Genomic DNA, 57,671 nt, shown 5'->3' with positions numbered 1-57,671 from the left:
GGCATCGCTGTTCTCGACACCGTGAAGGCTTCCGGCGAGGTGCCCGAGAAAGACTTCGGCACCGTTGTCGGACGCGTCTCCTTCTTCGTGAATGCCGGCCTCAAGTTCATTACCGAAGTCTGCAAAATGCGGGCGTTTAACGAACTTTGGGATGAAATCACGCGAGACCGCTACGGCGTCACGGACCCCAAGAACCGCATGTTCCGTTATGGCGTGCAGGTGAACTCATTGGGCCTGACTGAGCCCCAAGCCGAAAACAACGTCTACCGCATTTTGATCGCTGCACTCGGCGTTACGCTCTCCAAGAACGCGCGCTGCCGCGCCCTTCAGCTTCCGGCATGGAACGAGGCGCTCGGCCTTCCGCGGCCATGGGATCAGCAGTGGTCACTGCGCATGCAGCAGGTCCTCGCCTACGAGACCGACCTGCTTGAATTCGGAGACATCTTCGATGGCTCGGCTGAGATCAAGCGCAAAGTCGACGCCTTAAAAGAAGAGGCGAAGAACGAACTCCAGACGATTGAACGCATGGGCGGCGCCATCGCCTCCATCGATTACATGAAGCGCAATCTCGTCGAGAGCAACACCGCTCGGCTGTCCGCCATCGAGTCAGGCGAACAGGTTTTGGTCGGCGTCAACAAGTGGACCGAGACAGAACCTTCTCCGCTTGGCGCAGGTGAGGGAGCGATCCTCGTCGTCGATCCAGCCGTCGAGATCGATCAGGTCGAACGCCTGAAGTCTTGGCGCGCGTCGCGCGACGACAAGGCCGTCGCCAAAGCACTCGCAGATCTCGAAGCCGCCGCGAAAGAGGGGCGCAACATCATGGAGCCCTCGATCGCTGCCGCCAAGGCCGGCGTGACGACGGGCGAATGGGGCGGCCTGTTGCGCAAAATATTTGGCGAGTACCGCGCTCCGACCGGCGTCTCGCAAGCTGCCGTCGCGCGCGATAGCGCCGCCTTGGAAGAGGTGCGAAAATCGGTCGATGCAGCCTCCGAGAAGCTGGGCCGCCGCCTGAAGTTCCTCGTCGGCAAGCCCGGCCTCGACGGCCACTCGAACGGCGCCGAGCAGATCGCCGTCCGCGCCCGCGACGTCGGTATGGAAGTCGTCTACGAGGGTATTCGCCTCACCCCAAGCCAGATTGTTCGCGCCGCAGTCGATGAGTCGGTTCACGTCGTCGGCCTGTCGATCCTCTCCGGCTCGCACGTCCCGCTCGTCAAAGACGTGATGGATCGCATGCGCAAGGAAGGCTTGGAAGACGTCCCGGTCGTTGTCGGCGGCATCATCCCGCCGGAAGACGAAAAGACGCTAAAGGCCTTTGGGGTCGCTGCCGTCTATACGCCCAAGGACTTCCAGCTGAACGACATCATGGCCGATATCGTGAAGCTCGTGGATCGCTACGCGAAGGCAGCCTGACGACGGAGGCTCATTGTCCTCTCCCGGATCCGGTCGCCCGCCGCGGCGACCGGCGCGGAACGCGTGTCGCCGCAGCCCCTGAAAAGAATCGATGAAGACCTGGGTCGTCCTCTTCCTGATCTTGCTTGCCGCAGGCATCGCCTGGGGCCTCGCCCGTGATCTGTTTTCGCGAGAGAAAGGGGCGCTCACCGGCACCGTCGTCGCCGTCGACCGAGGGAATCCGGTGCCGAAATGGTTCCCAGCCACCCCGCCGCGGTTCAAAGTGCGGCTGCCGGACGGCCGTATGATCGACGTGGCGACCAAAAATCCCCAAAGCTTTCCCGTCGGCGCGGACATATCCATCACGGAGTGGATGACACCCTGGGGCCAGGTCTGGTACACGCAGCGCGATTAAGGGAGGGGCCCTTGCGCGAAGAAACTAGAAAGCGTCTTGAACGAGCACTCTGGATTGACCGCGCCAAAATGGCCGCCATCGGCCTCGGCATCATCGCGGTGATCGGCTTGGCATTCAGCTACGAAGAGCTGGATCTCAAGGTCGACAACAAGGACATCGGTGGCACAGTCACGGACCTGGAGCCCCTGGTTTCCAAGCAGAATTCGGCTGACGGCGAAAATGTCATCGTCCGCCTGGACGACGGCCAGCTCGTCCGCGTGCTCGCCTATAAATCCCGTAACCTCAAGATCGGCGACAAAATCCAGGTCGTCGAGCACCACCACGCTACGGGCCGGGTGACGCATACCCTCAGATAACCGCTTGCCCTGCGTTGACGTGGCGACAACGGCCGTTATAAGTCGCCGCTTCGCCCCGTTTCCGGGGCGGCTTGCCTCAGTGGCGGAACGGTAGACGCGGCAGACTCAAAATCTGCTATCCGCAAGGGTGTGGGGGTTCGAGTCCCTCCTGGGGCACCATTTTTTGCTGGCACGCTGCCAGGCACCCCCTGCGCGCGAGACATTTCGCGGTGCTGAATTCCTTAAGCGATTGGACGCCCGCAGTCGGGCACCGCCGGCCTGGAAAAAGCCTACCCCTCACGCCGTAACAGCTGATCGACAATTGCTGTCGGAAAAGGTCGGGGTTGAAAACGCGCGGTAACGGCATCGCGATCGTAGCAGGTTGCGACCCACTGTCGAAAATCAAGCCCCCGCGCCTCGCCTTCGGCGCGATAGGCCTTGATGACCTCTCCGAGAATCCCGGCGCGCGAAGTGCGCAAATGGCCGAAGCGAAGCGACAGCTGACGCATCGCGTCATCGGCGCGGCGGCCCTCGCTCGCCATGAGATAAACGGCCGCGACGAAACCACTCCGATCCGCGCCCGATTTGCAGTGAACCAGCGCCGGATACTCGATTGATGAAAACAGATCTATCAGCGCGAGCAGATCGTTCCTGTAAGGCGCCTCTCGACCACGAATGCCGACCTTATAAAGTTCGAGACCGAACCGCTCACAGGCTTCTTGCTCAAGGGGCCAAGGCCGGAACGGGAACCCCCCGCGCACACACAGCACCGTGCGAATGCCGCGCCGTTTTTCCCGCCGTAAGTCACCGGGAGTCGGCTGTGCAGAGCGCCACAAGCGCTGATCGACCCGATGCCGGTTGCAATAGCAGAGCCGCAGCAGACCGTGATCGACAAAAACAAGATCGAACCAGGCACGCACCCGATCGGCAAGGGTCAACACCGGTCTGGGAGCAAAGCCCTTCGTTCCGACACCATTTGCTCTATCGACGACTTCGTCCATCAATCTCGCGCCGGGATTTCAGTCGGTTAGTACGTGTAAATCACAACAATGACGCGACGACGATGCCCCAAACTGCCCAAAGACAGGGCGCATCCGCCGGAGCCATGCATCTATGCCTTTAACCTGGACCAAAGGGCAATTGCAAATCTCCGACGCAGATGCGCGAAGATAAAAAGAGCATGCAATTTCAGCTACATAGATCCACGTCTCGAACGCGCTACTCTGCATCGAAATGCGCGTCGTCATACTCAGCTAGAACCCCTAGGCAAAAATGGCTATGTCGTCTGTTCACGCCGTAGCGTCACCGGCTCGTGGGCGCCGCTGACCCTCCCGAGACCCAAGAGGGCCAGGAACGTCAGTGTGGCGGCCGCGGTGAGATAAAGCCCGACGGCGTAAATCCCGTATTTCGTCGCCAGCGTCGTCGCGATATAGGGCGCCAGCGACGCACCGAAGATGCCCGCCAGATTGAAGGCCAAAGACGAGCCGGTATAGCGAACGCCCACTGGAAACGGCTCCGACAGCGCCGTCCCCAGCGGCCCATATGTGAATCCCATCAATGCCAAGCCGATGATCATGAACATGATCACGCTGAAGGTCTGCCCCGATCCGAACAGCGTCTCGAACGATAATCCGAAGACACCGATCAGCGCCGTTGTCCAAAGCAGCACGGTGCGGCGGCCAAAGCGATCTGCGAGCCATGCCGAAAGCGGAATGGTCACGGCAAAGAAAATCACACCGAGCATCTGAATGGGCATGAATTCGTCGCGTGTGAAGTGAAGCGCGCTGATGCCCCAGCTTAAAGCGAAGACGGTCATTAGATAGAACAGCACGAACGTCGCCAGCGCACCGAACGTCCCCATAATCAAAAGCCAGAAATGCTGTGTCAGCACCGTCGCCAGCGGCACGCGCACGCGCTCGTCTTTCTCGAGTGCGCGCTGGAAAGCCGGCGTCTCGGAAATGCGTAGCCGGACATACAGCCCGACAAAAACCAGCACGGCACTCGCGATAAAGGGGATGCGCCACCCGAACGCCTTGAACTGCTCGTCCGTCAGCGTTTCGGTGATCAGCAGAAAGATGCCAGTCGAGCAGAGAAAGCCGATCGGCGCGCCGAGCTGCGGAAACATGCCGAACCACGCCTTCTTCGAGTCCGGCGCATTCTCGGTGGCGAGCAGCACCGCACCGCCCCATTCACCGCCAAGCCCGAGCCCTTGAAAGAGGCGGCACGCAGCAAGCAGCAACGGTGCCCAGATACCAGCTTGTGCATAGGTCGGCAGCAAGCCCACCGCGACGGTCGAAAGACCCATGGTGAGAAGCGCCGCGACGAGCGTCGCCTTGCGTCCGATGCGATCGCCGAAATGCCCAAACAGCATGGCGCCGATCGGGCGCGCGAAGAACGCAATGGAAAACGTCGCGAACGATTGCAAGGTCGCGGTCGTCGGATCGGCGTTTGGAAAGAAGAGGTGCGGAAAAACCAGCACCGCCGCCGTGGCATAGATATAAAAGTCAAAAAACTCGATCGCCGTCCCGGCGAGACTGGCCATCAGCACGCGGCGCGTAGAAACCGGTTTCGATCCTGTCAAAGGGCTCACCTGGCGAAAAGCGATTCGGACTGACGGAATATTTCAGCCGACGCCGAGGTCCGCAAGCCGAAGACGCTTCATCTTGCAATAGATGAACGGCAAATTATGACAGCGCGTCCGCCGTGATAGGCTGCCGGTCACGGTCCTTCCGTAACTGGCATTCGAGCACGGCTTCCCGCTCAGCAAGGTGAAAATCTGTGTCCGCATTCGATATCGGCGCTATTATTCTCATCCTCGCCACCGTCGTCGGTATCATTAACGAGCGCTATTTCCGCATCCCGAGCGTGATCGCGCAATTGCTTGGCTCATTGCTGCTTTCGCTTCTCGTCCTGCTTGCCAGCCACACGATCGAAAATTTCCACATCGCCGCGCTGATCGAAGAACGCATCGGCGGCGCGCACCTGCCGCGCGTCTTGCTGGACGGTCTTCTCGCGTTGCTGCTTTTCGCGTCGAGCTTGCACGCGAACCTTCGCGATCTGCGCATTAACGCCGTTGCTGTATTCAGCCTCGCGACGTTGGGCGTGATGCTCTCGACGGCGATTTTCACATTCTCGTTCTGGGGCGTGTTGCATCTTTGGGGCATGGCAATTCCCCTTGCCTGGTGTTTCCTGCTCGGAGCGATCCTGGCTCCGACCGATGCCATCGCGGTCGAAGGCCTGCTCAAGTCTGCGCCGCTCCCGCCGTCTTTGAAATCGACCATCGTGGGCGAAAGCCTCTTCAATGACGGGACGGCGATCGTATTGTTTCTGTCGGCGCTGGCCGTAATCGCGGGCGACCGAAACGTCTTCGGTCACGGCCGGTTTCTGTCGGCGATGCTGGTCGAAGGAGGCGGCGGCATCTTGCTCGGTTTAGTGACTGGATTTCTCGTTTCGTGGCTGATGACCATCATCAAGGACGACGAGATCGCGATAATCGCCTCTCTCGCATTGGCACTTGGAACTTATCGGCTGGCAACGAGCATGGGATTATCCGGCCCGCTTGCCGTCGTCATTTGCGGCATCGTTCTCGCCAACCGGCCCATGTCGAAAATTGACGACGATGAAAGACAGCGGAAAATCCGCGTTTTCTGGTCACTGGTCGATAGCGTTCTCAACGTGCTCTTGTTTGTCCTGCTCGGCTTTGAGATTCTAGCGATGACCGTATCGCAATTCGCCATCGTCTCGGCGGCAACGGCGATCCCGCTTGCGTTTCTCTCTCGCTTCCTGAGCGTCGGACTTCCGCCGTGGCTCCTGCGACGGAATACGAAAGAGCCGCTGAAAACCCCATTCCTTTTGACCTGGATTGGACTGCGCGGCGCGATTTCAGTTGCGTTGGTTCAAATCGCGCCGCAAGGCCCCTACACCGATGACCTGATCGCTGCTTGCTACGCCGTCGTGATTTTCACCATCGTCGTGCAGGGACTTCTGGCGCCGCGCGTCATCGTAGCACTCTACGGAACTCCGTCCGACGGAAAAAGCGAAGCGGCAAAGACTTCGTGACTTGCGGCCTCAACGGATCATATAGACTTTGCGGACGGTCTCGTGGACGGTGCAGACGCCCTTCCAGTCCTGCGGAAAAAATGCAGCCGTTCCCGGCAAAATCTCGATCACTTCGCCATCGTCGCGAATGTACGTGCACCGGCCTGAGAGGAAATGGCAGAACTCATCGCGCGTCACATGGCATTCCCACTTTCCCGGCGTGCACACCCAGATTCCGCACTCCGACTCGCCATTCGCGTTCTTATGCAGCAGCTTGCCCGACGTCTGCGATTGCCCTTCGAGCATCGTCGGGATGACACCCCAATCCGCAAGATCGGTAACGTTTTCTGGGTTGCGTATAATCGGTGTGGTCACGGATTTGTCCTTGCTGGATGGATCGTTCAACCGTCGTAGCGGCCGCTTTGAAGCAATGCCTCGATGATCGCCGCGGCTTTCTCCGGGCCGTTTTGTGCGAGCATCTGAGCGCTTGTCTTGGCAAGCTTTGCCTGCATTGCCGGATCGTGCAGGCAGGCGTCAAGCTTGGTCGCCAGTTCTTCGTCGCTCCAATCGTAACGCGGCATCTTGAATCCGTGCCCCGTCTCCTCGACGCGCATGGCGTTATCGTGCCCGTCCCAAACATAGGGCATGATGATAGCGGGCTTCCCGAAATAGAGGCACTCTGTGAACGAGTTGTTGCCACCGTGATGAATGACGGCATCGACCTGCGGAATGACCGACGGCTGCGGAAACCACTTATCGATGACGACGTTCGGGGGTACGGACTCATATTGGTCCATGTAATCGCCGACGTTGACGAGCGCGCGGTATGGCAGCGTGCCCATCACCCCGATAATCCGCTTCAGGAGTTCGGTGTCGCCCGATCCGAGACTACCGAACGAAACATAAATGAGCGGCTTGTCGTTGTTCGCTGCAAACTCCGGAACCTCGTAGGGCTTCTCCTTACGTACACATCCTTCGAGATACTGAAACTGCGATGGCGTCAGAGGCTCGCTGCGGCTGAACTTTGCGGCTTCCGGATAAAGCAGCAGGTTCATGTAGGGCGAAGCCTCGAAGAACTGGCCAATCGGATACGGCGCTTCGTTGCAGTCCGCCAGAAATGCATTGAAATCGTCATGAATGGGTTTGATCACGTCGTTGAAGTGATCGCGATACCGCTGATGGCCTTCGGTATCGTTCTGCGCACATCCCGAAAGATGCGGAGGAATGGCCGGATCCTCGATCTCGTTTTCCGAGCACGAGATGATCCGCACCCACGGCTTGCCGAACTGCTTGATCGCGGGAAACAGGATCACGTTATCGACGGCGATGAGATCGGGGTTGAGCGTGCTCAAGACGCTGGGCAGATCCTTCTGCGCCCATTTCGCGCTATCGACGATCGCGGTCCAACAATCCTTCACATAGTTGTCGATCTGGTCGTACGGGGATTTGCGGAAATTCGGGATATGCCCGTTGATGAAATCGATCCAGAACTTGGCCATCTCTTCCGGCGGCATCGGCTCCGACAGATTGACAGGATGAGCTTCAAAACCATACGAGCGATAAACGTCGACGAAACCGGGATCCGACAGAAAAACCGCTTTATGTCCACGCGCCTCTATGGCCTGAGCAATACCCACCGAATTAAGCGCCGGCCCGTAGGCGGCCTCTGGAAAGAACGCCACCGTTTTCTGCTCGGCCATCCGCACCCCGCTCCCTACCAGCCCGATCACCGGTCGATATCATCAACCGGCGGACCAAGCTTCGGCAAGAGGGAACTGAGCGCTTACGCGCTCAACCGGTGATCGCAGGAATGCCGCGGGCAACGACGTAGACGCCGACCACGGCCACGATCGCGGCGAAACTTTGCGACAGCAGACGCTTCTCTTTCGCCAGCGCCGAGCTGGCTTGCCGTCCGATAAGACCACCAATGACACCGCCGGAAATGAAAAGTCCGACAAGCTGCCAATCGACAAATCCCGACAGCGCATAATTGCCGGCCGTCGTGAAACCGAAAGCTGCGACGCAGAACAGTGATGACCCGATGGCGAAAATCATCGGCATGTTCGTTGCAGCCATGAGCCCTGGAACGATAAGGAAGCCGCCGCCGATCCCAAAGAACCCCGAAACGGCGCCGACCAGGACGCCATAACCCAAAAGATAGGGCAACAGTTTCGGCGCGCTTTCAGCGGTCAATTCGACTGTTTCGTTGCCGCCGGAATGTTTCTTCATGAACATCATCCCGGCAATGACAAGCATGAGAATGCCGAAGAACAGCAGCAGCTTTTGGCCGTCGACCTGCTTTCCGAGTTCCGACCCAAGTGCGGCTCCGACGATACCGGCCGCGGCAAATACGATGGCGCACCGCCATTTGACATGATCGTGCCGCGCATGATCGACAAGGCTCGCGACGGCACTTAGGGCCACCGCAACGGCGCTGGTGCCGATCGCCACATGCGGGGACTGCACGCCGACAACGTAGACGAGCAAAGGAACGGCTAGAATCGATCCACCGCCACCGATCAATCCCAAAACGAATCCGACCAGCGAACCGGAGAAGACGGCTAGAAGATTGTGTTCCATGAATTCACGGCCTTCCCGTTAGGCCATGACTTTGGGCTTTGCCATCCACTCGCGGCCCTTCAGCATGGCCTGCCAGTAGATCGGCGGGAGAATGCGTTCCTTGAGAAGCCAAGCCGCTCGCGATGGTTTGCGACCATCAAGCAGCGCCGATGGGAATGACGGCGAAAGCTTGCCGCCATAAGTGAACTCGGCAAGCACGATCTTTCCGCGTTCTACCGTGAGCGGGCAAGAACCGTACCCATCATAGACGCACTGGCTTTGGCGATACCCCATGTCATGAAGAACGTTTTCGGCGACGACGGGCGCCTGTTTGCGCGCCGCGGCCGCAGTTTTCGCGTTCGGCGTATTGGTGGCGTCGCCGAGACCGAAGATGTTTTTGTACGTCTTATGTCTCAGTGTCGATGGATCGACATCCACCCATCCTGCAGCATCGGCCAGAACACTAGCACGAATGAAATCCGGCGCGATCTGCGGCGGACAGACGTGCATCATGTCGAATGACTTTTCGACTATCTCTTTCGTGCCATCCGGCAAAGCCTTCGCGAAACGCGCGCGCTTCGCCGGACCGTCGACCGAAACTAGATTGTGCCCGAAGTTGAGCTGCACATGGTAGCGCTCAATGTAGTTCATCAAGGCGGGTACATAGTCGGGCACGCCGAACAGCACCGCACCGGCGTTATCAAACTCGATGTTGATCTTGTTGAGGCATCCAGTCCGCAGCCAATGATCGGCCGACAGATACATCGCCTTCTGCGGCGCTCCTGCGCACTTGATCGGCATTGGCGGCTGGGTGAAGATCGCCCGCCCCGCCTTCAGCCCTTTGACCAGCTCCCATGTATAAGGAGCAAGGTCGTAGCGGTAGTTCGACGTTACGCCGTTCTTGCCGATCGTCTCCGTCAATCCTTCGATACCGCCCCAGTTGAGCTTCAACCCGGGACAAACGATGAGATGATCGTACCGGATTGCGCGGCAACCTTCGAGCACCACGCTATTGTTGTCCGGATCGAAACCGGCAACCGCGGCCTTGATCCACGTCGCCTTTCGCGGCAGCACGGAACCCATCTTCCGCACGGTTTGCTCAGGCGTAAATACGCCGCCACCAACGAGCGTCCAGCCCGGCTGATAATAGTGAACGTCGGCCGGATCGATGATCGCGATTTTCAGATTGCCCTTACGCGCGAACAAACTTCCCGCAACCGCAGCGCCTGCAGCGCCGCCGCCGACAATGACGATATCGTATTTTTCGACCGGGCCACTCGATGCGATCCGGCCGCCTGTAGCGATGCGACTGGCAACGCCGGACATGTCGTAACCTGCCGCACTCGCCTTCGACAGAATGTCGGCCATCGGCATGCGGCCGGCCTCGGCGAGCGCCCAAAGCGTGGTGCTGCGCGTGCCGGTCCGGCAGTAAGCAAGAATAGGTTTGGGCATATGCGCAAGGGCTGCGCCGAACTCCACGGCATCGGCATCGCTGACCTTGCCGCTTTCGACCGGCACATACCGTGCCGTCAGTCCACTCGCTTTCGCAGCCCGCTCGATTTCGGCAAATGAGGGCTGATCCGACCCTTCGCCATCAGGCCGATTATCAATGATCGACTTGAATCCCATGGCCGCCAGCTCGGCAACATCTCCGGGCAAAATCTGAGGCGAAACCGAGAGATCGTCGGTAAGCTTTTTAGGGGTCATCACGAGGTCCTATGGCGAAAATCGAAAAAGGCGGGGGATTAGAGTTCGTTGATCGGCACCTTGAGCTGTCGTTTGCCGTTGGCGTCGGCATCGGGAAGGTTGCCGCCGCGAATGTTGACCTGAATGGACGGAATGATCAGCTTGGGCAGCGCCAGAGTTTCATCGCGCGCCGTCCTCATCTGGACGAATTCGTCCTCGCTGACACCGTCGTGGACATGAATATTGTGCGCACGCTCTTCCGCGACCGTCGTTTCCCATTTGATGTCGCGGCCATTGGGGCCGTAGTCATGACACATAAACAGGCGCTCTTCCGGCGGCAGAGCCAGAACGCGTTTGATCGAGTGGTAAAGCACCCGTGCGTCACCACCCGGAAAATCAGCCCGCGCCGTGCCACCGTCTGGCATGAAAAGCGTGTCGCCAACGAACGCGGCGTCACCCACGACATGCGTCATGCATGCAGGCGTATGTCCCGGCGTCAGCATCGCGAACGCCACCATTCCGCCGATCGTATAGGTATCGCCGTCTTCGAAAAGGCGATCGAACTGGCTGCCATCACGCCGGAACTCGGTGCCGTCGTTGAAGATTTTACCAAATACTTCCTGCACGATCTTGATGTTCGCGCCGATCCCGAGCTTACCGCCAAGCTTGCCTTGAATGTACGGCGCCGCCGACAGGTGATCGGCATGTGCATGCGTCTCGATCAGCCATTCGACCTTCAGGTTATGATCCTGAACGAAGCGAATGATCTTATCGGCCGACTGATAGCTGATGCGGCCCGCCGCGTAGTCGATATCCATGACACTGTCGAAGATCGCGCAGGCGTCCGACTTCGGATCTTTGACGACATAGCTTACTGTGTTGGTCGCCTCGTCGAAAAAGGCGGTGACCTCCGGCTTGACTGAGAGATCGACGGGGTGGGGGATTTGATCCATCGCTGTGCTCCTCGAACGCCCCTCGCGGCGCTTTGTTATTTGTTCTTGCCGGCAGCCTTGGCGCAGCATCCGCAGGTGCTGACGCCGGCAAGCTGATAGGCCGGACAGAACCGTGCGAGACCGGTCAAAAACGGCACCAGCCCCACAAGGCCCCAAAGCGTTTTCGGTCCGACGAACACAAGGCTCAAAAGGATCAGACCGACGACAATCCTGAGCATCCGATCGAACATCCCGACATTTGGGCTCATAGTAGCCTCCGAAATGAAATTCCAGAGACTGGTCTAATGTTAAAAAAAAACTTCGTATGTGATCAAGTCACATAGCAAAATACTAATGCATAGTGGCGAGCTGACGCAGGCCCCCCGGATTGGTCAAGTCAATGCTACCTCTGGATGTGGTGACCCATCCGCGGCGCTGAAATTCGTTCAATTGCCGCCCGATCACCTCGCGCGCCGACCCAAGCTCGGCCGCGAGTTGCTGATGCGTGATTTCGATATGTCCAGCCGCGTCCGCAAGTTGCAGCAAGCGTTGCGCCAGCCGTTCGTCGATCCGTGAGAACGCCACCTCCTCGATGAGCTTGAAGAGCGTCGTGACGTTGACGCTGAAAGCCGTGAATACGAACTTCCGGAAAGCGGCAGAGCGCGCAATGGCTTCGTCAAACGTCGCTCTCGGAATGGCGACGGCCGTCACCGCTGTCTCAGCCACGCCTTCAGCCTGATAGTCCTCATATCCCATCAGGCAGGCCGTGGTCAGCGCACAGCTTTGCCCGGCGGCGACCCGATAGAGCACGATCTCGCGACCGTTCTCAGAGACTTGCTGCACGCGAACCGTCCCTTCGAGCAGCAGCAGATAATTTTCCGGCGATTGTCCCGGCCCGAAGATCCGCGTCCCGGCCGGCAAATCCACGACCATGCTGGTGCGAAGAAGTAAATTCGTGATCTCCGGTTCAAGGGACTTGAGACCCGGAAATTTTGATGTCCACTGATGATCTGCCATAACGAACTCTTCGCGCTGCGCAATAAACGCTGATCATCGGCATATGTCGCGATTGACCGGCGTTGAGCATGACGCACGATAACCAACAAAATTTCGAAAAAAGCCAGCAAGAATAACCGCCCGCTCACACCGAAACGTCTACAGGCGTAACAGTACTCAATTCCGCAGCGCAAACAGGAACCAGATAGGCCGCCCAGTCGTTCTTTCGACAGGTATTCGGAGGAAAAAACATGACATACGAAGATCCGCAATCCGGACGTGAACGCAATTTAGGTCAAGACGACGTTGGTAATTCGACGGGATCATTGATCGTCGGCATCGTCTTCCTTGCTGCGATCGTCTTTGGCGGTTGGTACTTCTATAACCAAAGCCAGAAAGTCGCCGATACGACCGCAACGCAGCCCGCTACCTCATCGACCGCAGAGAATTCCAACGCGACGATGTCGCCGCAAAGCTCAGGTCCGGGCGTTGAAGGCGCAGCCGGCAGCAAGAACGGCCCGGCAGCGCAGCCTGGAAACAGCAGCTCTTCGACGGGTGCCTCATCGGGTAACACAGGCGTCGGCGGCGACAACACCAACATCGACAAGTCGACCCTCCCTTCACAGGATGCAACCGGCGTAAAGGGTGACGAAGGTAGCAAGAACGGTCCGGCAGCGAATACGCCCGCTCCGTCAAACAACAGCAACAGCACGACAACTCCGCCAACCAATCCGTAACCGCGGATCAACATGCCGGCATGAGAAGCTCGCCCCGCCGGGGCGAGCTTTTTTCGTTCTAGAACTTCTGCGAAACGCCGACGAAATATCCGCGCCGCGGACCGTACTGCGGCGCGAACACGCCGATGCCTTCGCCATCGCGGATCGTGTAAACCTCATCGAACAAGTTGACGACATCGAAACGCACCGTCGTCGGGCGTCCGAACAAATTCGCAAACTCATGCGAGATCCCGAGGTTGACTTGCGTGTAGGCCGGAACGCTCGCACCGTTCGGAACGTCGTCAGTATCGGTACGCAGCCCACTGCCGTAAATCATGTCGATGCTGAGCCGCGTCCCATCCCACAGGTATGAAAACCCGGCCGACGCCGTAATCGTCTGCGAATGGTCGGTGAAGATGTAATGGTCGGCAATGAACGCCAGATCATCCGGATCGATCAGGAACTGGTTGGAGATGATATTCTTGCCCTTCTGCTGGCCGATTGCGACATTGCCATAAGCGCTGAAATTACCCCAATTGTATTTGGTCGTAATTTCGATGCCCTTATTGACGGCCTTTTCATAGTTGAAGGCATCGAGCACAAGAGCAGCGCCGAACTGCCCGTCATCGAGAAGATCATGCGCTAGCTTGTAGTAGGCATCGACGCCGACTTCGAGCCCGGGAAAAATCGTCTGCGTAATGCCGGCGTCGAAGTAGTGCGACCGCTCAGGCTGCACGAGCCCGCAGCCGCCTGCCGGACAACTGCTTGCCGCGACAGTCCCATCGAAGAGCGCAATGTTTGTCGGCCCGGACGCCACTTGCGGGGGCGGTGTGAAATACCGGGCATATCCCGCATGCAGTGTTGTTCCTTGGAACGGACGGTATTCCAAACTGACCCGCGGGCTCCACTGATTGGCATCCACGTATTCGTACATCTGGTCGAAACGCAGACCGGCATTGAGCGTCAACTTGTCGGTCAAACGAATTTCGTCTTGTGCATAGACGCCGATCAACCAGCCAAGTTTCGAAGTCTCGTCGAGCAGCCCATTCTCGACAGAGCCATCGTCGGTGATCACAGACGAATTGCTGATCGCTTTCGTCTGCTCGGCGCTGACGGTGAACCCGGCCCGCAATGTGTTGTACGCATTCAGCCGATACGAGCCGTCAGCTTGCACGCCATTGAGGAAACTGCGCCGCTGGACATCCGACGCGATGCCGTTGAAGAACAAGTCACCCGTATCGTCCGGCTTGAAATGCAGATCGCTGTAACGTGAGAAGTACGCGATTTGATAATCGCCGTTCTCGATCTTCTTCTGCAGCGCGATCACATCATAGTAGTTCTGCTCGAACTGGTTTTCGTTGAGCAGCGCCGAGTTGAAATAATTCGGAAGACCGCCATTACCTGCAAATGGCGTATCCGTCGGCAGCCCGGGCGTATTCGGAATCTGAAAATTTTGCACCGACACGCCGGATATCCAGCTCAACCGCGTCGAGTCATCGAGCACCGCGGAGACATAGCCGAACCCCTTCTCTTGATCGGTATGATCGTGAATGGCGTCCCGGCTCGACGTCGGGTTTTCAATCCCTTCATCGTTCATCAGATAGCGGCCGGTGAAAAAGTAATCGACCGCTCCGGTGCTGCCGCCATATTCGAGACTGGGCGTAAAGGTGCCGCGACTGCCGCCATAAAAGCCGATCGTGCCGCCCGGCTCCTGCGCGCCCGACCGCGTCGTGATGTCGACCAGCCCCGTGGTATGCAATCCGTACTGTGCCGGCAAAGCACCGGTCACCAGCGACAGATTGCTGATGAAGCTTGTTTCCAGCACATCGCTGAAGCCCGAAACGCCATCGGGAAGCAGAATGCCGTTGATCCGATATTGCACATTGGCGTGGTCGTTGCGCACATGGAGCTGCCCGCTCGCCGCCGAGTCCTGACTGACACCCGGCGCCTGCAGAAGCGCCTTGCTCACGGGCGTTTCCGTACCTTGCGGCAACGCGCGAAGCGCATCCTCACCGAACGAATACTGGTTCGTTCCGATCTGCGTGAAGATCTCGTTGCGCGCCGCGTTGAAGGCATTGTTCTGAAACACGAGCGGATTCTCGGCGCTTTGCGCTCCGCCAACGGACGGCTCTTGGCTCGGCGCCGATGGTCGCGCGTTTGCATGCGATGGCGGTGTTTTGGCGCGCCGAGCCGTTTTGACTTTTTTAGTCGCCGCCTTGGCGTTCGGCTCAGCCACGACGACGGCAGGAAGCTGCGCTTCCGTCGCATTGTCCGTCGTGCCCGGCGCAGGTGACGCCGTTCCCCCCGTCGTCTGCGCCGATGCGCTCGAAGCATGGATGACGCTCACACCCGAACACAGAGCGAGCATAAGCCCGCGCACTCTCGAAATAGCCATACCGGATCTTTCGTATTGTATGTTATAATATCCGATATAGAAAAGCGCGAGGCCAAACATGCAAGCGCGCGTGCCGTCGCGCCCTCCGAATCTGCGATTGCATGTTGTTGTGAAGCCACAAGCGGAGACGTGAGGCTTCAAGCAAAAAAATGCCGCCCGCTGAGACAGCAGGCGGCATAGAGACGATACAAAATCAGCGAGACGATAAGCGCGCGTGATTTACGGTTTCGCAGCGGGCGTTTCGACAGACGCTTGCGCCGGAGCAGCGGCGGGCACCTCGGATGCAAGGCCCAGCGCGTCGCGAACGCATTTCGTCGCTTCGGGCAACATGGTCCGGAACTGCGCATCGTCGGAAAACTCTTCTTCCGCCACGGCCATGCCGAGCAGCTTTCCAGCTTCGATGTCGCTGCGATAATGCACGCCCGCAATCATCCGGCTGTGACCGTAATCCGCAGCCCGCGCCAGAAAGACGGCACGCTTTTCCGGCACCATATATGCGAGGACTGCGCCGAGCGCCGTACCGGCCGTCGTGTGCCCCGACGGATAGGATGGGCTATACTTGTTGCTGGACTCCAACGGCTTCAGATCGTTGTTTGGAAGATTGAACGGCCGCGTCCGGCAGAATGAATTCTTGGCATGCTCAGCCGCGGATTTCGTCCGCTCCATCAGCCGATCAAAGATCGGATGGCAAGCCTCAAGTGCCGCACCATCGAACTTGATATCAGCGCCCTCGATAAAACGCGCGAGCGAAATTTTATAATCGGCGTGTGCATGGTCTGCCTGCGCCTCTGTTCGATTTTGCTGCAATGTCTGCAGTTCTTCGAGTTCCACTTTCGTCTGTGCGCAGCTATCACAGGGTGGCGGCGACAATAATTTGACGAGCGGATCTGTCGTCGGCTTGGGGCAGGATGCCTCCTCTGCCGAGAGCGCAATCGGCATCGAGATGCATGCGACAAGCACCGCGCAAAAAATCGTGGTTTTCCGAAACATCGTGCCGAGCCTCTTTAATTGTAAGCTACGCATGGTCGCGCATTGGAATACCCCCCAATGGGCCGCGAGCATTAAAGACCTATGACACCCATCCTTCACGAGTGCGAAGCGAGATAAAGTGTCCCAATCCCCGTTTCGCAATAGCCGTTGGATGACGGACGCCGATCCATCGCCCGCCCCGAGCAAGCCCGCGGCGTCCGATAGCAAGCCGAGCTCGGCCCCGCCTCCCTCGGTCGCACGCGCCCCGCGATTATCGTGAGCATCAATATCGCAGCGATCGTCGGTCTCTCGTTCCGGTATTTGGCTCAGCCGCAACCGGTCCTCGTGCAGGGCGAGGCTGCCGCTATTCTTCATGTCGGCGTCGCGTGGCCGCGCGAGGTGATCCCCGCGGCGCTCAAATCCTTCAGCTTCATCTTCCCGAGCACGTCGGCCATCGACGTCTAGTACGCGTCAACCAGATGGGTGCGACGCCGCATGAACTGTCCCATGACTGGCTACAGCTCTGGATTCTCGTCGCCGTTTACGCGGCACTGACGGCCCTGTCCGGTTGGCTTCCGGGCCGCCGCTCGGCTCGGCTTACGAACGGGCAACGATGATGAAAACCCGCATTCTCCTGCTCGGATTGGTCACGCTGTGCGCAGCGGGCGGCATCTATTATCTCCACCGCGAGCCACCGGCCGAGATCGCAATGCCCATCGGCATCGTGCGCGAAACCGAAATCAGGATCGCTCCCGAAGGCATTGCCCGGCTGGACTCGATCCTCGTGAAGCCCGGCCAGCAGATCCACAAGGGTGACGTGCTCGCGGAAGCTTCTACCTCTCGGTGAATTCGCCGTGTGGCGCGCGGCTCGGGCCGTCAACGATCACGACCCGAACAGCAACAGCTTCCTGGTACGGATCGACCCAATCAAACCAGCCGAAGGCATCGAGCCCGGCATGAGCGCCTGGATCGAGAGCGCTTCGCGCGCCGCGCAGCTAAATATCCGGCGCGCAAAATCCAAATGACCGCATGTGATGCAAATGAGCCGCGATTCCACCGAAATCGACCAACGTTCATTATTTGTCATGAACACCGTTTCTTGCGCTGTGGCACCCTCTCCGCTTGCTATTCACATTGAGGAGTGAAGCCGATGCGCAAGATCACTGTTTTGACATTTGCCGCTCTCGCCGCTGCGACGTTCTCCGCCGCTCCGGCCAGCGCTCATTCGCACTCATGCTTTAAAAAATATTCGATGGGCGAGGCGCTCACCGAAGACACAGCCAAGTTCCAGGCTGACGAAGCTCTTCTTCAAGCCACAGACTGGGGCGTTTGGGCAGTTTGGATGACGGGCGCGGGAACACCGGGTTACACGTTCAGCCCGCGCAAATACCATTGCTCGCAGGGCGGCTTTGGGTGGACCTGCCATGCACAGGCGACACTCTGCAAACTCTGAGATTTCGACGAAGCAAGGCGAAGGCGGCGGCAAGCGGGCGCCCCTTCGCGATCATTTCGATGCGTTAGTCCAAGTAGTGTCCACTTCGCCAATGGCGTTATTTGCGCTTCCGCCGCGCCGCATCCGTTTTGATGGGCTTATTGCGCAAAAATCCGGATAAACCCGAAGGGTCGTCAGAACTGGTTGAAACGGCGAAGATGATCGCGCCGACGACGACCAGTCCAAGCATTAGGGCGCCAAGGTCTACGAGCGAAAAAAAATCTGCCGTCATCACACGTCATCCGCAATCGCGATAAAGCGCGATGGTTCGCATGATGTCCCGCCCCCGGCTGTTCCTTGCGGAACAACCCGTCGGCATTGTCCGCCCAACGTCAGTGCGCCGAGATAAGCATTTGGCGATGCGCGCAATCTATGACAGTAAGGGAGATGGCCGACGGCCGACATTCTCAATAAGATCTTATTTGCACTCGACAATTCCGGAAGAACCGCATGTCATCCGCCCCCGTCGCATCGCCGCTGTCCAAACTCCGGGCCGCGGCCCTCGCCTGCCTCGTGCTGTCTGGAACCGCAGGACAGGCGCTCGCCCAGTGCGGCAACGGCCCCAGCGGTTTCAACGCGTGGCTACAAAAATTCCGCCAGCAAGCCGCCGCGCAAGGCATCAAATCCAGCACAGTGGTGTCGGCGTTATCGGGCGTGACGTACGATCCGACCGTAATCCACCTGGACCGCTCACAGCACTCATTCAAGCTGAGCTTCAAACAATTCTACGCCCGCCGCGTCAGCAACGCGATGATCCGGCACGGCCGCGCGCTGATGCAGCGCCATCGCGCCCTCTTCGATCGCATCGAAAAACGGTTCGGCGTGCCAGCGCCCGTTATCGTTGCGATCTGGGGACTGGAAACGAACTACGGCGCCAACCTTGGCGCCCGCTATTCGATCATCCGTTCGCTCGCAACGCTTGCCTATGATTGCCGCCGCACAGAATTCTTCACCGGCCAGTTGCTCGACGCCCTGCGGATCGTTGAAGAAGGCGACCTGACACCATCGCAATTGCGCGGCGGGTGGGCGGGCGAAATCGGCCAGACGCAATTCCTGCCGACGCCCTACATCCGCTACGCCGTCGATTTCGACGGCGACGGCCGCAAGGATCTGATCCACAGCGTACCGGACGTTCTGGCCTCGACCGCCAACTTCCTTGCCGGGCACGGCTGGCAGCGCGGCGCAGGCTGGCAGCCCGGATCGCCGAACTATGGCGTCATCGCCGAGTGGAACAAAGCCGACGTCTACGACCGCACGATCGCGGCCATGGCCGACCAGATCGCCGGCCGTTGAGACGCCGGATAACGTCACGTCGCCCAGCGGCGGAAGATCACCGAAGCGTTGACCCCGCCGAACCCGAAGCCGTTCGAGAGCACGTATTCAACGTCGCTCTTGCGCGCTTCCGGTCCAATCAGATCAAGGCCTTGCGCTTCCGGATCGGGATCGGTGAGGTTGAGCGTCGGCGGCAAGACGCCGTCACGTAGGGCCAGAACCGAGAAGACCGCTTCAAGTCCGCCCGCTGCCCCGAGTAAGTGCCCCGTCGCCGACTTCGTCGATGAAATCGCAGCGCCGGGACCATTTCCGAAAAGCGCACGCATAGCTGCGAGCTCCCCGCCGTCTCCCACCTGAGTCGACGTCGCATGCGCATTGAGATACCCGATGTCGCCTGGCGCGATACCCGCCATCGCCAGCGCCGCCCGCATGGCGCGCAGTGCGCCGTTTCCATCCGGCGGCCCGGACGTCAAATGGTAGGCATCGGCGCTTGTCCCATAACCCACCAGTTCGGCAAGCGGCTTGGCCCCGCGCGCCAGCGCATGCTCCTCTGTCTCGATCACGAGCATGCCTGCGCCTTCGCCCATGACGAAACCGTCGCGCGCCGCATCGAACGGCCGCGAGGCTTTCTCCGGCGTATCGTTGAAGCCGGTCGATAACGCCCGCGCCGCTGCAAACGCGCCCAGCGCCACACGATTGATGCATGCTTCCGCGCCACCGCACAGCGCGATATCGGCTTCGCCGCTGCGGATCATGCGCATGCCGTCGCCGATCGCCTGTACGCCCGCAGCGCATGCCGTGACAGGCGCACCGAGCGGCCCCTTCAAACCGAACATGATCGAAACGTTGCCAGCCGCGAGGTTGACGAGAAACGCCGGGACCGTGAACGGCGAGAGCTTTTTTGCGCCCCGTTGATCGACCGTATGAACCGCATCGGTGATGGTGAGAAACCCGCCGATGCCTGAGCCGATTACCGTCGCCGTCCGCTCGCGCGATGTTTCATTGTCCGGTGCCCACCCTGCCTGCGCCAACGCTTGGCGCGAGGCTTCAACGGCGAATTGAATGAAGCGATCCATCTTTCTCCGGTCTTTCACCGGCACGGCCTTCGCGACGTCGAAACCGTTGGGATCTTCGCTGATGTCAGGAACGACGCCCGCAACCTTGCAGTCGACATCGGGAACGATGGCATCGTCGAGCCGCCGGATTCCGGATTGGCCGGCGATGAGACGCTGCCACGTCGTCTCGACGGTCGCTCCAAGAGGCGAGACGACGCCCAAACCGGTCACGACGATCCGCGGACTTGTCTTCCGATCTGCCAAACTGCGTTCCCCTTCCGATCCAAATTTTGCTGGGCGGCCCTTCCGTGTTCGGGGCCGCCCGCGGCAACGCTCAGATACATGATATATGCAATTTAAAATGACAAGCGGACGATATGCATCGGCCACAGAAGAACGTCAAATTCGGACACGATTAGGCCCTCCAACTCCGCCCTGCCGTCAAGCCCCCTGTTGCAAGCTTGCAGCGCTATCCCAGTAGGCGTGCTGAACGCCAGCATTTTGCGCAACAAAGTGCGCTCCGGCACTATGCGGCCGCCGTCCCAAGCCCTAGAAAAAATCCAATCCGGTCACCGCAATTGCGCGCGTCCAGCTCGATTGCGGCTTTTACTATCTACCGCGCCCGCTGATGACCCTCATCGTCATAGTCGGGCCGGACACGTCGATATGTCAGCGTCTGTTTTGTAAGCAGAGTATCGTAAGAGTGGGTAGCGTTCGGACCATACTGGCCAGCCTGTTTACGGCTCTCGGCGGCTTTTTCCTCCTCGCCATGACGGTTGGGGTGGGCTTTGCCCTCTATCTCGCAACCGCGCCTGATAGCGTCTCGGCCCCGGCCGACGCTGATGCCGTCGCCGACCGCCCTCTCGTCCGCGCCCAGCTGTCACAATCGCCGAACCTTATCCGCGAAGCCGCGATGTCGGTGCCGCGCCCGGTCGGCCTTCCCGCCCCCGCGGTCGATCGCGCCGCCCTCATTCGCAAACTCCAGAAAGCCCTGGCCCGTGCCGAATGCTATGACGGCCCGATCAGTGGCGTCTGGAGCGATGCGTCGAAAGACGCTATGCGCGGCTTCCTCAAAACCGTGAACGCCGAACTGCCGGTCGGCGCACCGGACGCAGCGCTCGCCGCTTTGATCGACTCCAACGCGGCTGCGATCTGCCGTCCCGAACGCACAATCGAAACTGGTGCTCTGGGTTCGGCGTTGCAGGCATCTGCTGCTGAGGCCAACGCCGTGCTGCAAGGTTCAAAGATGCGTGCAGCTAATGGCGCCGCGGAAGATCGTCACACCACGCCCGCACCCTCTCTGCTCGGCCGCGCCTTGGCGCCGGCTGGAATGCTGACGCCAACGGCCATGGCTGCATCGGAAAATAAGCCAGCATCATCCAGCACGCCTCGCGCCTCCGCGCCGGAAGTGACCGCCAGCAACGATGTATCGCCGACCGATGATACGTCCGCTCCGGCTTCCACACTCCATTTCGAAGGCGACAGCCCGCTTCCGGCCGCGCAATCCGTCGATCCACAACCGTCCGAGATGACGCCGCAGCCCGAGCCTCGCAAGGCAACATCGGTAAAGACGAAAAAAACCAAGACAGCGCGGCGCCGTCCTGCCAAATATGAGGACGTCGAAACGACGATCAGCAAGGGCTTCAATTCCTTGCAGCAGTCGCTCTCGTCGATGTTCTAGCAATTCCCAACGGAGCAAAGAATGATGCCGAGACGCGCCATACTTCCGATGGTGACGGCGATAGCGCTTGCAAGTGCCTCAGGCGCGGCTTGGGCTGGTGATTACGCCCCTCTCAACTGTCACAAAGCCAGCTCCCCCGCAGAAAAAACGATCTGCAGCTCATATCCGCTCGGCCAAAGCGAAGCCCGCATGGCGACGCTGTTTTCGGTCGCGACATCGCTCGTCGCCATGGGCCAGCGTGGCGACATCCAGGATGCCCAGCGCAACTGGCTCGCGTCGCGAGACGCTTGCGGCAAAGACGTTGGTTGCCTCGACGCCGCCTACCAGCGGCGCATCGGCGCACTCAATAACGTAATTGCGAATATTGCTTCCCGCGGACCGTATTGAGCCTTCCCTAACGGCTCCCCATATGTTGGGCGGAACGTGACCGGCGGCCCAGCGTTCCGCCCTGGAAACCCGCTGCGTGCCCGCATGCACGTGCGCCGATTGGAGAAACTTCCATGTTGAAGTCCAATGCCGCACAGTTCGTCTTCCTCACAGGCTCATTCATGATCGCAGCCGCGACAAGCGCTAGCGCTATCGAATGTCGGGAAGACTATCAGATCGTGAACGGCCAACCGATCTCGACACCCTATTGCCGCGACGGCTACCTTGCTCAGGTGGCCCGCGAATACGGTTTCAAAGCCTCGGCCAGCGCCATTCGAAACAATCCATCGCGCAAGGAAGAAGTTTGCCGCTTCATCGGCAACGACATCCGCGTTCAGACCGCGTGCTCGGAGGTGCTGCCGACACCGAGGGACTCACGTTGAGGTAAACAAGCGCCGCGATCATTGGCTCGATAGAATTCGACCGGTTATCGCGACGCTTTGTTCATGCGTTGTGTCGAATGCCCTTGCCAACCAATTCTCATGCGCCCCGAAACAGGCGCAACCCTCCGACCTGAACCGCTCACTTAGAAACGAAAGGCAGGCAGCAATGTCATCGAGCACAATCGTCAAAAACCACTCCGGAGTCTTCAAGATCGGCGGCGACATGCCGGTCAATCGCCTAGGCTTCGGCGCAATGCGCATCACCGGCAACGGCATTTGGGGTGAACCCTCCGACAAGGACGAATGCCTGCGCACGCTTCGCAAGCTTCCTGAACTCGATATCGATTTCATCGACACCGCCGACAGCTACGGCCCCGAAGTCAGCGAGCGCCTGATCCGTGAAGCGCTCCATCCCTACAAGGGCATCAAGATCGCAACGAAGGCCGGCCTTGCCCGCACCGGTCCTAACATCTGGATCCCGCTAGGCCGCCCCGAATACCTTCGCCAACAGGTCGTTCTCAGCTTGCGCCGACTGGGAGTCGAACGCCTTGATCTCTGGCAGTTGCACCGTATCGACCCGAAGGTGCCGCAGAACGAACAGTTCGATGCGATCAAGGCCATGCAGGCTGAAGGTCTGATCTGGCATGTCGGCTTGAGTGAGGTCGGCGTGAAAGAGATCGAAGCGGCGCAGAAATTCTTCAAAGTTGCGACGGTGCAGAACCGCTATAACCTCGCCGACCGCGCCAGCGAAGACGTGCTGGACTTTTGCGAAAAGCATAGCATCGGCTTCATCCCGTGGTTTCCGCTTGCGGCCGGTGATCTCGCCAAGCCAGGCTCGCGCCTCGAAGCAATCGCGAAAAATCACGACGCCGGACCAAGCCAGATCGCACTCGCGTGGCTGCTGAAGCGCAGCCCTGTCATGCTTCCGATCCCCGGCACCTCGAAGGTCAAGCACCTTGAGGAAAACATGATAGGCGCCAACATCAAACTGAGTGACGCGGAATTCGCCGAACTCAGCGTGCTCTCTAAGCCGAAGTCATAACGCCCGGTTTCACTGGCGGAGAGCTGGCGAATGACGTTGCCAGCTCTTTCATCAAGGCGCGCACTTCCGGATGCTGATTGACGTCCCAATCCGCGAGCATCTTTTCTAGATTGTCCTGCCGCTGTCGCAGCAGCCGCGCGTAAAGTTGTTGCCCCGTCTCAGTTAACTCGACAAAGCCGCCCGGTGCCTCGCGGGCCATGCCGGCCTCTTCGAGACGGTGAAATACCCGCGGCTGCCGCGTTTCCTTAGGCCCCAGCCGCTGGCGAAGCTCGTCCTTGTCTGCCCGGCCGCCGATTTCGCCAAGCCGCGCCAAAAGCCAGAATTCATCCGGCTGCAGCGCGACATCGAACCGCTTCGCTGCCTGCTCATAGTAGCGCCAGCGGTTTTCCTTCGCCGTAATGCGTTCCACGATCCGTGCCAGTTCCTCAAGCGACGTCGCATCGCGCGGCATCTGCAGCGGATCGTTCTGCGGCTCGACTGCCAGCGTCGCCCTGAGCGGCACTTCCTTGATCAGAAACGACAGCAGAAACGCAACGAACGCCGTCGCGGCGGCCGTCCGGAAAACCGGATGCAGCGCTGCAACGAACAATTCGTTGTACGTCGCCTTCAATTCGGCGGAGAGCGCACCGATTGCAGTCGGGTCGCTCATCGTATCGGCAAGCTGCGGCGCCTGAGCTGCAATTTCCCTGTTCAACGCAAAACCGAAAATCGCACCAAAGAGCGCGGCTCCGACGGAGCCGCCAATCGATCGGAACAGCGTCGTCCCTGACGTCGCGACACCAAGCTGCTCGTAGGCGACAGCATTCTGCACCGCCATCACCAAGATCTGCATGACCATGCCGAGCCCTAGGCCGAGCAGCACCATATAGACCGACGCTGTCGACGCCGAGGTATCGACCGTAATGGACGATAGCAGCACCAGCGCCACCGTCATCACGCCCGTCCCCATGATCGGAAACATCTTGTAGCGGCCGATCCGGCTGATGATCTGCCCGCTCGTGATCGAACTGACGAATACGCCAAGCATCATCGGCGTCAGATGCAGGCCCGCGCTCGTCGGATCGAGCCCTTTGACGATCTGCAGGTAAAGCGGCAGCAGCGTGATCGAACCAAACAGCGCCAGTCCGACAATAAACCCGATCGCCGCGGCGACAACGAAAGCGCGATTGGCGAACAGGGTCAGCGGTAGCAATGGGTCCGCAACGCGCGTCTCAATGTAAATGAATGACGCCAGCGACACGAGACCGAGAAGCGAAAAGGCAACGAGACTGACCGGCGCTTCCGATGCCAGCGTCGCCCCGAGGCTCGTGACGATAACGATCGACGTCAACGTCAAGGCGAGCAGCATGGCGCCAGGATAATCGATCTGGATCTTCGACGGCTTCCGATGCGGCCGGAAAGTCCTATTGATCACGGCGAGTGCAAGGATGCCGAATGGCAAGTTGATCAGAAAGATCCAGCGCCACGACGCATTGCCGACGATGAACCCGCCAATCAGTGGACCGAGCACAGTCGACAACCCGAACACACCGCCGAAAAATCCTTGATAGCGCCCGCGCTCGCGCGGCGGCACGACGTCGCCGATGACCGCCATCGCCGTCACGATCAATCCGCCGCCGCCGAGGCCCTGCACAATGCGGAATGCGATCAGCTCGGGCAGGTTCTGCGCCACACCGCACGACGCCGAACCGACGAGGAAGATCAGGATCGCGACCTGCAGCACGATCCGCCGTCCGAACAGGTCGCCAAGCTTGCCATAGAGCGGCACGACGATCGTCGTCGCAAGCAGATAGGCCGTGACGATCCACGAAAGATGCGACAGCCCGCCGATCTCGCGCACGATCGTCGGCAGTGCCGTCGAAACGATGGTCTGATCGAGAGATGCGAGCAATAACACCAGCGCCAGAGCCGAAAAAATCGCGATCCGCTCGCGCGCGCCGGTGTCGGGCACAGACTGTTGTCCGGAATTGGAAATTGCCATGTGCCGAACATCACCCCCGCATTTTTCAGCGCATGCCATTGCGATGCACCGCGATCTCGCAGATTTAGCCCGACAAATTCAAAATGAGACCAAGCGTGTCATCACGCCTCACAGCCAACGAAAAAAGCCAGGGTATGTCCCACGAGGTGGGGAACGCGCCGATGCCGTGCTGGTATCCCACAAAAGGGCATATTAAACTTGGGGGCCGTGAATTGCTGAATCTCGATCACAGAGCAAGCTTTCCCTAAAGTAGCGCCGCATAAGCAACACAACTTGTCATAAGCTTCGCGCCGTCCGGGCCGTCGGTTGGCCCGTTCGTGCGAATATGTTAGCCCAGCCTAAGAAATATTGAGGACCGTATGCGCTCACTGACGACGGCCATCGTAGCAGCAGTGCTGATGTGGCTGGCGGCTTCACCCGCCGCAGCCGGCCCCGCTCTGCTGTTCGAGCCTTCGACGGGAAAGATTCTGTACGCCGAAGATATCGACGACATCTGGCATCCCGCGTCTCTCACAAAACTGATGACGGCCTACGTCGCGTTCGAAGCGGTCAAGAACGGCGAGATTCATCTCGACGACAAAATTCCCTGCTCATTGCCCGCAACGCTTCAACCACCGAGCAAAGTCGGCCTGCAAGTCGGCCAAACCTTAACCGTCAAGCAGGCATTGCAGGCGGTGATCATCAAGTCTGCCAATGACGTAACGGTGATGCTGGCGGAAGCAATCTCGGGCAGCGAAGCGAAATTCATCGACCGCATGAACGCGACGGCGAAACGCCTCGGCATGACGCACACGAGCTACGTCAACACCAATGGCTTGCCTGATCCCGGACAGCTAACCAGCGCCCGGGATATCGCCAAGATCGCGCGCGCCGTGACCAGCGAGTACCCTCAGTACGCCAGCTACTGGGCCATGCCTGCCATGCACATCGGCAAGCGCCGCCTCGGCAGCCATAACGCGTTGCTCAAAACATTCCCCGGCGCCGACGGGCTGAAAACCGGCTTCACCTGCGATTCCGGCTACAACGTCGTTGCCGCCGCGACCCGCGACGATCACCGGCTGATGGCCGTCCTTCTTGGCGAGTCCTCCGGCAACGAACGCGCCATCCGCGCCGCGGCCATGCTCGAATACGGTTTCCAGAACTACGACTGGAAGCAGCTCTTCAATACCTCGACCATCGACAACTACCCGATGGACCCGAACTATAAGACGGTGCAATCCGTCCGCGATTCGGTCGCGGCATGGGGCTGTCACCCCCAACGCAGCCATACCGCCGGACACAAGCACAAGTCGAAGCGCAAGCTTGCAGCCGCCAAGAAGAAAGCCACCGAAAAGGCCGCTGCCGCTGCGAATGCTGAACCTGCGGCGTTGAAGGGGCCGGTTGATCCAACGCCGGGCGCTCCCGCAGCGAGCGGCGATGCGCCGAGTGCTGCTGCGACGGCCGATTAACCGCAATAGCACTCGCGGAGTCTAGACCAGTAGCTCCAGCGGCCTGTCGTCAAAGGGGCATCCGGGAGGCTGAGCCGAATCCGGCGGCGATGCCTGATCGGAATTGTCGCCGTCGTCGCCATTCCCTCCATCGTCATCCGGCGACTGGGCGCTATCGTCTCCCGAAGAACCGTCGTCAGGCGAAGCTTGCGACGGTGGCTGCGCCGAATTGGCGTCCGGTGCGCCATCGTCTGGCGCAGCGTCTTGCGCGAGTTCCATTCCGGCACACCCGCGCAAAACAGGACACTCGCGGGCCATTACGGGCGAAGCGGTAACGAAAACAGCGATCGCAATTGCGACCAGCGCCGACGCCTCGGAAACGTTATTCATACGACTTTCGCCCTAGCTTTTCGGCCTACGCGCCCGAAATCAATCAAAAGCTGTTCAGTTTAACCTACCTTTAGGACGTACGGAAAGCATCCGCACGCAACATGGCTCCAAACTTGCTTTTCCCGAGTCGTCAGTTTTCCAACTACGACTTGAATAGGAATTTGCGATGACTTGGCCTGCCCGGGCGACCTTGAACAAAGAAATGGATTTCACGCCGCCGCCCCAGGACCTAGGCGCAATGGCCGAGGTCCTCGAAGGCAAACACGGATTGTATGCGGCGGGGATAGCCGAATTCTTCGCGCTGTATCACGGCCAGAAAGGCGATGTGGGACGCGCATGGGCCTGGACCGGCGTCGCCGAGCTTGTCCGCACGCGCGAACGCGAACGTCTCGACGAGATGTAACTCAATTTTCTGCGTCGGCGGCCGGCGCGCAGACGCGTATCGCCGACGCCAAAATAAAACTCCTACATCGGCGCGGCGATAACGAGGGTCCAGAACGACTTGAACTCGGTATGCGGATCCTGCACCAGCGCAATACCCATGCTGGTCGCATCCGGCGTCAGCAGGTTCTTGTTGTGGCCGGGGCTTTCTTCCCAACCCTTCATCACTTCGTTGAAGTTGATCTGGCCCGTGCCGACGTTCTCCGCCGTCAAGCGCGCTTTATAGCCCGTGCGCTTCACGCGGTCCCACGGATTGGAGCCGTCAGACCCGTAATGCGAAATGCGATCCCACTTCGCGAGATCGCGCGAATGCGCCTTCGCCGCCTCGGTGAGTTCCGCATTGAGTTTTAACGGCTTCAGCCCGTACTTCTTGCGATAGGCATTGATGACGTCGCGCGCCATCTCGGCGCTGAGCGCGGTGTGCGAATAGTCGCGATTGGAAAGAACGCCCGGCTCCGCCCGTTCGTAGGTTCCAGCCGGCGCCTTATCCAGCATCGCGACCTGCGTGCCGCGCGACGTCGAAGGCTCGCCGCCAAGTCCAACGCTCTTGGGCGCCGACAGATACGACGACGGCGACACCGAAGACGTCGTTTCGGGTTCCGTAAATCCTGACGAGATAGAAGACGAGCCGAGGCTACAACCGGCGAGTGCGGTTACAAGCCCGGCGGTGAGCGCAACGCGATACATTCTGGCAACTCCCGGCACGAAACGTGCGGCTGACGTCAGCATTGCCGGAAATCCGTTAACCGGGCGTTAACGCTAACGAAATGCGACTCGCAGCATTTGGCGCGCCGCCGCGACGCCTGAGAGCCAATCATGACACCGGAACCCTCAACGAAACTCTGTCCCGCCCCGCCTCAATGATCGCGCCAACAAGGTGTCGCGATTTTGACCGCCGCACGGCGAAAGGCTGGCGCAGCAAGCGCTTGTGAGTATTTGCGCCGACCTTCCCTCACTGTGGGTCTTTGTCGACCGGCTCTTGGAAGTGCTGGACCAATCATCAAAGTTGTCGCGACAGCGCATTTGATTCGCGCCAGGAGAGACCTTTCGATGACTGCAGCCATCGAACATTCCGAGCTGAAGACCGACGACGAGCCATCGCCGCTCCTCACGGTCCGAGATCTCTTGCTACTGCGCATCGCGGTCGGCAGTGCAACGCGCGCCGATCTGCAACGAGACGTTGCGCCATTGCTGGCATCGAAGATTTCCGGCCTGGAATTCCGCCGCTCCGCCGAACTGGCGCTCAGCACGCTCGCCGGCGCTCAGCTCGTCTCAGAGGCGAAGGGCGGCCGGCTGACCGCCACCGACAAGGGACGCCAGGTTGCAGAGGCGAGCTTCGCCGCATCCCGCATCTTCCCTGCGACCTGGAGCGACGCCAAGACGTCGCTCATCCTCGCTGCGCTCGCAGCCAGCGACACGCCATCGATCCGTAAGGGCTTGGCCCGGCCTGAGGGCCTCGCCGCGCTCATCGTGCAACGGCACTTCGGCAAGACGACAGCGCGCGTTCTCTCGCCCGCCGATCTCCGCTCCGAGCTGGCTATCATCGCGCTCGAACGCGCCTTCGGAAACAAGATCAAGACCGGCTTCGGCAAGAGCGCGGGCCTGCCCGCCAAAGCCGGACGCCTGCTCGCCGGTCAGCTTTTCCGCTCGCCACGCGAAATCTCGACCGACGGCAAGCTCGTCATCCAGCTTGCATGTGAAATTGTCAGCGCCCGCGAAGGCAGCCTTGCGGCGCTCGAACTTGCACTGCTTCGCACCCTTCTCGCGCCGAAGGAGGAAAATGCCCGCGCCGAGACGTCGCGTCCGCCGCAACAGCGTGCCGAACCGCCGAAACGTCCTCCCGTGCGCACGCCACCTCCGCTCCCCGCCAACGATCGTTTGCCGCTCGACGAAACCCGGCCGCCGCCTGCACCGCGAGTTGTCTCGCCACCCGACATGCAGGAATTTTGTCAGGCTGTTGTTGATGCGGCACGTCCTGTCGCGGAGGGCTGGCCAGGCAACCGGAAGGCGTTTATCTCTTTGGTATGGAAGGCGATTCGCAACGCACGACCCGACTGGGGTTTATCCGAGATTGCGTTCAAAGGAATGCTCGCGGAAGCCCATCGCTCTGGCCGGCTTGAACTAGCGACCGCTGATCTCAAAGACGGTCGCGATCTCAAATCGCTCGAGGATTCCAAGATCCTCTACAAGAACACCGTCTGGCACTTTGTGCGCGTTCAAGATTGAAGGCATTTCGATTAGATCAATGGGTGTTGAAGGCGCTTCCCTCAAACAGTCGACGTTCGCCCCCTCGCTCGCGCCTGACAAGCTGAGCGAGGCGTTCGAGCATTCGATCACCTGGGAAGACGATCTTTGGCGCGCTGACCCGGTCGACGTACCGGAAATTCACGCCAAGGCGCGCCAGAAATTCAACGATCTGCTGACGGCCGTCACCTCGGGCCGCGGCTATCACATGCAGGATCGCATCCTGTTGTTTCACGGCCAGTCGGGCGCCGGAAAAACCCATCTTCTGCGCGCACTCAGAACGGACTCGCATCGCACGGGCCAAAGCTATTTCGGCTACGCGCAGATGACGCCCGACGTGCAGAACTACGCCGATTTCTATCTGCGGCGCCTCGTGCACTCGCTGGAAAAACCCTACGATCCGGATCGCTTCGGCGAATCCGCCCTGTCGCGGCTGACGAACCGGATGGTGCTCGATTCCGAGGTGATCTCTTCCGAAGACCTCGACAAGCTCCGCGACGACACGCTCGACGACAAGCAACTCGCACAGCTCATTCTGCGTCTCGCCGACCAGATCGTCGCCTGCGAAAAGTTCCAAACCCAGGAACTCGACATCAACATCGTGCGCGCGCTTCTCTATCTGCAGCGCCGCGATCCGCGCATCGACCAGCGCGTGCGCCAATATCTCAACGGCCGTAATCTGACGGCGATTGCGCACGAAGCCGTCAGCGCGCTCGACCCGAACGACGGCGAAGATCGCGCTTTCGAGATCATCAAGGCGCTCGGCGCACTCGTCTGGACGGTCGATCGCGCCGCGCTCGTCTTCTGCATCGATCAGGTCGAAGACCTGCGCTTCTTCGATAACGCCGAAGATCGTTTTCAGCGCGCCGTGCGCGATCTCATCCAGATCGCCAATCGGCTGACGAACGCGATCATTATCATTTCGTGCCTTGAAGATTTCTACGGCCAGGTGCGCAGCCTGGTCGCGCAGTCCTACATCGACCGCATCGAGAAATCCGGTCCCATCCTGCTGCGCGAAAGCCGGACGCCGGAAGAAGCGCGCCTCATAATATCGAAGCGTCTTGCCTATCATTCCGAGGTCAACGGCGACGGCTTGAGCTTCCCGGATGCCTCGCAATTCTTCGGCCCGCAGTTCTTCGAAGAGTTCGGCGGCCTGTCGACGCGTCGCCTGTTGGAGCACGCCCAATCGCGCCTGCGCGAAGCGACCTCGACCGAAGGCGATGACCGCGAGCCGGAACCCGAGCGTCCGTCCTTCATCTCGACACTGGCGCAAGCGCTTGGCCAGGCAATCGGCTTCAACGACGAACCCGACCAGCCGGGCTCATTGTCGGCCGTCCAATTCCGCGAAATGTGGGAACGCTTCGCCAACGAGAGCGAAGCCGAAATGCCCGCCGATGAGGGTGAACTCGTCGATATATTGTCCGGCGCTCTGCAGCTCGCACGCGAAGAATGGAATAGGGCGATCGAGATCACGACTAAGAGACTGGAACTCGGCGACGAGCTGCCTGCGCTAGATCTCACCGTGCGTCACCGCACCGGATTTGCCAACGACGTGCGCATTTTCATCTGCAACGGGAAGACTCAGGGGGGCGCCTTGAAGCGCCAGCTCGACAAAGTGCTGACATCGATGCAGGGCAAGCCCTGCTTCATGCTCCGCGCGAGCGACTTCCCCCCGAACTCGAAAAACCAGACGGCCCAGGCGCTCCGGAAATTCCGCGAAAATGGCGGCCGTCAGCTTCTCGTGCCGATCCCCGAGTGGGAACGCATGATGACGGTACGAGAGTTCACCGCGCATCATCGCGGCGATGCGAGCATGACGCAATGGCTGGAAGGCGCAAAGCCATTGTCCAGCCTGATCTCGATCACGCACCTTTTGCGTCTCGATCTGCTCGGCCGCCCGGTGCCCCGCCTCGTCGCCAAAGAGATGGACGACCCGCAGTCGTCGCTCGACGGCTTCGACATGCTGTCCAACGAACAGGCGCGCGGCGCGAACCCGAACGGCAACGACTCTGGTCTTCCCGCCAACGATGACGACCTTCCGATGTCTGTCATCCTCGACGAAGACGGCAGCTACGGCGCGAGCATTCTCGCGGGCCGCGAAAACGGCATGCGCGGGCCGCGTCCCGTGACACTGAACAAGAGCGTTCTAAAGCGCCACGCGGCGTTCCTTGGTGGCTCCGGTTCCGGTAAGACGACCCTGGCGCTCTCAATCATCGAGCAGCTTTTGCTTCGCGGCATTCCCGCGGTCCTGATCGACCGCAAAGGCGACCTTGCGAGCTACGCCAACCCCGAAGTCTGGCGTTCGAGCGAAAACGAAACGCCGGACCGTCGCTCGGAGCGCGAGAAACTCGCCGACGCGATTGACGTCGCCGTTTACACTCCGGGTCGCGCATCCGGCCGGCCGATCTCGATTACATTGCTTCCGAACGGTATCAACGAGTTGCCCGATCACGAGCAGCAGTTGCTGGCAAACCTGTCGGCCGCCGCTCTCGGCGAAATGCTGCATCTGAAGAATTCCGCGACCCACCAGAAGCAGTCCGGCGTGCTCGCCGTGGCGCTGCGCATCTTAGGCTCGCTGTCGACCAACGAAGTGACGCTCGCCGACCTGATCCATCTGCTCGAAGACGAGCATCCGGAGTTAACCGACCAGACCCAGCGCATGGATCCGTCGGGCAAGCTGCGCCGCGATCTTGTCGCTCAGTTGGACTCGCTGCGCCTGCGCAACGCCGCGCTCTTCGAAGGCGGCGGCGAAAGCCTGCGCATGGAAAGCCTGCTTGGCCTCGGCCGTTATCAACGCCCGAACCGCACACGCCTGTCCGTCATTTACACGGGCTTCCTGGGCGACAACGAAAACATCCTGTTCTGGGTCTCGCAGTTCCTGTCGGAAGCGCTGCGCTTCTGTCAGCGCAACCCGAACGACGAACTGCAGGCCGTCGTCATGTTCGACGAAGCCGACCTTTACATTCCCGCCAACGCAAAGCCTGCGACCGCAGAGCCTCTGCAAAGCTTGCTGAAACGTGCCCGTTCCGCCGGTCTTGGTTTGATGCTCGCCACTCAGTCGCCGGGCGACCTCGATTATAAGAGCCGCGACCAGATCACGAGCTGGTTCATCGGCCGCGTTCGCGAAGACACCGCCCTTCGCAAGCTCAAGGCCGCCTTCCAGTCGGAATCGGGCCTCGACCCAGCCTTGGCGCTGCCGGGCCAAACCGTCGGTGAATTCCACCTTGTTCAGGAAGGTCTCGTCCGGCCGATCAAGGCCCAGCGTTCGCTGATCGGCGCCGAACAAGTGCCCTTCGACCGGATCGAGCAATTGGCCGCCGAAACCCGCGGCACGGACGAGCGGCAGCTACGCCTGTTCGACGTTAGATAAATTCAATTCGCGTTTCAAAACATGACACAGCGTGTGATGTTGCGCGGCCAGAGTTTGCCGCCGCGAGTGCGAACATGACCGCATGATGACCTGGCAAGACGCTGATATCTCAGCATAAAACAAAATTACCGCCGATTAGAAAACGATGCGCTGACCTATGGGTTAAGCATCAATCGCTATGTGATCTCTGATCTACTACGGCGACTGCAAAATCGAGGCAGGCCCTGTCAAGTTTTTTTGCAAGGCTGTATCCTGATAAAGCTGGGAAGAGGGGTTTATGCCCGGCAGCGCTGATCGGGGGCGGCTCCTTTCAGTGGAATGAGATGCGGCAACCGAGGGGGCAAACCGGTTGGATCATCGCTTAGGGCCGCGCGTAACAGTGGAGAGAACTTAAAAGTTCGAGTGCGGGGTAAAGAGTTATGGTGGCGAAACCATTCGTGATGATGGTCGTTGCGGCCCTCATCGGTCCGGCCGTTGGCGTCGGCCTTTTCATTCTTATGAACAACTTCTGATCCGGCGAGCCGTCAGGCTTGCCGATCAACAAGTCATATCACTCGCTTGCAGCTATCGGCTGCCAGCGCAGGCCACATATTTGCCGTCTCCGGGCACCGAAACCGCCCAGAGTCCGTTGAGTTGACGCCGCAAAGGTCAACTAACAATCCGTGCTGAGCCGCCGCCCGTCCCTGGCGACGGCATTAGCGCGGCTTTGCGACACCGATGTTACGTCTTCTGCGGCATCTGACCGCCCTCGCGGACTTCTGCCTCTGGGCACCGCGTTGGATTGCGCGTTGGCTGATGATGGCGGTGGCGTTCAACCCGAAGCTCGGGCCGCTCCGTCACGTCTTCACAGCCGCGATCGTCTACGTCTTCTTCGCGCTGATCCTAGTCTATATCGCAGCGCCCATCCGAGGCTACCTCGGAGATGTATCTATGCACGACAAACTCGGCTACGACGCCGAGCGCTGGCTCGCGACAGCGATCTATGACCCAAAGGGTAACTTCGTCGGCACCTTTGATCCGCGCCTCGATAGCCTGCGAGATGTGAACTATACCGACAGCGCCATCGCGCTCGGCGATTACGTCGCAAACCCCGATCACAAATCGATCCCCGTGCGCACAGTGCCGGAACAATACTGGCGCTGCCTCTCGTACCACGAAGATCGTTATCTCGGCGGTCCGCTCAATCCGTTCGGCATCGACCTTCTCGGCGTCCTGAAAATTCCGGTGACCGCCGTCACGCGAACGATCGCGTCTGGTCGCCCTTCTCTGGGCGTTGGCGGCTCGACGCTGCCTATGCAGTTCGCGCGCGTCATCTACAAAACCCCGCCAAGCGCCGACGAAAGCGGCATCGACAAGCTCAAACGCAAGTTCGGCGAATGGTGGCTCGCGCCCGTCATCTACCGCGACCTCACGCGCGGCGGTGACGACATGCTGCTGAAGCAATGGGCCGCGAACCACATCTGGCTCGCCCAGCGAACCGGCGGCCAACCTCTTCACGGCGTCGAAGTCACGAGCCAGGTCGTGTTTGGCAAGGAAGCAAAAGACCTCTCGACTGCCGAGCAGTTCGTGCTCGCCTCAGCCGTCAACAAGCCGATCATCCTGCTCGAAGGCAGCGACCGCCTGAATGCCGTCCGCCTCGACCGCTGGCGCTACATCACAGAGGTGCGTGCCCGCACCTGCGCCGAAAAGCTCATCACCGACGAAGCCGAACAGCGCAAAGTCGTCTTCGAGCTGATGGCCCTGGCGGGCGGGCCGCCCGATCCGAAAGTCAAACCAAAACTCGAAGCCGCCCTCGAACGCTTCGCGCCGCATGAAATGAAACGCGCCGAAGCCAACCCGATGATCCGCGCCAACCTGCTGCTGCCCGCCGCGCGCTTCGGCATCCGCGAAGAGATGAAGCAGCGTTACGGCTTCGCCTGGCGCGACTACATCCGCGGCGTGACGACGACTTTCGATATCGGCGACAACCTCGCTTTCCGCGACAAGATCAATGCGGAACTGAGCGCCCTGGACACGAAATGGGCCTCCCGCATCGACCCGGCCTTCACGCTCGATCCGAAAAAGGTAACCGCGGACAAGACGCTTCCGAACGTCATCGTCGTCGCGGCCGACGGCAACGGCAACATCGTCCGCTATTACGAATCCGGCGAGACCGCGGCCTACTTCGGCTCGCTCCCAGCCCGCCGCTCCGATACCGGCTTTTACGATCCATCACTCGAAAGCCGACAGGTCGCTTCGACCGGCAAGATGATCCTGGCCGTCGCGCTCGCCAACCAGGGCCGCGATGGACCCGGCAGTCTCTACACCGATCCGCAAGCGCCCGCGCAAGGACTTGATACATGCGCTAAAGGCGGGAGCACCGGCAGCCGCAAAGCTATCGTCGCGTTTGCATGCTCGCTTAATGCGCCGCTCATCACTCGCGGCGCGCAACTTGGGCAAACGCCGATCAAGCGGCTGATCGACGGCTTCGGTTTCACGATGCCGCCCGCCGCCGCGCAAGGCGGCACGCCGCCATCAACCGCCGTCGTCCTCGGGCAAGTGGCGGCCGCGCCGCGACGCGTCCACTTCATGTCGAGCCTCATTCTCGCGTCTCTCATCGGCCGCAGCACGCAGCCGATGCGCCCGCCAACGCTGATCGCTGCATACGACTACACGCAGAAAGGCCAAGGCGGCGCCGGCATAGCGGCCCAGGCGAGTCCTGCGATCATCCCGAAAGCCTTGATCCGCCCGGGCGCCACCGGCTTGATCCGCGCGCTTCTCGAAGCCCCGCTTTGCTATCAGACCGGCGGACAATCCTACGGCACACTGAGAAGCCTCAGCAAATGGTGCGCGCGACGCCGTGGCGACCTCCGAGTGCACTTCGCGAAAACCGGAACCTCCGTCACGCTGGACCCCGACGCGACGGTCGACACCTGGGCCTCGGGCGGATTGCAATTCACGAACGGCGCCGCTTATTCGTATGTCGTACTCGTCGGGACCGGAAACGCATCGCGCCCCTGGGCTCGCCATTTGCACGCGGCCCAGATCGCAGCACCCCTGCTCGACGTCTTGCTTCACGACCTCGAAGACGACGCCAAATCTCACCCGCGCCGCGACTTCCTCCCGCGACGGCGCGGAGTGCCGGTCGCAGCTACGCGAACACCGACAAAAAAAATAGCTGACGCTGCGCCGGCTCACGGCCCATGAAAACTTTCGCGCCTGATTGGCGGAACCAACTAGCGATATTCGACGCCGGTCAGCGCTTCAGAGAAGGCCCATAACCTCGATGCGACGACGCTATCTTTCGCGCGATCGGGCACGGCTGCCAGCCCCGGATAGCCCCGCAGTTCGTTCCAGCCATTGGGCCCATAGTAGGAGCCGCCTTCAGCCAATGGCGATGTCGCAGCATAGAGCGTCGGCAACGCACCTTGCGCCGCCGGCTGAAATAAAAACCAGGCAAGCGACCGTAGGAGGCCCGCGGCGCTGAATCTTCCCGCCCCGTTCGGCAACAGCTCGGTCCGCGAGATACCTGGATGCGCCGCGATGCTGGAGATCCCCCAACCCCGCGCTAGGCTGCGCCGTTCGAATTCAAATGCATACATAAGGCAGGCGAGCTTCGACTGGCTGTAGGCCGACATCGGCTTGTAGCGCCCCTTCGCCTGAAAGTCCTCGAAATCGATGCGGCCGTCGCGCGCTGCCAAACTCGAAAGCGAAACGACGCGCGGCTTGTTACCTTTTTTCAAGAGCGGCAGAAGATGGCCAGTAAGTGCGAAATGACCAATATAGTTGGTGCCAATCTGAAGTTCGAACCCGTCGGGGGTTTCGCGCCGTTGCGGTGGCATCATCACCCCGGCATTATTGATCAGTAGGTCGAGGCTGTCGCGTTGCGCCCGCAAGCGACTGCCGAAGTCGGCGATGGATCGCAGGTCGCCAAGATCCAAAAGTTCAAAACGAACGTTTGCAGCAGGAATGTCCTCGCGTATCCTTTTGACAGCCTGTTCGCCCTTCTCTGGGTTGCGTCCGGCGATGATCACCTCGCCGCTAGCTCCTGCGAGTGCTAGGGCATCCTCAAATCCGAGTCCGCCGGCACCCGTGACGATAGCTGAGCGACCTTGTTGAGAAGGCATATCGGTAACGGTCCAACGTTGCACTGATCTTTGCCTTTCTCGAAATCAAAACTGCACTGAGTGCAAAAGATATTGCACTGAGTGCAAATTTACAAGAAGGTTGGGAATTGTCCGACGACAAAAAAAAGGAAGCCGCTCCGCAGGATACTGGAATTCGAGAGCGCAAGCGGCTCGAGACGAGGCAGCGCATCGCAGAGACGGCGCTCGGGCTGTTCGTGAAAAACGGCTACGACGAGACCACCCTGGACGATATTGCGGAAGCGGCCGAGATTTCCCGGCGCACCGTTTTTTCGTATTTTTCGTCGAAAGAAGACATTCTTCTGGCGTGGCAGTCGGGCATTGCGGAAACGTTGCGGACCGCGGTGCTGACGGAAACCACGGATCAGGAACCATTCGACGCTGTTGCCAACGCGATGCTGAAGCTCGCGTCCGCTTACAACTCGGACGACAACATTGTCATTGATCGGCTTTTGCGTTCCACGGAAACCCTGCGCGCGAGCAAGCAGGTAAAATATATCAAACAGGAAGAAGCGATTTTCCAAGCTTTGATAACGCTATGGCCCCAGCCAGGAAGACAGCAGGCCCTCAGGCTCGTCGCAATGGCATCGGTCGGAGCTCTTCGGCTTGCGACCGAAGCTTGGGCTGCAGACAACGGTGCACACCCCGTCTCCAAATATCTTCGAAGAGCTTTCTCCAACTTGAAGGCCGAGATTTAGCGTTCGCGTCATATCAGCATGCAAACTCACTCTGCCATTCATCGACGCGCTGAAAAACGGCCGGAAGTCCGACATTGCTCAGCCGCAGTTTAACCATCAAAAACGCCGACTGGCCGCGGAGTCTTGACGCCTCTCTTGGGTAGGGTTGGCAGACATGAACCGGAAAGGCGCGGAACGCGGAGGCGAGGCAGGCTCACTGCGCCTCTATGCAGACGCACGCGCCGAAGCAGACACGCAGCAAAAGCCTCCCCGCGACTGGAAGCGCGCCATCCTCATTGTCGGACTCGGCGCGCTGTCCTGGGTCGCAACCTACGTCGGCATGCTCGAACTGATCGAAGCCAACATGGGCGATCTGCCGATCGTCCATCGCGTCATCGTCGGCTTCTCGGTGGCGATGCTGATGACGATGATCGTCTGGCTGCTCGACCAGCTTTTTCGCCCGCATCCCTTCGTCACGAAACTTTCCTATGCCGGCGGCTATATCTTCCTGTCGCTGATCTCGATCGGATTCGGCTTTGGGTTTTACTGGAAGGTTCTCGAAAGCCGCGGTGAGGCGACGCGCTCGGCCGAAAGCGCCGTCTCCGAAGTCCAGAACGCGCTGCACGGCGCCGAGACACGGCTCGAACAATTGCAGGCGACGCTGACCCAGCTCACCCAGGTCTCGACAGAGAAGGCACAACTCGAACAGACGAAAGGCACCTCATGTCCAAACTCGAAACCGGGCGACGGACCGCGCCGGAAGATGCGCGAAGACGATGCTCAGCGTTTCTCCTTCGCGTCCGACTTTGTGAAGGGTCGGATCGGCGCCGTGAAAACGGATATGGAAGCACTGAACGGCGACTTGACGAAAATCGTCTCGGCCGACGCCTCTACGTTCGATCCCAAGACGGGAACGCGTAATGAGTTCATGCGCGCGCTTGGACGCAAGCTTGACCTGACGGCGACGGGCTTCAACGCCTTCCGCACCGATCCGCAGCTTCGCCAGATCCGTTCCGATCTCGCCGACCGCGCCGAGCGCACAACCTTCAGCGACGGCCGGAACGGCACCGTCACCTGCCCCGATCCGCAATTGCAGATGGCGCTCCGCGGCGTTGTCAAAGCCATCGATCAACTGCCTGAACTGCGGAAGCCCGAGATCGCGACCGTCGAAGGCTCGGAAGCGACCATCGAAGCCTTCCGCCGGCTGACGACGACCTTCTACGGCCTGCTGTCGTTCAAGATGCCGCCGTCCGCCGACCAACTGCGCGAACTGCAAAAGAAGGCGATACAATCAGTCGAGAACCCTGCCGAAATGCGCAACGCCGACGATCAGGCGGCGGGCTTGTCGAAGCGCGACTATGTTCCGCTTGCAGTCGCGCTGTTCGTCGATCTTTGTCTCTTCCTCGTCTCGATGGGCAAGCGCCCCGGCGGCCGTCTCGACGGTCTCGTGCCGAAGATGCAAGCCGCCGAGCGCGGTCCGGTGATCGAAATCCTGTCGCGCTTCAACGACATTCACCGCGACAAGCAGATCCGCGAAAACTTCGAGCTGTTCCGCCATGTCGTCTTCGACATGAATGGCGATTACTACGTTGCCGTGCCGCTCGATGCGCCGCCGCGTCTCAATCCGGCCGAACGCGAGAACCTGCGCGTCGAAGCCCAGCTTCTGGCCAACTTGTTCGCGAGCTTCGAGCGCGAAAAGATTTTCAAGCGCACGCTGCTGCCGACGACCGGCAGCGTCCAGAGGCGGCTGGCGCGCCAGGGTTCGAAGTTTGCGAACTCGGACTCGTTCCGCGTCTATAAGTTCACGAACGGCGCTTGGTCCGACATCATCCTCGGCGCCGTCATGGGTGCCGCCCGCCGCGCCGAACGCAACGAGTTGCGCCGCCACGACATCGACGAGCACGATGCCGCGCCGTCATCGCCCGTGCCGTCGGCGCCATCGCCGGAAACAAAGCACACGCCCAACGCCGCCCAGCAAATTGAAACGGACGCGTTCAAACCGGACGAACCAGCGCCACGTCCAAAATTCGACGCCGACATTCGCAGCGCCAGACCCGACGGCGCCATCGACCCGGAGCACGCAGCGCGCTTCGGCCCCTACGCCGGTATCTACCGCCCGGAACCGGAATTCTCGCCGCCGCAAGCGCCGCGCGTCAGACGCCCTGTCGCCAAGCCCGAGCCGGAAGCCGACGTCACCGTCAAAGCCGCCAACAGCAACACCAGCCGCGCCACGCCGAGCGAGCCACCGCCGTTGCCCGAACCCCGCCCGGCGACCGTCGTGACAATTCCTCGGTCCGTCGAACCGCGTGCCAGCGTCACCCTCCAGCGCGAAACCGCAACATTTTCCGTTCCCGTCAGCGAGGCCGTTATGCCGGATTCGTTGAAAGCCGCTATGCATGCCTTCGATAAGCAAAGGCAGGTCGTGTTAACCGATGCCGACGACGATCAGCCCGATCGCGCCACCCCTCCGAATCACGGCCGGATCGTCGCATTTCATTCGGAAGATCAGCTCTCGGACGACGACCGCGCCTTTATTCGCCGCATCGCCCCACCCGCCGCCGAATGAAAAAGCGTTGGATAGAAAACGGGATAACGATGTTCGCCTTAAAAGGAACCGAGCCGCAACGCTTGTTTAACATTCTTCTTGGCTTAATGGGGTCGCCGGATGCCCAGCGGGGGGCAGTTCGATCTCCGAACATGACCGGCTCGAAATGGGAAAGAATAAATGCGCATCGCTTCACCTTCGCGGCCAATGATGATGTCTCGAACGGATAAGGAAGCACGGCTCAAGGACTTCATCGGCGAGGCCTTCACTGCCCGCGGTGGAGATCCGGCACGTGAAATTTGCCTGACGCTCTTTGTCCGCAACCCGGATAGCCCGGCCGCGCGCGCGCTTCATGCCGCCTGGTCCGATGGCCTGATCGCAGGCGCACGCATTCTCCTTGTCGTCGGAGACACGACCGTCGAAGAACCGTCGTCACCGTCACTCCTCGACGTCGCAGATGTGGAATATCGTGTTCTCGGCGAGGCGAGCTTCGCACCAGCCCACGAACAGCTGACCGTCGGATCGACGCGCGTCTGGATCGGCGATTGCCTCCGCCGCGATCCCACCAAGCGCGACGCCTTCGAGCTTTACCACGGCGATGATGCGACGAACGCCGTCTTCGCGCTCGCCTCGTTTGAGAAGCTCTGGAAGCGTGCCCGTCCGCGGAAACTGCCGCGCACCGAAGCGCTCTCGCCGGAAATCATCGCCGCCCAGTCGGACGACGCCAACGCGCTCCCGCTGCGCCCGCGTCATTAACGAAGCTGCCATCGGCGACACCGCAGATCTTTAATGCCATCTTCGGCTTCATGCCGAAGGTGGCATTTGCGTTTTTACGCCTTCGACTTCGCCCCCGAAGGGAGAAGTCGAACACCTTTCAAAAATTCCCCAAACCGAAACTTATCCCCGCCTCTCGGCGCGATGATAAATTGCTTGCCTGAGCCAACGCAGGAAAAAGGCCGCAAGAACGCGCAAGCACCGGAAATTCCTAATTATCGCCGCGCTTCGGCCTTTGGACCTTGTTGGTCTTTTGCTTGAAACGCCAACTGGCGATACTCCACCAGAGCTTCGTTGAGCGCGTGAGACCGCGTGCTCGCGCACTCGGACGTCGAGGCTTTCACACAGGATGCCACCCCCATGATTTTCCTCGCGCGCCTTGCAGCGGTTTTCACGCTCATGCTGGGGACCTTCGCAACCGCCAGCGCCGATCCCAAACCGTTCCTGCATCAGGGCATCGCCGCCGATGCCAAACGCTATGAGGCCTATCTCAAGGCCAACTGGAAACCGGACGGCAAAACGCCCGCCGCGCTGAAAGCTCAGGCCGAAAAAGACTTTGCGAGCGATCCGCGGGCCGCCTCTCGCGCGCTCGCCAATGTCGTCTCGGCAAACGCTCAGGACTCTGCTGCCTGGACGCGCCTCGCCGAAGCGCTTCTCGCCATTCCGCCTGATCCCAATAATACGAGCGAACGCTACGATCTCGCGATCTATGCCTCCGGCGCGGCTTACACCGGCTACCAGCGCGCAACCGATAAGAACGAGAAAGCCCACGCGCTTTACGTGCTCGGGCGCACGCTCGAGGCCCGCTCCTATTGGCGTCCCGCGATCGACGCGCTGAGCCTCAGCCTCGCGCTCGCCGACGACCAGACCACACGCGAAATGTATGACAAGCTGCGCGGCCAGTACGGCTTCCGCATGACCGATTACAAGACCGATAATGACGCGACGCCACCGCGCCTCTGCCTGCAGTTCTCTGAAGACCTGTCGCGCACGCAGACCGACGTCGCGAAATTCATTTCCGTCGGCGGCAAAGACCCGCAAAACCTCGTGCAGGACGGAAAACAGCTTTGCCTCGAAGGCCTGAAGTACGGCGAACGCTATCAGGTTCAGATCCGTGCCGGACTGCCGTCCGACATCGGCGAGAAACTGCTGAAAACCTCCGACATCGCCGTCTACATTCCCGACCGCACGCCGTACGTCCGCTTCGGCGGCAAAGCCTATGTGCTGCCCTCACGCGGCCAGCAGGGCATTCCGGTAACGACGACGAACACCAGCAAGATCGACGTCGAAGTTTATCGCATCGGCGACCGTAACCTCGCGACGACGCTGCAAAACGGCGACATGGCGCGCCAGCTTTCGAGCTACGACGTCGACAACATTCGCGATCGTTCGGGCATCAAGGTCTACGAAGGCCAGATGGACATTGCCTCCAAGCTCAACGAGGACGTGACGACCGCCGTGCCCGTGACCGACGCCACCGGCAAGCTCGAACCGGGTGTCTACGTCATGGTCGCCAAGCCCTCCGAAAAGCAAAAGCAGGAGAGCTATGAACGCGCGACGCAGTGGTTCATCGTTTCCGACCTCGGCCTCACCGCGTTCAGCGGCAATGACGGCGTGCACGCGTTCGTCCGTTCGCTGAGCGACGCCATCGCTGTCGGCGGCACGTCTGTGAAGCTGATTGCCAAAAACAACGAAGTGCTCGCGACTGCGACCACGGACGAACACGGATATGCGAAATTCGACGCCGCGATCACCAAAGGCGAAGGCGGCTCGGCGCCCGCAATCCTCGTCGCACAGAAAGGCGAAGGCGAATACGCTTTCCTCGATCTGACGCTCAACGCCTTCGATCTCTCCGACCGCGGCGTGCAGGGCCGCGATCCGTCCGGCCCCGTCGATGCCTACGTCTATACCGAGCGCGGTGTCTATCGCGGCGGCGAGGACGTGAACGTCACGGCGCTCGTGCGCGATCAGTTCGGCAAATCGTCATCCGTCCCGGCGACGCTGATGGTCTTCCGGCCCGATGGCGTTGAGCAGACGCGCTTCCTGATGAACGATCAGGGTCTCGGCGGCCGCGCGCACGTCGTGCATCTCGCCAAGACCGCAATGACCGGCACCTGGCGTGCGAAGCTCTATACCGATCCGAAATCAGAGCCGATCGCGGAGCGGTCATTCCTCGTCGAAGATTTCGTCCCCGAACGCCTCGACATGACGCTCTCATCGAAAATCAAGGCGCTCGCGCCGGATGAAAACCAAGCGATTGACGCCGATGGCCGCTATCTCTACGGCCCGCCCGCCGCTGGGCTCGGCCTCGAAGGCGAAGTCGTCGTCAAGGCATCGAACAGGGACGTTCCCGGTTATACCGGCTATATCTTCGGCCAAGCTGACGAGTTCGTAACGCCGGTACGCCAAGCGCTGCCGTCGAACCTCGCTATGGATCAGAACGGCAAGGCGTCGATCCCGATCACGCTGCCGCAGATGCCGAAAACGCCGAAGCCACTGGAAGCTTCGATCTCCGTGAAGCTGCGCGAAGACGGCGGCCGCACCATCGAGCGCAACATCACGCTGCCCGTCGATCTGAAACTCGAACGCGTCGGCATCAAGCCGCTGTTCGACAACCTCACCGCGCCAGAAGACCAGCCCGCCGAATTCAACGTCGTGCTGCTCGGCTCCGACGGTAAAGCCGAAGCGTCGAGCAACCTCACCTGGACACTGACGCGCCTCGATACGACGTGGCAGTGGTATCGCCGCGATGGCACGTGGACCTATGACGCCGTCACCGTAAAGCGCAAAATCGGCAGCGGCCCTCTCTCCGTCACCGCAGACGGCGCTGCCAAGATCTCGCAGCCGATCCAGTGGGGACGCTACCGCCTCGACGTCGCGTCAAACGATGCCGATGGCCCAGCCTCGAGCATCATCTTCAACGCCGGTTGGTACACATCGGGCGACTCAGTTGATTCACCCGAGCAGCTCGACGTCGCGCTGGATAAAGACAACTACAAAGCCGGCGACACCGCGAAGCTGCGCATCGCGTCGAAGCTGGGCGGCAAGGCGCTCGTCGCCGTGCTCGGCACCGGTCTCGACCTGATGAAAGAGGTCGATATCGCCAAGGGTGGCGGCGAAATCGACATTCCCGTCGATAGCAATTGGGGTCCGGGTGCCTACGCCACCGCGATCCTCTATCGCCCAATGGACGAAGCCGCAAAGCGTATGCCGAGCCGCGCCATCGGCATCCGCTGGCTGCCGATTGACCAGAGCAGCAAGCAGCTCAAAGTTGCCGTGACACTTCCCGACAAGGTGAAGTCCGGCGCACACGTCGACGTGCCGCTGAAGGTCGAAGGCCTGGCACCCGGCGAAGACGCCCGCGTCGTAGTTGCGGCTGTCGATCTCGGCATTCTAAACCTCACCCGCTTCGAAACGCCCGCCCCGGAGAAGTGGTTCGGTCAGCAGCAGAAGCTGTCATTCGAAATCCGCGACTTCTACGGCAAGCTGATCGACGGTATGCGCGCTGACCGTGGCAAGCTCCGCTCAGGCGGCGACGGCACCGCGGCGCTGCAAGGCAATCCGACGGTCGAAACGGTCGTCTCGCTCTATTCCGGCATCGTACAGGTGAAGGACGACGGCACTGCGAGCGTGTCGTTCGATCTGCCGGACTTCAACGGCACCGTCCGCTTCATGGCGGTTGCCTGGAGCAAGGATAAGGTCGGCCATGGCTCGGGCGATTTGATCGTCCGCGACGCCGTTGCGCTGACGGCCGCCGTGCCGCGCTTCATGACGCTTGGCGACGAGGTCGATCTCGGCTTCTCGATCCACAACGTCGATGGGCCGGCCGCGCCGTACAAACTCACGCTGTCGCAAAAAACCGGCGACGACCGCAACGAAACGCTCTCTCCCGTTGCCGACAAGACGGCCGACTTGAAGCAGCGCGAACGCATCATGCAGCGTGTTGTCTTCAAGCCGACCGAGCTTGGTGAGATTACGCTGAAGGCTGTCGTCACCGGCCCGAACGATATCGCCGTCAAGCGGGAGATGACGTTCAATGTCTTCCCGCCCGCAGGCGACATCAAGCGCACGACGATTTCGTCGCTGAAGCCCGGCGGCAAGCTCGTCGTCTCGTCCGACATCGCTTACGATCTGATCCCGTCACGCACGCGGATCAACATGTCGGTCGGACCGGCCGCGCGTCTCGACGTGCCGACGCTTCTCGCCCAGCTCGACCGCTATCCCTACGGCTGCGCCGAGCAGACGGTATCGCGTGCGATGCCGCTTGTCGTCGCCAATGCGGTCGCGGCTCAAATTGGGATCGCACAGGACAAAGAGCTGAAGGAGCGCGTCCAGAAAGCCATCGGCCGCGTCTTCGAAATGCAGGACTCGACAGGCGCGTTCGGCGTCTGGGGTCCATACAGCACCGACTTATGGCTGACGGCTTACGTCACCGACTTCCTGACCCGTGCGAAGGAAGCGAATTACGACGTGCCGCGCGAGAACTTCAATCGCGCGCTCGACCGGCTGCAAAACTTCATCGCTTATGCGTCCGACTTCGAGAAGGGCGGCGAAGACAGGGCCTATGCGCTCTATGTTCTCGCCCGCAACGCCCGCGCACCCATCGGCGATCTTCGCTACTACGCCGACGAACGCATCGACCGCTTCTCGACGCCGCTGGCAAAAGCGCAAATCGGCGCCGCGCTCGCGATGATGGGCGACAAGGAACGCGCCGAGCGCACGTTCTCGGCGGCTCTCGTCGCAATGCCCGATACGCCCGATAGCGGCTATCGCAGCGACTACGGCTCGACGCTTCGCGATGGCGCAGCTCTCGTCACGCTCGCCGCCGAAACCGGCATTGCGCGGGAAGAGCAGCCGAAGCTCGCCACCGTCATCGCCAAGGCCTACGAGACGCGCACGTACACATCCACGCAGGAACAAGCCTGGATGCTGCTCGCCGCGAAAGCTCTGAACGATGAGGTGAAAGCAACGACGCTCGCCGTGGACGGTAAACCGGTGAACGGCCCGTTGCTGAAGGGTCTGACGCCCGCCGAATTGAAGAATGGCGCGCTGACGATCACCAACAACGGCGACACCGCCGTCGATGCCGTCATCTCGGTTCTCGGCGCGGCACTCACGCCTGAGCCGCCGGTCTCGAAAGGCTTCAAGATCGAACGCGAGGCCTACACGGTCGATGGCAAGAAGATCGATCTCGCAAGCCTTACAGGCGGCAAGGCCAAGGTGAAGCAGAACGATCGCTTCGTCATGGTCGTGAAGGTCACGTCCGACGATCCGGCGGGCCGCGTCATGGTCGTCGATCGCTTGCCCGCGGGCTTCGAGATCGAAAACCCGCATCTCGTCGAAAGCGGAGCGATCGCGAACCTTTCCTGGTTGAAATCGACGGCCGCACCCGAGCATACCGAGTTCCGCGACGATCGCTTTGTTGCGGCCTTCAACTTCGGAGCCGTGGCTTCGTCTTCCGACAGCGAGAATGGCGACACCAGCGACAACACGGTCACGCAGCCCGACGGCACGTCGCAAGCGAAGCCCGCGCCGACAACGGCAATGCTTGCCTACATCGTTCGCGCCGTGACGCCCGGTACGTTCGTCTATCCGGCGGCAACCGTCGAAGACATGTATCGGCCGGAACGCTACGCCCGCTCCGCGGCCGGCACGCTGACCGTCTCGCTGAAGGAGTGACGCGACGTGCGGCTGGGGCTTCGTTTGACATCGCTTAGAAGCAAGATCTCCTCTCTCCATTTCTTGAATGGAGGGAGGAGCACGCTGAGACGCATCGCGATTGCGGGGATTGTGGTCCTCGCAGTCGCCTCGGGCGGCGCCTACGGGCTCTATCTCAAAGCCTTCGCCGATGCCGGACCGCTGCCGCTCGAAAACGCGAAGGCCGTCTCGACCACCGTCGTCGACCGCGATGACCGCTTGCTTCGCGCCTTCACCACGACCGACGGCATGTGGCGCCTGCCGCTCGACCCGAAAGACGTCGATCCGCACTATCTGAAAATGCTCTTCGCCTTCGAAGACAAGCGCTTCTATGTCCACCACGGCATCGACTCCAAAGCCGTCGTCCGCGCCGCGCTGCAGATGCTGCGTCACGGCCGGATTGTCTCCGGCGGCTCGACGCTAACAATGCAGGTCGCTCGCCTGCTTGACGGCCGCCACGAACGCACCGCCAGCGGCAAGCTTCGCCAGATGGCCCGCGCCATCGAACTCGAACGCGCGCTGTCAAAACGCGAAATTTTAAAACTCTATCTTCGTCTCGCGCCCTTCGGCGGCAATCTCGAAGGCGTCCGCGCAGCCTCGCTCGCTTACTTCGGCAAGGAACCGAAACATTTATCGTTGGGCGAATGCGCGCTGCTCGTCGCCCTGCCGCAGTCGCCCGAGGTCCGCCGTCTCGACCGCAACCCGAAAGCCGCATTGCACGCCCGCAATCGCGTGCTGAATCGCGCCGTTGCCGCACACGTCATCACTGCCGCAGAAGCCGAGCGCGCCAAGGCCGAACGCATCCCGTCAGCGCGTTACGCGTTCCCTCTGCTCGCGCCACATCTGTCGGAAAGCGAAGTCGCCGCGCATCCGACCGAAAGCGTCATCAAACTGACGCTTGACCGCAATCTGCAGGCAAGCCTCGAACAACTCGCGCAGGATCATGCCCGATTGATCGGCGACAACGTCTCAACCGCCATCATCGTCGCCAACCACCAGACCGGCGAAATTCTCGCCGAGGTCGGCTCCGCCGATTATTTCGACAAGGACCGCCACGGCGCAGTCGATATGGCGACCGCCGTACGCTCGCCCGGCTCGACGCTGAAGCCGTTCATCTACAGCCTCGCCTTCGAAGCCGGTCTCGCGCATCCCGAAACGCTCATCGAAGACCGGCCCGTCCGCTTCGGCTCCTACGCGCCGAAAAATTTCGACGAGGGTTATCACGGCACCGTTTCAATCCGCGAAGCGCTTGAACAATCGTTCAACGTCCCAGCCGTCCGCGTGCTCGCGCGCGTTGGACCGGGCAAGCTCGTCGGCCGCTTCCGCCGCGCCGGTGTCGAAGCCCGCTTTCCGGACAAATCCGAGCCGACGCTGGCGATGGCGCTCGGCGGCACGGGACTGACGCTCGAAGACATGACACAACTCTATGCGGCCCTCGCGCGCGGCGGTGACAGCATCATGCTGACGCATCGCTGGAGCGAGCGCGGCAAGGTCTGGGCAACGTCGCATCTGAAGCCGCTCGTCAATGCGCACCGCCTGATGTCGCCGCTCGCCGCCTGGTACGTCACCGATATTCTGAAGGACGCGCCGCCTCCGCTAAACGCCAAGGGCGGACGCTTCGCCTACAAGACCGGAACATCCTACGGTTATCGCGACGCCTGGGCGATCGGCTACGACGGCAAATATGTGATCGCAGCCTGGGTCGGCCGGCCGGACAATTCGAGCATTCCCGGCCTCGTCGGCCGCAGCGCCGCCGCGCCGATGTTGTTCGACGCGTTCGAGCGCGTTCCCGGCGGCCGCACGCCGTTGCGCGGCGCGCCTGCGAACGCCATCCGCGCGACGAACGCCGAGCTTCCCGCCCCGCTGAAACGCTGGCGCGATCCCGGCGACGATCCGGTCGCCGGAAAATTTCTCGAACCGCCGGTGCTGATCTCTTTCCCGCCCGATCAATCGGAAATCGCCGAATCCGATCTCGACGGCGATCCGCTGATCTTGAAAGCCGACGGCGGCGCGCTGCCGCTGACGTGGCTCATAGACGGCAAGCCCATTCCGTCCGATACCCACACGCGCGAAGCCACATGGCAACCCACCGAAGGCTTCGCCAAGCTGACCGTCATCGACGCAAACGGCCGCACCGACCGCTCCGCAATTCGTGTACGATGACGGCAACTAGCCCTGGTTTCTGCCGCCGCGAGCGGATTTGCACCCGCCGTTCACGCTCGCCCATCAACGAGGAGAGACGAGCTAAGTCAGAATTCGTGCGTAGATGAGCGACACGCACGAACGCTCGACGTGATGTTTAATGCGAGGCAGGTACCAAAAGTCCCATTTGGAACCGGAACGCCGATGGTGCAGAGTGTGCTGCGTATTCCATTTTTGACGCTTCGCGCATTCTGGATTTCAAACGCCCTATGATGTGTTGCCATTCCTTTTTCCGCAGCTTCGCGCTCGCCTTCACCCTGATCGCAGTCGCCATTGCAAACGGCGGCTGCAACGACGCGCAGCACGATGCGTCCTCGGCGCGACCGCTGCCCGCACTTGGCGCCAAGGTTGATGAAACATCCGTCTCGGGCATCTCATCGGGCGCCTATATGGCGGGTCAATTCCAGATGGCACACGCCAAGCGCGTCGTCGGCGCAGCCATCATCGCAGGCGGCCCTTACGGCTGCTCCGAGAGCATCTTCGCCAACACCATGCCAGGCACCGGCACGGCAATCTTGAATCTCAGCAAGGCCGTCAACGGCTGCATGCTGAACCTGCTCGGCATCTGGGGCGTCTCCGATCCCGAAGACCTCGCGAAGAAAGCCGAAGAACGCGCCGCCAAAGGCGAGATCGATCCGATCGCAGACGTCGTCCGCGACCGCATCTATCTCTTCACCGGCACGTCCGATCGCACCGTCGCCCCCGCGATCGTCAGGCACGCGTCGGAATTCTACGAAAAGCTCGGCGTGCCGAAAGCCAACATCGACCTTGTCTCCGATCTGCCTGCGGGTCACGCATTCGTCACCGACGATGAAGGCAGCGCCTGCAGCGTTTCCGGCGAACCCTACGTCGTCAACTGCGGTTATGATCAGGCTGGCGCGCTATTGAAATTCATCTACGGCGATCTCCGGCCCCGCGCGACGACGCTCTCCGGCAACTTCTTTGACTTCGATCAGCGTCCATTCGTAAGTGACGACAACAGCGCCGAGCTTGCGGAAACCGGCGTCGTCTACGTGCCGAAGTCCTGCACCGAGACGCCCGGCTGCCGCGTCCACATCGCCTTTCACGGCTGCGCCCAGAATCGCGAGGCGGTCGGCGACACGTTCATCAAGGAATCGGGCTTCGCGCGATGGGCCGACACCAACCGCTTCATCGTGCTTTTTCCACAGGTGGCGGATTCGGCCGCCAACCCCCAAGGCTGTTGGGATTGGTGGGGTTATACCGGGCCGCAGTATTTAACTCGTGACGCGCCGCAGATTGCCGCAGTGAATCGTATGCTAGATGCCTTGCAAGCGCCCGGCGGAGGCGCATAAAGCCTACCAGCAACAAACGTCGGGCAACCAATAAGATCGGCGCATCAGGGGCACGGCAAACGGGGGGATTTTCAATGCTCGCACGCGAACGCCTTTTGGCACCCTTGTGGCCAGCACCCGGATCGGTTCGCCGGCCTTCGACGTCCACCATCGCCCGCGCCGTCGAGCTGACGGCAGCCGCCGCAGCGATGGGACTGCTCGTGATGGCGGCAGCGCTCCCGAACGATTCCGATACGCGTGCCACCGCGACCAATCCTCCGGTCTCAACCGCCCAGCATCCCGGCCGCGAAAGCGACTTCGGCGCCTACCTCGGCGCGCCTTATCACTATCCGAGCGATTTTCATTATGTGAAGCCCGGCAACTCTGATCTGACGATCAAGAAGATCGACTGGTTCACGTTGCCGTTCGAGAACCCGCTTTACTACGGCGTGCGCATCCAGCGCTGGTTCAGCGGCCGCTTCGGCACGATGCTCGACTTCACGCACTCGAAAGTCCACGCGCCGTTCGACGACCAGCAGTTCGATATGGAAGGCACCTTTGACGGCAAGCCGGTGCCGCCAAAAGGGCGCGTTGGCGATTACTTCAAGAAACTCGAATGGACGCACGGCCACAACATGCTGACGCTCAACGGCCTGATGCGTCTGCCGTCGCTCGGCATCTTCTCGCCCTACTTCGGCGCGGGCGCGGGTCTGTCGTTCCCGCATTCGGAAATCTATCCGAAGAACGCACCATCGCGGACCTACGAATACCAGTACACCGGTCCCGTCGCCCAGGCGCTGTTCGGCATCGAGCTGCGGCTCAAGACCGGCTCCGTCTTCATCGAATACAAATTCACGAGCGCCGATTATTGGGGACCGCTAACGGGCCGCGACGGCACTTGGTTCCCGATCGACATGTGGCGCCAGTTCTCGCGCTGGTGGTCGGGCGAGCCGACGAAAGACGGCTGGGCGGGCGCCAAACTGACGAGCCATCAGGTGATCGGCGGTTTCCTCACGCGCTTCGTGCCGAAACCGGCAACGCCCTAAGACACGCGAACGCTGCGGGACCGGGGAGCAGCTTTGGCTTTCCCGGTCTTACGGCTTTTGATTGAAGTTACTGCCTGCATTGATTTGAGGGCCGCCTGGAACGTCTTGAGTTCGGCGGCAAGCCAAGTTTCGAATGCCATCGCCGCATCCGAAATCTTCGCACCGGATCGGCGCACGAGATAATAGCCGAACCGCGTCGCCCTGATATCGAGCGGCCGAACAAGCCGGCCGGCGATGAGCGCATCACCCGCCTGGATTTGATCGGCGAGCGCCAAACCTTGCCCGGCTTCGGCTGCAGCAATGATGAGGTCGCCATTAAGTGTCGGCCCGGACGGCGTTACCTCGTCCGCGACGCCTGCCGCCGAAAGCCACGCGTCCCAGCATTCCTTCGCCGTCTCCTGAATGAGAAGACTGCCGTCCAGATCGGAGGCGACAAACAATGGATTGTCGCGCAAGAATTGAGGACTGCAGACCAGCGTCAGTTCAGAGAGCGCGAGTGGCTTGCTTTCGAGTCCTTCCCAGGCACCGCCGCCCCAGCGGATGCCGAGGTCGACGTCCTCTCTGGAAAAATTGACGAGACGGGGCGTTGCATCAAGAACGATGTCGATATTTGGGTTCTGCGCCGTAAAGCCGCCGAGCCGCGGCACCAACCAGAGCGCGGCGAAAGCCGGATCGGATGTGACCATCAAACGCTTGCGCCGCCGCGACGGCCGCGCGAATTGGCTGACGGCTCCAGCAAGAAGATCGAACCCTTTTGTAAGTTCGAGCGCCAACGACCGGCCGACTTCCGTCAGCTCCACGCCGCGTCCCGTGCGTTCGAACAGTGGCGTGCGGAACTCGGCCTCGAGCGCGCGCACATGCCGGCTTATGGCGGCATGCGTAACATTGAGTTCATCGGCCGCACGCGAAAAGCTCGACAGCCGCGCGGCGGCCTCGAACGCTTTCAGTGCATTGAGCGGCGGTAATCGTCGGGCCATGGCTGATGTAACAAAAACTTACACGTTCTGTAAAGTAACGCCGTTTGTTCGAAGCGCTGAGGAAGCGCACCGTTCTCAGAGCAATTCGAGAACGGAGAACAAGATGATGCGTGTGATCGAGCACCTGATCGCAGCGATCGAAGCCCTGCTTTATCCCGACCGCCGCCCCTTCGATGACGAACCGCGATCCTGACAGAATGGAAGTCGGCGTGGGATGCCTTTCGTCAACCCTGCTCTATGCGGGCACAGCGTTGTCCGTCGTCCCCTTCTTCTGCGGCTCGGCCGCTGTCGTAGTAGCCGCTGCTCCGCTGGTCTCATCGGTGTAATCGGGATAGAGCTTTTTCGTGAGAATTGCATAAGCGGCTTTAGCGTCGGTGACACCTTGATCAACGTCCGCTGCTCCGTTCATCGTTAGTACGCTGACAGCTTGCTCCATCGCATCAAGCTTAGCGCCGTCTTTATCGGGCTGAACTTCGTCGGCTGCGGCGGCCGCATCATAATCGGCCTGCTTTTGCGCGATCTCTCCTTTAAAGATCTCGGCGGCCATGTTCGAAACGGACGCAATGGCCACCGGAGGCGGCGGGATATCGCCATACCGGGAAGGAGTAACGGAAAACGAAAACTCTTCCTCAGGAAAGAGTTTGCGATGCGCATTGACGACGTCGCGCAATGCGAGTTGCCTAGCGGCGTCCACCGATATCCTTTTGTGATCCTCATTCAGCGCTTTGGCGGTCTCCTCCTTGACCTTATCGCTGAACTCCTTTTGCAGGTCATGATCGGAAAAGACATCCATCAAGCTTTGCCAAACATCATCCGAGCTGGCGCTGAACCCTCCGCCGGCAAGAAATGCGAAGACTTCCTTATTCTGGGGCTGAGGTGCAAGGGACGCACCTAACGCGGCCTTCGCGGCCAACGCCACGCTGGATTTGATGTACGTGGACTTGTCATTGGAGGAAGACGGCGAGTCTGGCTTGCCCTGCAAAAGTTGCAGTGCCACTACGCGGGTGTTGTAGCTGGACGTGGGACCGATCGCTGTCACGGCAACCCTCCACCGAATCGCGAGGCATAGGACATTTGGCATAGACCGCGTTAACGCTCGCTTAATCACACGCGAGCGGCCCGCCAATCGTTCTTGCTACACAAACGCCTCGCCTCACGAAGCGCCGACGCTGAGAAAGCCGCTAAAACCGCTTCAGCAGCCGGTCGATGTATTCGAGTTCGTCCTCGGGACGCGTATTCTGACCGGCGCGCTTGCGCAGCTCTTCGAGGATCTCACGCGCCCGCTGGGCGTCGATCGCATCCGGCACCTTCACCGAATTGCCGAAGTCCGGACCTTGCGCCCGCTGCGGCCGTCCAAACGGATCGCGCGGTGAGGAACCGCCTCGGCCCAGCCGCTGCTGCGCGTTCTTCTGCATCTGCTCAGCCATCTGCTGCGCGCTCTGGCGCATCTGGTCGAGCGCTTGCCCTTGCTGGTTCGCGGCTTCGTCGAGATCGCCCTGCTTCAAGGCATCCTGAGCCTTGCCCATCGCATCCTGCGCATTGCCAAGCTTGTCGGGATCGCCGGCGCCCATCTGCTCAAGATCCTTCTTGAGCTGATCGAGTTCGTTGCGCAGTTGCGCCTGCCGGTCCTGCAAGCTGCCCTTGCCGCGCCGCTGTTGCTGCCCGCCAGACTGTCCCTGCTGGCCCTGCGGACCTTGCCCCTGGTCGGCGCCGCCTTCTTGATCGCCCTGCATGCCGTTGTCGCCGCGCTGCTGGCCCTGGCCCTGCTTGCCCTTGGAACCGGTCCGCGGTTGACCGTCCTGACCCTGCTGATCTTCCTGCGAGCCGCCCTGCCCTTCCTGGCGGCGACGCTCGCTGAACGTATCGTCCATCAGCTGCTGCTGCTTGCCGGTGAGATCGCTCAGCTGATTGAGCTTCTTCATCATCTGCTCGGCGCGCTGTTGCTGTGCGCGTGCTTCCGGCGTGTTGGCCGCCTGCAGCCGATCCATCAGTTCGCGCAGCTCTGAGAGCATCCGCTCGGCATCTTCGCGTGACCCTTCCCGCGCGCTCTTTTCAAGATCCTTCATCATCTGATCGAGATCTTGCTGGCCGAGTTGCTGGCTCTGATCGTCCGGAGGATTGCCTTGAGACGGATTGTCCTTTTCCGCCTGCTTCTGCATCTCGTTGAGATAGTCGTTGAGCCGCTTCCGCAGCTCCGCCATCGCGTCTTGAATTTCCTTATCGTCGCCTTTCTCGATGGCATCCGACAAGCGATCCTGCGCGTCTTTCAACGCCCGCTCGGCCTGCGAAAGATCGCCGTCTTCGATCTTCAGCGCGATCTGCCAAAGCTCCGAGACCGACGAATTGGTCGCCTCGCGCGAGTCCTCGCGGTCGAGCCGATGAAAGACCGACCGAAGCCCCAGATAGACGCCGTTGTCGGTAATGAATCCTTCAGGCTCCATCGTCAGCGCATCGAGCGCACGCACGACCATCGGCCGGTTGCGCGAATCGTCCATGAGTTTGCCGCGCTGCTCGACGACGGCGCGCGCCAGCGGATTTTTGAAACGGCGCGATGGCAGCACCACCTCGATCGCCTTGCTGCGCCCAATCTGGCCCCCGACATCCGTCGCTTCCAGCCACAGCTTGACGCGTTGCCCCGCAAGCGGGTTCTCAGCCACGTCGAGCAGCGTCGACGTATCGACCGTCTTGGCGCCGGGACGAGGAATGCGCAGGCTCAGCACCGGCGGCCGTTCGAGCGGCAGTCGCGGCCCGGTGAGCGCGGGCGGCTGCGCCCACGCCTTTGACGGATCGACGGGCTTGGGCGCAATTTTCTGCAGCTTCACCTCGGCACTTTGAATGCCGTAATCGTCGTCTGCCTTGTAGGTCACGCGCATCGAGCCACGCGGAGTGCCGCTAATCGGCTTCGTCATTGCGATCTTCGGCGGCGCATCGACGATGACGTCGAACGTCCACAACCCAAGCTCTTGTGACCCCGCAAGCGCCCGCACCCGCGCTGACTTGCGGATCTCGTAACGAACCTCGGCGACATTGGCCATGTCGCTGTTCTTCGGCGCGTCGGCCTTCGGCTTCTCTGGCTTGACGGTTAGCGGCTCGGTCGCGCCATCCGCGAGGACTTCGAGCGAGACGCCATTGGAATCGAAGCCGACGCCTCTCAGCGTCAGCAGGCTATGATCGGGCACCTCGAAAAACTTGCCCTGCTCCGGTGTTTGCTCATCGGCCTGCTTCGAACCATCAGCCAGCAACACCGGCGGTAAGCCGGTGTAGGGCGGCGGAGTGACCCAGGCATCGAGACGCGCAGGCGGACCATGCTCGTTCGTGCCGAAGCGGAACGCAGCCGCAAGCCGGTCTCCGAGGCTGCCGGTCGCCATCACCGCGACGGGGATCAGTAGCAGCAGCAATAGCCCGCGGACGGCCCACGGATCGAACCGATCCGTGCGCGGCGCAGGATTACCGACCTTCAGCCGTTGAATGGCTTTCGCCAGCCGCTGCCGGTGTGCCTGCCACAGCGCCGAGGTGTTGGCGTTTTCGGCACCCGAGGTCAGCGTATCTTCGTAAGAGGTCGCGGGCCGATGCGGCACGCCCGAACGGCGCTCGATGCGCCGGATCGCTTCATCGCGCGTCGGCCACGGAATGCGCACCGCGTAGATCACCGCGGCGACTGCAGCGACTGCGAAAGCGCCCAGCAAAATCTTATGCGGCAGAGGATCGAGGTTCGGCCACAACCCCAGGAACGACAGCATCGCGAACAGCATCGCAATGCCGAACACAAGCCATAGGCGCGGCCAAAGGCGTTCAAAGAACAACGCCAGCGCGCTGAGACGAACTTTACGCGCGAAAGAACGCGACATTTCGGGACCGGGGTCCCTGCTTTGGGGCTCTGGCATTAACTCAAGCTATCACGAGGACCAGTCTTGGCACGTTAACAAAATGCAACTTCCCTGATTTTGGAAGGGGCACGTGAGCCGGAAGAACAAGCTTGTGCCGACGTCGTTCCTGCGGCGGAAATAATCTCCACTCCACCACAAGTTGTCGCAGAGCGTCAATTCGCCTGCGCGAAAACTCCGTCGTCTGAGCAACCGCAGATTGACCCTGCCGACCAAAACTGTCAGCACTCCTACTAGGATGCCGGCGGACGATTCAATACGGGGCGCGTTCGGGCACCAAAGGATCGTTATGCTCTCTGAAGTGAATTCACAAGGTGCCGACGCCGTTAGCGCCCGCTTGGCGTTCGCCCTTCAAAATGGGCATATTTGGCCGGCATTTCAGCCAATTGTCGATATTCAATCAGGCGGCCTGCAAGGCTTCGAGGTTCTGGCGCGCTGGACCGATCCTCAAGCCGGCGAGATCAGCCCAGCAACGTTTATTCCCTTCCTGGAACAGCACGATCAGATCGATAAGCTTTTCAACCATCTCGTGTATTCGGCATGCCCTGCCGCCGCAGACTGGCCCGGCCAGTTCTTTCTGGCCTTCAACCTTTCGCCCAAGCAGTTGGTCGGCAAGGGTTTCCCGGTCGAGCTCGCCGAAACCGTCCAGTCGACCGGCTTCCCCCTTGCACGCTTCCAGGTAGAGGTCACGGAGAGTTCGCTCATTTCGGACGTGGAGGGTGCCTACGCCAATCTCAACGAACTCGACGACATGGGCATCAAAGTCGCGATCGACGATTTCGGAACTGGCTATTCGAGCTTGGCGCGCCTTGAGGCCTT

46 protein-coding genes and 1 tRNA gene (2 of these 47 running past the window's edge) are annotated in these 57,671 nt (G+C 60.6%); 27 read left to right on the top strand and 20 right to left on the bottom strand.

The genetic code is table 11. The features are described 5' to 3' along the window. The 4 genes from ACLB1Z_RS02465 to ACLB1Z_RS02450 all read left to right on the top strand — a co-directional run. Positions 1 to 1,410: the 3' portion of a methylmalonyl-CoA mutase family protein gene (locus ACLB1Z_RS02465; protein ID WP_409561889.1), read on the top strand. It extends 567 nt beyond the left edge of the window; only the last 1,410 of its 1,977 coding nucleotides appear in the window; its start codon lies beyond the left edge, outside the window; it ends in the stop codon at positions 1,408 to 1,410. Positions 1,411 to 1,501: 91 nt separating this feature from the next. Further along, positions 1,502 to 1,804: a hypothetical protein gene (locus ACLB1Z_RS02460; protein ID WP_409561888.1), complete on the top strand. Its 303-nt coding sequence runs from the start codon at positions 1,502 to 1,504 to the stop codon at positions 1,802 to 1,804. Between the two features lie 11 nt (positions 1,805 to 1,815). After that, the gene (locus ACLB1Z_RS02455) at positions 1,816 to 2,160 is read left to right on the top strand and encodes a hypothetical protein (protein ID WP_409561887.1); all 345 of its coding nucleotides are present in this window, start codon (positions 1,816 to 1,818) and stop codon (positions 2,158 to 2,160) included. A gap of 73 nt (positions 2,161 to 2,233) precedes the next feature. Continuing rightward, positions 2,234 to 2,319: transfer RNA gene (locus ACLB1Z_RS02450), tRNA-Leu, on the top strand. Between the two features lie 110 nt (positions 2,320 to 2,429). Here the strand turns inward: ACLB1Z_RS02450 and ACLB1Z_RS02445 are convergent. Next, the gene (locus ACLB1Z_RS02445; RefSeq protein WP_409561886.1) at positions 2,430 to 3,140 is read right to left on the bottom strand and encodes a dual specificity protein phosphatase family protein; all 711 of its coding nucleotides are present in this window, start codon (positions 3,138 to 3,140) and stop codon (positions 2,430 to 2,432) included. Positions 3,141 to 3,415: 275 nt separating this feature from the next. Continuing rightward, complete coding sequence (locus tag ACLB1Z_RS02440; protein ID WP_409563218.1) at positions 3,416 to 4,681, bottom strand: MFS transporter; 1,266 nt, start codon at positions 4,679 to 4,681, stop codon at positions 3,416 to 3,418. Positions 4,682 to 4,917: 236 nt separating this feature from the next. Between ACLB1Z_RS02440 and ACLB1Z_RS02435 the strand changes: the two genes are divergently transcribed. Further along, the gene (locus ACLB1Z_RS02435) at positions 4,918 to 6,198 is read left to right on the top strand and encodes a cation:proton antiporter (RefSeq protein WP_409561885.1); all 1,281 of its coding nucleotides are present in this window, start codon (positions 4,918 to 4,920) and stop codon (positions 6,196 to 6,198) included. A 9-nt stretch (positions 6,199 to 6,207) separates the two neighbouring features. Here the strand turns inward: ACLB1Z_RS02435 and ACLB1Z_RS02430 are convergent, their stop codons facing one another. The 7 genes from ACLB1Z_RS02430 to ACLB1Z_RS02400 form a co-directional block, all read right to left on the bottom strand. Next, on the bottom strand, positions 6,208 to 6,552 hold the full coding sequence (locus ACLB1Z_RS02430) for a cupin domain-containing protein (RefSeq protein WP_409561884.1): 345 nt from the start codon (positions 6,550 to 6,552) through the stop codon (positions 6,208 to 6,210). A gap of 26 nt (positions 6,553 to 6,578) precedes the next feature. Beyond that, positions 6,579 to 7,877, bottom strand: coding sequence for a glycosyltransferase (locus ACLB1Z_RS02425; protein ID WP_409561883.1), 1,299 nt, complete (start codon positions 7,875 to 7,877; stop codon positions 6,579 to 6,581). Between the two features lie 91 nt (positions 7,878 to 7,968). After that, a complete protein-coding gene (locus ACLB1Z_RS02420; protein WP_409561882.1) occupies positions 7,969 to 8,757 on the bottom strand; it encodes a sulfite exporter TauE/SafE family protein in 789 nt (262 codons plus the stop codon). Between the two features lie 18 nt (positions 8,758 to 8,775). Then, positions 8,776 to 10,443, bottom strand: a complete 1,668-nt coding sequence (locus ACLB1Z_RS02415) for a TIGR01244 family sulfur transferase (protein WP_409561881.1) — start codon at positions 10,441 to 10,443, stop codon at positions 8,776 to 8,778. A gap of 38 nt (positions 10,444 to 10,481) precedes the next feature. Further along, positions 10,482 to 11,375, bottom strand: a complete 894-nt coding sequence (locus ACLB1Z_RS02410) for an MBL fold metallo-hydrolase (RefSeq protein WP_409561880.1) — start codon at positions 11,373 to 11,375, stop codon at positions 10,482 to 10,484. A 35-nt stretch (positions 11,376 to 11,410) separates the two neighbouring features. Further along, positions 11,411 to 11,623 (bottom strand): DUF2892 domain-containing protein, encoded by a 213-nt coding sequence (locus ACLB1Z_RS02405; protein ID WP_409561879.1) that lies wholly within the window; start codon positions 11,621 to 11,623, stop codon positions 11,411 to 11,413. 82 nt (positions 11,624 to 11,705) lie between these two features. Next, a complete protein-coding gene (locus ACLB1Z_RS02400) occupies positions 11,706 to 12,371 on the bottom strand; it encodes a Crp/Fnr family transcriptional regulator (protein WP_409561878.1) in 666 nt (221 codons plus the stop codon). 230 nt (positions 12,372 to 12,601) lie between these two features. Between ACLB1Z_RS02400 and ACLB1Z_RS02395 the strand changes: the two genes are divergently transcribed. Then, positions 12,602 to 13,087 carry a hypothetical protein gene (locus ACLB1Z_RS02395; protein ID WP_409561877.1) on the top strand — a complete coding sequence of 162 codons (486 nt, stop codon included), beginning with the start codon at positions 12,602 to 12,604 and terminating at the stop codon, positions 13,085 to 13,087. Between the two features lie 58 nt (positions 13,088 to 13,145). Here ACLB1Z_RS02395 and ACLB1Z_RS02390 read toward each other — a convergent pair whose 3' ends face one another. Both ACLB1Z_RS02390 and ACLB1Z_RS02385 read right to left on the bottom strand, forming a co-directional pair. Next, positions 13,146 to 15,461 carry a TonB-dependent receptor domain-containing protein gene (locus ACLB1Z_RS02390; RefSeq protein WP_409561876.1) on the bottom strand — a complete coding sequence of 772 codons (2,316 nt, stop codon included), beginning with the start codon at positions 15,459 to 15,461 and terminating at the stop codon, positions 13,146 to 13,148. 219 nt (positions 15,462 to 15,680) lie between these two features. Further along, the gene (locus ACLB1Z_RS02385) at positions 15,681 to 16,451 is read right to left on the bottom strand and encodes a phosphatase PAP2 family protein (protein ID WP_409561875.1); all 771 of its coding nucleotides are present in this window, start codon (positions 16,449 to 16,451) and stop codon (positions 15,681 to 15,683) included. A 255-nt stretch (positions 16,452 to 16,706) separates the two neighbouring features. On the opposite strand from ACLB1Z_RS02385, the gene ACLB1Z_RS02380 reads away from it, so the two are divergent. The 3 genes from ACLB1Z_RS02380 (at position 16,707) to ACLB1Z_RS02370 (ending at position 17,883) form a co-directional block, all read left to right on the top strand. Then, positions 16,707 to 16,895, top strand: a complete 189-nt coding sequence (locus ACLB1Z_RS02380; protein ID WP_409561874.1) for a hypothetical protein — start codon at positions 16,707 to 16,709, stop codon at positions 16,893 to 16,895. A gap of 151 nt (positions 16,896 to 17,046) precedes the next feature. Next, on the top strand, positions 17,047 to 17,277 hold the full coding sequence (locus ACLB1Z_RS02375; protein WP_409561873.1) for a hypothetical protein: 231 nt from the start codon (positions 17,047 to 17,049) through the stop codon (positions 17,275 to 17,277). Positions 17,278 to 17,580: 303 nt separating this feature from the next. After that, on the top strand, positions 17,581 to 17,883 hold the full coding sequence (locus ACLB1Z_RS02370) for a hypothetical protein (protein ID WP_409561872.1): 303 nt from the start codon (positions 17,581 to 17,583) through the stop codon (positions 17,881 to 17,883). A 97-nt stretch (positions 17,884 to 17,980) separates the two neighbouring features. Here the strand turns inward: ACLB1Z_RS02370 and ACLB1Z_RS02365 are convergent, their stop codons facing one another. After that, positions 17,981 to 18,154: a hypothetical protein gene (locus ACLB1Z_RS02365; RefSeq protein ID WP_409561871.1), complete on the bottom strand. Its 174-nt coding sequence runs from the start codon at positions 18,152 to 18,154 to the stop codon at positions 17,981 to 17,983. Between the two features lie 218 nt (positions 18,155 to 18,372). Between ACLB1Z_RS02365 and ACLB1Z_RS02360 the strand changes: the two genes are divergently transcribed. Next, positions 18,373 to 19,215: a lytic transglycosylase domain-containing protein gene (locus ACLB1Z_RS02360; protein WP_409561870.1), complete on the top strand. Its 843-nt coding sequence runs from the start codon at positions 18,373 to 18,375 to the stop codon at positions 19,213 to 19,215. Positions 19,216 to 19,229: 14 nt separating this feature from the next. On the opposite strand, the gene fabF is transcribed toward ACLB1Z_RS02360, so the two are convergent. Next, positions 19,230 to 20,513: a beta-ketoacyl-ACP synthase II gene (gene fabF, locus ACLB1Z_RS02355; RefSeq protein WP_409561869.1), complete on the bottom strand. Its 1,284-nt coding sequence runs from the start codon at positions 20,511 to 20,513 to the stop codon at positions 19,230 to 19,232. Positions 20,514 to 20,952: 439 nt separating this feature from the next. Here fabF and ACLB1Z_RS02350 point away from each other — a divergent pair, with 439 nt between their 5' ends. The 4 genes from ACLB1Z_RS02350 to ACLB1Z_RS02335 all read left to right on the top strand — a co-directional run bounded on the left by ACLB1Z_RS02350 (position 20,953) and on the right by ACLB1Z_RS02335 (position 23,781). Next, entirely contained in the window at positions 20,953 to 21,930 is a 978-nt protein-coding gene (locus tag ACLB1Z_RS02350) for a hypothetical protein (protein ID WP_409561868.1), read from the top strand. 21 nt (positions 21,931 to 21,951) lie between these two features. Next, on the top strand, positions 21,952 to 22,317 hold the full coding sequence (locus ACLB1Z_RS02345) for a lysozyme inhibitor LprI family protein (protein WP_409561867.1): 366 nt from the start codon (positions 21,952 to 21,954) through the stop codon (positions 22,315 to 22,317). A gap of 113 nt (positions 22,318 to 22,430) precedes the next feature. Beyond that, positions 22,431 to 22,739 carry a hypothetical protein gene (locus tag ACLB1Z_RS02340; protein WP_013945723.1) on the top strand — a complete coding sequence of 103 codons (309 nt, stop codon included), beginning with the start codon at positions 22,431 to 22,433 and terminating at the stop codon, positions 22,737 to 22,739. A gap of 166 nt (positions 22,740 to 22,905) precedes the next feature. After that, complete coding sequence (locus ACLB1Z_RS02335) at positions 22,906 to 23,781, top strand: aldo/keto reductase (protein ID WP_409561866.1); 876 nt, start codon at positions 22,906 to 22,908, stop codon at positions 23,779 to 23,781. Here ACLB1Z_RS02335 and ACLB1Z_RS02330 read toward each other — a convergent pair. Further along, positions 23,765 to 25,762: a DHA2 family efflux MFS transporter permease subunit gene (locus ACLB1Z_RS02330; RefSeq protein WP_409561865.1), complete on the bottom strand. Its 1,998-nt coding sequence runs from the start codon at positions 25,760 to 25,762 to the stop codon at positions 23,765 to 23,767. The genes ACLB1Z_RS02335 and ACLB1Z_RS02330 overlap by 17 nt on opposite strands. 359 nt (positions 25,763 to 26,121) lie before the next feature. Between ACLB1Z_RS02330 and ACLB1Z_RS02325 the strand changes: the two genes are divergently transcribed. Next, positions 26,122 to 27,210, top strand: coding sequence for a D-alanyl-D-alanine carboxypeptidase family protein (locus ACLB1Z_RS02325; RefSeq protein ID WP_409561864.1), 1,089 nt, complete (start codon positions 26,122 to 26,124; stop codon positions 27,208 to 27,210). A 21-nt stretch (positions 27,211 to 27,231) separates the two neighbouring features. Here ACLB1Z_RS02325 and ACLB1Z_RS02320 read toward each other — a convergent pair whose 3' ends face one another. Further along, entirely contained in the window at positions 27,232 to 27,579 is a 348-nt protein-coding gene (locus ACLB1Z_RS02320; protein WP_409561863.1) for a hypothetical protein, read from the bottom strand. Between the two features lie 166 nt (positions 27,580 to 27,745). Between ACLB1Z_RS02320 and ACLB1Z_RS02315 the strand changes: the two genes are divergently transcribed. Then, the gene (locus ACLB1Z_RS02315) at positions 27,746 to 27,982 is read left to right on the top strand and encodes a hypothetical protein (protein WP_409561862.1); all 237 of its coding nucleotides are present in this window, start codon (positions 27,746 to 27,748) and stop codon (positions 27,980 to 27,982) included. 62 nt (positions 27,983 to 28,044) lie between these two features. On the opposite strand, the gene ACLB1Z_RS02310 is transcribed toward ACLB1Z_RS02315, so the two are convergent. Further along, positions 28,045 to 28,749, bottom strand: coding sequence for a CAP domain-containing protein (locus ACLB1Z_RS02310; protein WP_409561861.1), 705 nt, complete (start codon positions 28,747 to 28,749; stop codon positions 28,045 to 28,047). Between the two features lie 321 nt (positions 28,750 to 29,070). On the opposite strand from ACLB1Z_RS02310, the gene ACLB1Z_RS02305 reads away from it, so the two are divergent. The 3 genes from ACLB1Z_RS02305 to ACLB1Z_RS02295 all read left to right on the top strand — a co-directional run bounded on the left by ACLB1Z_RS02305 (position 29,071) and on the right by ACLB1Z_RS02295 (position 36,820). Continuing rightward, entirely contained in the window at positions 29,071 to 30,246 is a 1,176-nt protein-coding gene (locus ACLB1Z_RS02305) for a hypothetical protein (protein ID WP_409561860.1), read from the top strand. Positions 30,247 to 30,265: 19 nt separating this feature from the next. Further along, a complete protein-coding gene (locus ACLB1Z_RS02300; protein WP_409561859.1) occupies positions 30,266 to 33,634 on the top strand; it encodes an ATP-binding protein in 3,369 nt (1,122 codons plus the stop codon). A 717-nt stretch (positions 33,635 to 34,351) separates the two neighbouring features. Beyond that, positions 34,352 to 36,820, top strand: a complete 2,469-nt coding sequence (locus tag ACLB1Z_RS02295) for a transglycosylase domain-containing protein (RefSeq protein ID WP_409561858.1) — start codon at positions 34,352 to 34,354, stop codon at positions 36,818 to 36,820. 29 nt (positions 36,821 to 36,849) lie between these two features. Here the strand turns inward: ACLB1Z_RS02295 and ACLB1Z_RS02290 are convergent, their stop codons facing one another. Then, a complete protein-coding gene (locus ACLB1Z_RS02290) occupies positions 36,850 to 37,764 on the bottom strand; it encodes an SDR family oxidoreductase (RefSeq protein WP_409561857.1) in 915 nt (304 codons plus the stop codon). Between the two features lie 83 nt (positions 37,765 to 37,847). Here ACLB1Z_RS02290 and ACLB1Z_RS02285 point away from each other — a divergent pair, with 83 nt between their 5' ends. The 7 genes from ACLB1Z_RS02285 to ACLB1Z_RS02255 all read left to right on the top strand — a co-directional run bounded on the left by ACLB1Z_RS02285 (position 37,848) and on the right by ACLB1Z_RS02255 (position 51,991). Continuing rightward, a complete protein-coding gene (locus ACLB1Z_RS02285) occupies positions 37,848 to 38,456 on the top strand; it encodes a TetR/AcrR family transcriptional regulator (protein ID WP_409561856.1) in 609 nt (202 codons plus the stop codon). Positions 38,457 to 38,610: 154 nt separating this feature from the next. Beyond that, complete coding sequence (locus ACLB1Z_RS02280) at positions 38,611 to 41,001, top strand: hypothetical protein (RefSeq protein ID WP_409561855.1); 2,391 nt, start codon at positions 38,611 to 38,613, stop codon at positions 40,999 to 41,001. Positions 41,002 to 41,160: 159 nt separating this feature from the next. Further along, entirely contained in the window at positions 41,161 to 41,736 is a 576-nt protein-coding gene (locus tag ACLB1Z_RS02275) for a hypothetical protein (protein ID WP_409561854.1), read from the top strand. A gap of 378 nt (positions 41,737 to 42,114) precedes the next feature. Continuing rightward, positions 42,115 to 47,433 (top strand): alpha-2-macroglobulin family protein, encoded by a 5,319-nt coding sequence (locus tag ACLB1Z_RS02270; protein WP_409561853.1) that lies wholly within the window; start codon positions 42,115 to 42,117, stop codon positions 47,431 to 47,433. Between the two features lie 111 nt (positions 47,434 to 47,544). Next, complete coding sequence (pbpC, locus tag ACLB1Z_RS02265; RefSeq protein WP_409561852.1) at positions 47,545 to 49,614, top strand: penicillin-binding protein 1C; 2,070 nt, start codon at positions 47,545 to 47,547, stop codon at positions 49,612 to 49,614. A 248-nt stretch (positions 49,615 to 49,862) separates the two neighbouring features. Then, positions 49,863 to 50,966 (top strand): poly(3-hydroxybutyrate) depolymerase, encoded by a 1,104-nt coding sequence (locus ACLB1Z_RS02260; RefSeq protein ID WP_409561851.1) that lies wholly within the window; start codon positions 49,863 to 49,865, stop codon positions 50,964 to 50,966. A gap of 74 nt (positions 50,967 to 51,040) precedes the next feature. Further along, positions 51,041 to 51,991, top strand: coding sequence for a hypothetical protein (locus ACLB1Z_RS02255; protein WP_409561850.1), 951 nt, complete (start codon positions 51,041 to 51,043; stop codon positions 51,989 to 51,991). Here the strand turns inward: ACLB1Z_RS02255 and ACLB1Z_RS02250 are convergent. The 3 genes from ACLB1Z_RS02250 to ACLB1Z_RS02240 all read right to left on the bottom strand — a co-directional run bounded on the left by ACLB1Z_RS02250 (position 51,988) and on the right by ACLB1Z_RS02240 (position 56,816). Then, positions 51,988 to 52,968, bottom strand: a complete 981-nt coding sequence (locus tag ACLB1Z_RS02250) for a LysR substrate-binding domain-containing protein (RefSeq protein WP_409561849.1) — start codon at positions 52,966 to 52,968, stop codon at positions 51,988 to 51,990. The genes ACLB1Z_RS02255 and ACLB1Z_RS02250 overlap by 4 nt on opposite strands. A gap of 235 nt (positions 52,969 to 53,203) precedes the next feature. Next, a complete protein-coding gene (locus ACLB1Z_RS02245) occupies positions 53,204 to 54,094 on the bottom strand; it encodes a hypothetical protein (protein ID WP_409561848.1) in 891 nt (296 codons plus the stop codon). A gap of 55 nt (positions 54,095 to 54,149) precedes the next feature. Continuing rightward, complete coding sequence (locus ACLB1Z_RS02240) at positions 54,150 to 56,816, bottom strand: TIGR02302 family protein (RefSeq protein WP_409561847.1); 2,667 nt, start codon at positions 56,814 to 56,816, stop codon at positions 54,150 to 54,152. 325 nt (positions 56,817 to 57,141) lie between these two features. Here ACLB1Z_RS02240 and ACLB1Z_RS02235 point away from each other — a divergent pair, with 325 nt between their 5' ends. Next, positions 57,142 to 57,671 carry the 5' portion of an EAL domain-containing protein gene (locus ACLB1Z_RS02235; RefSeq protein WP_409561846.1) on the top strand. The gene runs 754 nt beyond the window's last position, so 530 of the gene's 1,284 nt are visible here — the first part of the coding sequence; its start codon is at positions 57,142 to 57,144; the stop codon falls past the right edge of the window.

Origin of the sequence: Hyphomicrobium sp. MC8b, assembly GCF_905067615.1 — a bacterium.
Taxonomy (GTDB): domain Bacteria; phylum Pseudomonadota; class Alphaproteobacteria; order Rhizobiales; family Hyphomicrobiaceae; genus Hyphomicrobium_B.
The sequence above is the reverse complement of the archived record's forward strand: the minus strand, read 5'-3'. Positions and strand labels throughout refer to the sequence as shown.

Excerpts from the sequence above, each read along its gene's own strand:
- ACLB1Z_RS02460 (WP_409561888.1), top strand. The coding sequence starts at position 1,502 with ATGAAGACCTGGGTCGTCCTCTTCCTGATCTTGCTTGCCGCAGGCATC.
- ACLB1Z_RS02445 (WP_409561886.1), bottom strand. The coding sequence starts at position 3,140 with ATGGACGAAGTCGTCGATAGAGCAAATGGTGTCGGAACGAAGGGCTTT.
- ACLB1Z_RS02440 (WP_409563218.1), bottom strand. The coding sequence starts at position 4,681 with ATGGCCAGTCTCGCCGGGACGGCGATCGAGTTTTTTGACTTTTATATC.
- ACLB1Z_RS02425 (WP_409561883.1), bottom strand. The coding sequence starts at position 7,877 with ATGGCCGAGCAGAAAACGGTGGCGTTCTTTCCAGAGGCCGCCTACGGG.
- ACLB1Z_RS02420 (WP_409561882.1), bottom strand. The coding sequence starts at position 8,757 with ATGGAACACAATCTTCTAGCCGTCTTCTCCGGTTCGCTGGTCGGATTC.
- ACLB1Z_RS02415 (WP_409561881.1), bottom strand. The coding sequence starts at position 10,443 with ATGACCCCTAAAAAGCTTACCGACGATCTCTCGGTTTCGCCTCAGATT.
- ACLB1Z_RS02410 (WP_409561880.1), bottom strand. The coding sequence starts at position 11,375 with ATGGATCAAATCCCCCACCCCGTCGATCTCTCAGTCAAGCCGGAGGTC.
- ACLB1Z_RS02405 (WP_409561879.1), bottom strand. The coding sequence starts at position 11,623 with ATGAGCCCAAATGTCGGGATGTTCGATCGGATGCTCAGGATTGTCGTC.
- ACLB1Z_RS02400 (WP_409561878.1), bottom strand. The coding sequence starts at position 12,371 with ATGGCAGATCATCAGTGGACATCAAAATTTCCGGGTCTCAAGTCCCTT.
- ACLB1Z_RS02395 (WP_409561877.1), top strand. The coding sequence starts at position 12,602 with ATGACATACGAAGATCCGCAATCCGGACGTGAACGCAATTTAGGTCAA.
- ACLB1Z_RS02390 (WP_409561876.1), bottom strand. The coding sequence starts at position 15,461 with ATGGCTATTTCGAGAGTGCGCGGGCTTATGCTCGCTCTGTGTTCGGGT.
- ACLB1Z_RS02385 (WP_409561875.1), bottom strand. The coding sequence starts at position 16,451 with ATGTTTCGGAAAACCACGATTTTTTGCGCGGTGCTTGTCGCATGCATC.
- ACLB1Z_RS02375 (WP_409561873.1), top strand. The coding sequence starts at position 17,047 with ATGAAAACCCGCATTCTCCTGCTCGGATTGGTCACGCTGTGCGCAGCG.
- ACLB1Z_RS02370 (WP_409561872.1), top strand. The coding sequence starts at position 17,581 with ATGCGCAAGATCACTGTTTTGACATTTGCCGCTCTCGCCGCTGCGACG.
- ACLB1Z_RS02365 (WP_409561871.1), bottom strand. The coding sequence starts at position 18,154 with ATGACGGCAGATTTTTTTTCGCTCGTAGACCTTGGCGCCCTAATGCTT.
- ACLB1Z_RS02360 (WP_409561870.1), top strand. The coding sequence starts at position 18,373 with ATGTCATCCGCCCCCGTCGCATCGCCGCTGTCCAAACTCCGGGCCGCG.
- ACLB1Z_RS02345 (WP_409561867.1), top strand. The coding sequence starts at position 21,952 with ATGATGCCGAGACGCGCCATACTTCCGATGGTGACGGCGATAGCGCTT.
- ACLB1Z_RS02340 (WP_013945723.1), top strand. The coding sequence starts at position 22,431 with ATGTTGAAGTCCAATGCCGCACAGTTCGTCTTCCTCACAGGCTCATTC.
- ACLB1Z_RS02335 (WP_409561866.1), top strand. The coding sequence starts at position 22,906 with ATGTCATCGAGCACAATCGTCAAAAACCACTCCGGAGTCTTCAAGATC.
- ACLB1Z_RS02330 (WP_409561865.1), bottom strand. The coding sequence starts at position 25,762 with ATGGCAATTTCCAATTCCGGACAACAGTCTGTGCCCGACACCGGCGCG.
- ACLB1Z_RS02325 (WP_409561864.1), top strand. The coding sequence starts at position 26,122 with ATGCGCTCACTGACGACGGCCATCGTAGCAGCAGTGCTGATGTGGCTG.
- ACLB1Z_RS02320 (WP_409561863.1), bottom strand. The coding sequence starts at position 27,579 with ATGAATAACGTTTCCGAGGCGTCGGCGCTGGTCGCAATTGCGATCGCT.
- ACLB1Z_RS02315 (WP_409561862.1), top strand. The coding sequence starts at position 27,746 with ATGACTTGGCCTGCCCGGGCGACCTTGAACAAAGAAATGGATTTCACG.
- ACLB1Z_RS02310 (WP_409561861.1), bottom strand. The coding sequence starts at position 28,749 with ATGCTGACGTCAGCCGCACGTTTCGTGCCGGGAGTTGCCAGAATGTAT.
- ACLB1Z_RS02305 (WP_409561860.1), top strand. The coding sequence starts at position 29,071 with ATGACTGCAGCCATCGAACATTCCGAGCTGAAGACCGACGACGAGCCA.
- ACLB1Z_RS02300 (WP_409561859.1), top strand. The coding sequence starts at position 30,266 with ATGGGTGTTGAAGGCGCTTCCCTCAAACAGTCGACGTTCGCCCCCTCG.
- ACLB1Z_RS02295 (WP_409561858.1), top strand. The coding sequence starts at position 34,352 with ATGTTACGTCTTCTGCGGCATCTGACCGCCCTCGCGGACTTCTGCCTC.
- ACLB1Z_RS02280 (WP_409561855.1), top strand. The coding sequence starts at position 38,611 with ATGAACCGGAAAGGCGCGGAACGCGGAGGCGAGGCAGGCTCACTGCGC.
- ACLB1Z_RS02275 (WP_409561854.1), top strand. The coding sequence starts at position 41,161 with ATGCGCATCGCTTCACCTTCGCGGCCAATGATGATGTCTCGAACGGAT.
- ACLB1Z_RS02270 (WP_409561853.1), top strand. The coding sequence starts at position 42,115 with ATGATTTTCCTCGCGCGCCTTGCAGCGGTTTTCACGCTCATGCTGGGG.
- ACLB1Z_RS02260 (WP_409561851.1), top strand. The coding sequence starts at position 49,863 with ATGATGTGTTGCCATTCCTTTTTCCGCAGCTTCGCGCTCGCCTTCACC.
- ACLB1Z_RS02255 (WP_409561850.1), top strand. The coding sequence starts at position 51,041 with ATGCTCGCACGCGAACGCCTTTTGGCACCCTTGTGGCCAGCACCCGGA.
- ACLB1Z_RS02250 (WP_409561849.1), bottom strand. The coding sequence starts at position 52,968 with ATGGCCCGACGATTACCGCCGCTCAATGCACTGAAAGCGTTCGAGGCC.
- ACLB1Z_RS02240 (WP_409561847.1), bottom strand. The coding sequence starts at position 56,816 with ATGTCGCGTTCTTTCGCGCGTAAAGTTCGTCTCAGCGCGCTGGCGTTG.